The sequence below is a fragment of the Pseudoalteromonas sp. XI10 genome, from assembly GCF_001469895.1.
Classification (GTDB): Bacteria; Pseudomonadota; Gammaproteobacteria; order Enterobacterales; family Alteromonadaceae; genus Pseudoalteromonas.
The window spans coordinates 1-45,637 of record NZ_LOPY01000049.1 but is presented as its reverse complement, the minus strand read 5'-3'; the positions used below and the strand labels follow the sequence as shown (position 1 = coordinate 45,637).

Annotated in this window: 42 protein-coding genes and 6 tRNA genes; 28 read left to right on the top strand and 20 right to left on the bottom strand. The window is 40.0% G+C overall.

All coding sequences use genetic code 11. The features are described 5' to 3' along the window. Positions 1-156: 156 nt before the first annotated feature. The 4 genes from AUR67_RS13490 to AUR67_RS13475 all read right to left on the bottom strand — a co-directional run bounded on the left by AUR67_RS13490 (position 157) and on the right by AUR67_RS13475 (position 3,765). On the bottom strand, positions 157-1,230 hold the full coding sequence (locus tag AUR67_RS13490) for an energy transducer TonB (RefSeq protein WP_058585674.1): 1,074 nt from the start codon (positions 1,228-1,230) through the stop codon (positions 157-159). Positions 1,231-1,419: 189 nt separating this feature from the next. Continuing rightward, complete coding sequence (locus AUR67_RS13485) at positions 1,420-2,352, bottom strand: nuclear transport factor 2 family protein (RefSeq protein ID WP_058585673.1); 933 nt, start codon at positions 2,350-2,352, stop codon at positions 1,420-1,422. Then, the gene (locus tag AUR67_RS13480) at positions 2,349-3,311 is read right to left on the bottom strand and encodes a TIGR03571 family LLM class oxidoreductase (RefSeq protein ID WP_201024593.1); all 963 of its coding nucleotides are present in this window, start codon (positions 3,309-3,311) and stop codon (positions 2,349-2,351) included. The genes AUR67_RS13485 and AUR67_RS13480 overlap by 4 nt, the downstream gene beginning before the upstream one ends. Position 3,312: 1 nt before the next feature. Beyond that, a complete protein-coding gene (locus AUR67_RS13475; protein ID WP_201024592.1) occupies positions 3,313-3,765 on the bottom strand; it encodes a nuclear transport factor 2 family protein in 453 nt (150 codons plus the stop codon). Between the two features lie 100 nt (positions 3,766-3,865). On the opposite strand from AUR67_RS13475, the gene AUR67_RS13470 reads away from it, so the two are divergent. From AUR67_RS13470 to csrA, 7 genes are all read left to right on the top strand, one after another. Beyond that, entirely contained in the window at positions 3,866-4,795 is a 930-nt protein-coding gene (locus tag AUR67_RS13470; protein WP_058585671.1) for a LysR family transcriptional regulator, read from the top strand. A 395-nt stretch (positions 4,796-5,190) separates the two neighbouring features. Continuing rightward, entirely contained in the window at positions 5,191-5,817 is a 627-nt protein-coding gene (locus tag AUR67_RS13465; RefSeq protein WP_058585670.1) for a GTP cyclohydrolase II, read from the top strand. Positions 5,818-5,895: 78 nt separating this feature from the next. Then, the gene (locus tag AUR67_RS13460; protein WP_058585669.1) at positions 5,896-6,690 is read left to right on the top strand and encodes a BPSS1780 family membrane protein; all 795 of its coding nucleotides are present in this window, start codon (positions 5,896-5,898) and stop codon (positions 6,688-6,690) included. Next, positions 6,690-7,142, top strand: a complete 453-nt coding sequence (locus AUR67_RS13455; RefSeq protein ID WP_054551279.1) for a regulatory protein RecX — start codon at positions 6,690-6,692, stop codon at positions 7,140-7,142. The genes AUR67_RS13460 and AUR67_RS13455 overlap by 1 nt, the downstream gene beginning before the upstream one ends. 17 nt (positions 7,143-7,159) lie before the next feature. Then, positions 7,160-9,760: an alanine--tRNA ligase gene (alaS, locus tag AUR67_RS13450; protein WP_058585668.1), complete on the top strand. Its 2,601-nt coding sequence runs from the start codon at positions 7,160-7,162 to the stop codon at positions 9,758-9,760. A 6-nt stretch (positions 9,761-9,766) separates the two neighbouring features. Next, positions 9,767-10,984 carry an aspartate kinase gene (locus tag AUR67_RS13445; RefSeq protein ID WP_058585667.1) on the top strand — a complete coding sequence of 406 codons (1,218 nt, stop codon included), beginning with the start codon at positions 9,767-9,769 and terminating at the stop codon, positions 10,982-10,984. A gap of 93 nt (positions 10,985-11,077) precedes the next feature. Beyond that, a complete protein-coding gene (gene csrA / locus AUR67_RS13440) occupies positions 11,078-11,269 on the top strand; it encodes a carbon storage regulator CsrA (protein WP_036970495.1) in 192 nt (63 codons plus the stop codon). A 27-nt stretch (positions 11,270-11,296) separates the two neighbouring features. On the opposite strand, the gene AUR67_RS13435 is transcribed toward csrA, so the two are convergent. Next, positions 11,297-11,764 (bottom strand): YcxB family protein, encoded by a 468-nt coding sequence (locus AUR67_RS13435; RefSeq protein WP_055022042.1) that lies wholly within the window; start codon positions 11,762-11,764, stop codon positions 11,297-11,299. A gap of 124 nt (positions 11,765-11,888) precedes the next feature. On the opposite strand from AUR67_RS13435, the gene AUR67_RS13430 reads away from it, so the two are divergent. Next, a complete protein-coding gene (locus AUR67_RS13430; RefSeq protein ID WP_058585666.1) occupies positions 11,889-12,812 on the top strand; it encodes a hypothetical protein in 924 nt (307 codons plus the stop codon). 415 nt (positions 12,813-13,227) lie between these two features. On the opposite strand, the gene AUR67_RS13425 is transcribed toward AUR67_RS13430, so the two are convergent. Both AUR67_RS13425 and AUR67_RS20930 read right to left on the bottom strand, forming a co-directional pair. After that, the gene (locus AUR67_RS13425; protein ID WP_054551284.1) at positions 13,228-13,419 is read right to left on the bottom strand and encodes a hypothetical protein; all 192 of its coding nucleotides are present in this window, start codon (positions 13,417-13,419) and stop codon (positions 13,228-13,230) included. Between the two features lie 51 nt (positions 13,420-13,470). Next, positions 13,471-13,644 carry a DUF1328 domain-containing protein gene (locus tag AUR67_RS20930; protein WP_064971747.1) on the bottom strand — a complete coding sequence of 58 codons (174 nt, stop codon included), beginning with the start codon at positions 13,642-13,644 and terminating at the stop codon, positions 13,471-13,473. A gap of 534 nt (positions 13,645-14,178) precedes the next feature. Here AUR67_RS20930 and AUR67_RS13420 point away from each other — a divergent pair. From AUR67_RS13420 to AUR67_RS13410, 3 genes are read left to right on the top strand one after another with little or no spacing between them, the layout of a single operon-like run. After that, entirely contained in the window at positions 14,179-14,427 is a 249-nt protein-coding gene (locus tag AUR67_RS13420) for an OadG family protein (protein ID WP_054560781.1), read from the top strand. Between the two features lie 15 nt (positions 14,428-14,442). After that, positions 14,443-16,215: a sodium-extruding oxaloacetate decarboxylase subunit alpha gene (gene oadA / locus AUR67_RS13415; protein WP_055198140.1), complete on the top strand. Its 1,773-nt coding sequence runs from the start codon at positions 14,443-14,445 to the stop codon at positions 16,213-16,215. A 10-nt stretch (positions 16,216-16,225) separates the two neighbouring features. Further along, the gene (locus AUR67_RS13410; RefSeq protein ID WP_058585665.1) at positions 16,226-17,356 is read left to right on the top strand and encodes a sodium ion-translocating decarboxylase subunit beta; all 1,131 of its coding nucleotides are present in this window, start codon (positions 16,226-16,228) and stop codon (positions 17,354-17,356) included. A gap of 417 nt (positions 17,357-17,773) precedes the next feature. Here AUR67_RS13410 and AUR67_RS13405 read toward each other — a convergent pair whose 3' ends face one another. Further along, a complete protein-coding gene (locus tag AUR67_RS13405) occupies positions 17,774-19,090 on the bottom strand; it encodes a peptidoglycan DD-metalloendopeptidase family protein (RefSeq protein WP_054560778.1) in 1,317 nt (438 codons plus the stop codon). Positions 19,091-19,488: 398 nt separating this feature from the next. On the opposite strand from AUR67_RS13405, the gene tyrS reads away from it, so the two are divergent. Further along, positions 19,489-20,688, top strand: coding sequence for a tyrosine--tRNA ligase (tyrS, locus tag AUR67_RS13400; protein WP_058585664.1), 1,200 nt, complete (start codon positions 19,489-19,491; stop codon positions 20,686-20,688). A 59-nt stretch (positions 20,689-20,747) separates the two neighbouring features. Here the strand turns inward: tyrS and AUR67_RS13395 are convergent, their stop codons facing one another. The 4 genes from AUR67_RS13395 to folE2 form a co-directional block, all read right to left on the bottom strand. After that, positions 20,748-21,698: a cobalamin biosynthesis protein gene (locus tag AUR67_RS13395; protein WP_058585663.1), complete on the bottom strand. Its 951-nt coding sequence runs from the start codon at positions 21,696-21,698 to the stop codon at positions 20,748-20,750. Position 21,699: 1 nt separating this feature from the next. After that, on the bottom strand, positions 21,700-22,407 hold the full coding sequence (gene mtnN, locus AUR67_RS13390) for a 5'-methylthioadenosine/S-adenosylhomocysteine nucleosidase (RefSeq protein ID WP_058585662.1): 708 nt from the start codon (positions 22,405-22,407) through the stop codon (positions 21,700-21,702). A 103-nt stretch (positions 22,408-22,510) separates the two neighbouring features. Continuing rightward, positions 22,511-23,104: a DUF2726 domain-containing protein gene (locus AUR67_RS13385; RefSeq protein WP_058585661.1), complete on the bottom strand. Its 594-nt coding sequence runs from the start codon at positions 23,102-23,104 to the stop codon at positions 22,511-22,513. Positions 23,105-23,185: 81 nt separating this feature from the next. Beyond that, positions 23,186-24,106 (bottom strand): GTP cyclohydrolase FolE2, encoded by a 921-nt coding sequence (folE2, locus tag AUR67_RS13380; RefSeq protein WP_058585660.1) that lies wholly within the window; start codon positions 24,104-24,106, stop codon positions 23,186-23,188. Between the two features lie 173 nt (positions 24,107-24,279). Between folE2 and arcB the strand changes: the two genes are divergently transcribed. Continuing rightward, the gene (gene arcB, locus AUR67_RS13375; RefSeq protein ID WP_058585659.1) at positions 24,280-26,607 is read left to right on the top strand and encodes an aerobic respiration two-component sensor histidine kinase ArcB; all 2,328 of its coding nucleotides are present in this window, start codon (positions 24,280-24,282) and stop codon (positions 26,605-26,607) included. A gap of 6 nt (positions 26,608-26,613) precedes the next feature. Here arcB and arcA read toward each other — a convergent pair whose 3' ends face one another. The 5 genes from arcA to trmB all read right to left on the bottom strand — a co-directional run bounded on the left by arcA (position 26,614) and on the right by trmB (position 31,469). After that, on the bottom strand, positions 26,614-27,330 hold the full coding sequence (arcA, locus tag AUR67_RS13370; protein ID WP_054551295.1) for a two-component system response regulator ArcA: 717 nt from the start codon (positions 27,328-27,330) through the stop codon (positions 26,614-26,616). Positions 27,331-27,435: 105 nt separating this feature from the next. Continuing rightward, entirely contained in the window at positions 27,436-27,957 is a 522-nt protein-coding gene (locus tag AUR67_RS13365) for a YfiR family protein (protein WP_054560772.1), read from the bottom strand. After that, positions 27,957-29,579, bottom strand: coding sequence for an ATP-binding protein (locus tag AUR67_RS13360; protein WP_058585658.1), 1,623 nt, complete (start codon positions 29,577-29,579; stop codon positions 27,957-27,959). The genes AUR67_RS13365 and AUR67_RS13360 overlap by 1 nt, the downstream gene beginning before the upstream one ends. 118 nt (positions 29,580-29,697) lie before the next feature. Next, positions 29,698-30,726, bottom strand: a complete 1,029-nt coding sequence (gene rsmC, locus AUR67_RS13355) for a 16S rRNA (guanine(1207)-N(2))-methyltransferase RsmC (protein WP_058585657.1) — start codon at positions 30,724-30,726, stop codon at positions 29,698-29,700. A gap of 17 nt (positions 30,727-30,743) precedes the next feature. Next, complete coding sequence (gene trmB / locus AUR67_RS13350) at positions 30,744-31,469, bottom strand: tRNA (guanosine(46)-N7)-methyltransferase TrmB (protein WP_054560769.1); 726 nt, start codon at positions 31,467-31,469, stop codon at positions 30,744-30,746. 218 nt (positions 31,470-31,687) lie between these two features. On the opposite strand from trmB, the gene mutY reads away from it, so the two are divergent. Beyond that, entirely contained in the window at positions 31,688-32,764 is a 1,077-nt protein-coding gene (mutY, locus tag AUR67_RS13345; protein WP_414858339.1) for an A/G-specific adenine glycosylase, read from the top strand. 15 nt (positions 32,765-32,779) lie between these two features. Further along, the gene (locus AUR67_RS13340) at positions 32,780-33,052 is read left to right on the top strand and encodes an oxidative damage protection protein (protein WP_036970432.1); all 273 of its coding nucleotides are present in this window, start codon (positions 32,780-32,782) and stop codon (positions 33,050-33,052) included. A gap of 40 nt (positions 33,053-33,092) precedes the next feature. Here the strand turns inward: AUR67_RS13340 and AUR67_RS13335 are convergent, their stop codons facing one another. Beyond that, entirely contained in the window at positions 33,093-35,858 is a 2,766-nt protein-coding gene (locus AUR67_RS13335; RefSeq protein ID WP_058585655.1) for a hybrid sensor histidine kinase/response regulator, read from the bottom strand. A gap of 263 nt (positions 35,859-36,121) precedes the next feature. On the opposite strand from AUR67_RS13335, the gene AUR67_RS13330 reads away from it, so the two are divergent. From AUR67_RS13330 to AUR67_RS13295, 8 genes are all read left to right on the top strand, one after another. Further along, positions 36,122-36,197: transfer RNA gene (locus AUR67_RS13330), tRNA-Phe, on the top strand. A gap of 70 nt (positions 36,198-36,267) precedes the next feature. Continuing rightward, a tRNA-Thr gene (locus tag AUR67_RS13325) sits at positions 36,268-36,343 on the top strand. A 34-nt stretch (positions 36,344-36,377) separates the two neighbouring features. Beyond that, a tRNA-Phe gene (locus AUR67_RS13320) sits at positions 36,378-36,453 on the top strand. Positions 36,454-36,504: 51 nt separating this feature from the next. Next, positions 36,505-36,580, top strand: a tRNA-Thr gene (locus AUR67_RS13315). 34 nt (positions 36,581-36,614) lie between these two features. Then, positions 36,615-36,690 (top strand) — tRNA-Phe (locus tag AUR67_RS13310). Positions 36,691-36,973: 283 nt separating this feature from the next. Further along, positions 36,974-37,768 carry a helix-turn-helix domain-containing protein gene (locus tag AUR67_RS13305; protein ID WP_152996532.1) on the top strand — a complete coding sequence of 265 codons (795 nt, stop codon included), beginning with the start codon at positions 36,974-36,976 and terminating at the stop codon, positions 37,766-37,768. Between the two features lie 325 nt (positions 37,769-38,093). Beyond that, positions 38,094-39,755: a P-loop NTPase fold protein gene (locus tag AUR67_RS13300; protein ID WP_058585653.1), complete on the top strand. Its 1,662-nt coding sequence runs from the start codon at positions 38,094-38,096 to the stop codon at positions 39,753-39,755. 580 nt (positions 39,756-40,335) lie between these two features. Next, complete coding sequence (locus AUR67_RS13295) at positions 40,336-41,220, top strand: phage integrase N-terminal domain-containing protein (protein ID WP_058585652.1); 885 nt, start codon at positions 40,336-40,338, stop codon at positions 41,218-41,220. A gap of 26 nt (positions 41,221-41,246) precedes the next feature. Here AUR67_RS13295 and AUR67_RS13290 read toward each other — a convergent pair whose 3' ends face one another. Next, positions 41,247-41,447: a hypothetical protein gene (locus AUR67_RS13290; protein WP_058585651.1), complete on the bottom strand. Its 201-nt coding sequence runs from the start codon at positions 41,445-41,447 to the stop codon at positions 41,247-41,249. A gap of 311 nt (positions 41,448-41,758) precedes the next feature. On the opposite strand from AUR67_RS13290, the gene AUR67_RS13285 reads away from it, so the two are divergent. The 5 genes from AUR67_RS13285 (at position 41,759) to AUR67_RS21035 (ending at position 44,645) form a co-directional block, all read left to right on the top strand. Next, a complete protein-coding gene (locus AUR67_RS13285) occupies positions 41,759-42,454 on the top strand; it encodes a hypothetical protein (RefSeq protein WP_058585650.1) in 696 nt (231 codons plus the stop codon). A 175-nt stretch (positions 42,455-42,629) separates the two neighbouring features. Beyond that, positions 42,630-42,842 carry a hypothetical protein gene (locus tag AUR67_RS13280; RefSeq protein ID WP_152996531.1) on the top strand — a complete coding sequence of 71 codons (213 nt, stop codon included), beginning with the start codon at positions 42,630-42,632 and terminating at the stop codon, positions 42,840-42,842. A gap of 260 nt (positions 42,843-43,102) precedes the next feature. Further along, positions 43,103-43,333 (top strand): DUF4224 domain-containing protein, encoded by a 231-nt coding sequence (locus tag AUR67_RS13275; RefSeq protein ID WP_058585648.1) that lies wholly within the window; start codon positions 43,103-43,105, stop codon positions 43,331-43,333. Between the two features lie 4 nt (positions 43,334-43,337). Further along, positions 43,338-44,426: a tyrosine-type recombinase/integrase gene (locus AUR67_RS13270; RefSeq protein WP_058585647.1), complete on the top strand. Its 1,089-nt coding sequence runs from the start codon at positions 43,338-43,340 to the stop codon at positions 44,424-44,426. A gap of 148 nt (positions 44,427-44,574) precedes the next feature. Then, positions 44,575-44,645 (top strand) — tRNA-Phe (locus AUR67_RS21035). Positions 44,646-44,798: 153 nt separating this feature from the next. On the opposite strand, the gene AUR67_RS13265 is transcribed toward AUR67_RS21035, so the two are convergent. Further along, a partial coding sequence (locus AUR67_RS13265; protein ID WP_082665640.1) for an IS3 family transposase occupies positions 44,799-45,637 on the bottom strand: 839 nt, incomplete at its 5' end.

Here is a 45,637-nt window from a genome sequence, read left to right as displayed (position 1 = left end):
GCATGGATGCAGAAGGTAGAGCAATGCAGGAGCAATTGCCGAGCACAACTAAATAACGAAATTTTTGCCTTGCTATCAACGAGGTTTTCTTGCCTCAAAATAGCTCACTTAATTAAGCGAATTGGTATAAAAAGGGTCGCATTGCGACCCTGTTATTTAGTTGTTGATTTTAAAATCCAATTGCACCCGAGAAGTCGCAGCAATAGCTTGACCATTTTCAAACTTAGGGGCATAACGCCACTGTTTTACTGCTTTAACAGCTTCTCTTTCAAATGCTGAGCCACCCTCAGAGCCAACCACAGTTATGTTGTCTACAAAGCCTGACGGGGTTACTTCAAACTCCATTACGACACTGCCATCTTCCATACGTTGAACTTTTGATTTTGGATATTTAGGATGTACGCGGTACAACGGCTCTTGTTCTTGGCTTTCTTTCCAAGGCACCATTTTCGCAATCGCTAAGCAATGTTTGGTTGCTTCGTCGCTTTTACCTGTTTTTTCGTATAAGTGAACTAGCTTTGAATGGGCGTTTAATTCGGTTTGATGATCAAAGTCTAGCTCTTGATCAAATACACTTACTACGTGATTCAATCGCTCAATAGCGGTGCTGTATTTACGTTGGTTTTCTGCGAATGCGGCAACTAAAAAGTCAGCGCTAATACGATCGACAGCGTTATTTGGTAAGTTTTCTTGGTAGTACTTATCGGCTTCTTCAAGATACTCCTTTGCTGTGTAATAGCGCTCGCCAGTGCCTTTGTAAGCAAGGATACGAGCAGCGGTCATTTTTGCATCAGCAACAAGCTTGTCTGAGTTTTGTTTTTCAGCAATGGCAATGACATCATCAAGATACGCATCAGCGCGCTTAGCTGAGGGAGTTGATTCTGCCATGCCGATTAATGAATCATACACTTGCACACTTAGCTTGCCGTGGTTTTTTTCGAGTATTTCGTAGGCTGTGCGATATAACTCAAAGCGTTGCTCTTGTTCGCTTTTATCTAGGCTGTTTGCATAGTTAATAGCAAGATTGGCGGTGTTGTCGGCGCTTTCACCATAAATTTCTTTGCCAAGCTCAAACGCTTTTTTAGCAAGCTCACTACTGTCTTGCTTATTTTCTACAGCAGCGACATAAGCGCGGTAGGTGTCGTTAAATTCTTGGGTGGTCGTTTCATTGGCAATGCCTTGCTGACTAAATAGTAATGCAACACATAAGGCAAGTGAGCTCTTTTTCATAATATTCCTTATTATTTTGCCCAGAGAAGAGGGGATTAATACTTGTTGATGATAATCATTATCATCATGGGGTACAAGGTATCTAGTAATTTTTAATGTATCACTGTTTTTAATTTAAGCAAAAACAGTGATTAAGCCTAACCGGTCGCAGGTACTTATGAAAAAGCGCTCACATTGAGCGCTTTATTTTTAGATTATAAACTCAGGCAAACTCTGTTTATCAAACCAACCAGGTATGTAATGGGATTCGTAAAGTCGCCAACAGTTATCTGACTCTAATCTTGCTGCTAACTGATAGTGAGCTGCATAGATTTTTTGATTGCCATCATTCACTGGTTTTTCGGGAATGATTCGGGCAATGATAAATCGAGCTGCTTTTTTATCTTGGCTAACCTCCATTTTGACCAACTCTGCAAAGTGCTGCCAAAATGGCGCAAGCAGTCTAAAGTTTTTTAAACTCCCTATAACACTTTCTCTACCAGATAAATCACCTAAAGGAGGAAAGCTGCCTTGTATATCTTGGCTGTAGCAATCAATAAGTAAATTAATATCACAGTTATCAACAGCAAATGCATACTTGTTATAAAGATCAATGAGGGCTTGCTTTGGCTCTGTAGCTTTAAACTTGCGAATTAATGCCCATGGAGAGTGTAATTCACTCACAATTGTTGGTGCACCATCAACTAGCTGCCAGCCCTGAACTCCAGGAAGCATGTTCCAGTTAGGAAGCAAGGATTGTTGTCCTTTATTCCAGTTAACCTGAAATTTAATGTGGTTAATAAGCCATTTCTGGTTTTCATAAACGAAATGAAAAATAAACGTACAACCACATAAAAAGCGTTTTTGCCCATGATTTACATCTACATAAGCGTAGCTGCTTGCTGCAGCAAAATCCTTTTGGTGTGCAGTAAACGTATTTGTAAATTCAGCATTCGTTGCATAGTTTATGAAATCTTCACTCAAGGTTGTTGATACATGCTTTTGCCCATTTATAGAGCCATGGTGATGGCTTTTGAAAATGATATCAGAGCTAAACAGCTTTGCTAACGAGTGCTTATCCGAGCGTAACCAGCTATCTTTAAACTGAGATATTAAGTTTTTGAGCTTTTCTTGAGTACTCATACAGCAGGCTCTCTTTGCTCTTTTTCAAGAGCAGGAATAACAAAGCTACCCAATTCATCAATTACATCTTTGGCAGCCCTTCGAGAAGGTTTTAAGTTTAGCGCAATGTGTTTTACGCCAAGCTCTCTGTGTTTTAACAGTCGCTCAATAAGGGCATTTCGACCAATTCGTACAACATTATAAAAACGCTGATACGGGGCGTCTGGGTTTTTATCTAAATCAAAAAATGTCGCATAGCCGTAATGTGGGCTTGTGTTGCTATTGCTTGCAATTGATAGGTTGTTAATGATTTCACTGATGGCTTGTTCATTATCAACAGCCCAAATCCAAGCATTAACATTATTAGCCAACCACTCAAATGATTGCCTAGAACGACCAACGGCCATAACGGGGATCTGCTGATTTACTGGTTTTGGATAAAGGTCAAGTGAACCATCAAGCTCGCCGTAATATTGGCTAATGTGTTTAGGAAAGCTTTGTTGGTGTAATGTTTTGATAATTTCAACTGACTCTCTGTAGCGCTCAGCACGCGCGTTAAAATCGACACCAAAAGCCGGGTATTCAACTGGCCTATCTCCGGTTGAAACTCCTAACACAAAACGACCATTACTTAGATGATCTACTGAGGCTGCTTGTTTGGCAACCATGATAGGATCGCGTAATGGTAAAACTGCCCCTGCGGTGCCTAAAGTAATTGTATTTGTATGTGCAGCAATGAAACCTGCGTAAGTGAATGGATCAAGCATCTGCGCAGCATCACCAAAATTAGGGTCATAAAAAGGCACATCCCTAAACCAAATACTGGCGATACCTGCTTGTTCAGCCTGCTTAGCCGTTGCTATATCAGCATTGAGGGTAGGGAAAGGGCTGCTAGGGTAAGCTTCAAGGGGAGTGAGCAATCCCAGCGTTAATTTGTTGTCGGCAAATACATTTGTAAAGCTAGTTGGTAGATTATTCATGTTACTGATCTCCCGTATTCGCTGGCCAGACAACATCAAGTTTAGAGTGGCTAATGCGCCATTGACCGTCGACTTTTTCATAGCGGTCTAAGTATCGGCCCACTAATAAAAGCGGAGATTCGCTTTGCTCTCTACTTGTAACAAAGTCAATTAGATAGCACTCACCCTGTGCTGTCGTTTTATCTGTTAGCACTATTTGATGGTTCATCACTGCATGAACAAAAGGGAAGTGCTTTCTATTGCGGGTATCGAATTCATCATAAGCATTTTTTAATCCTTGCTTTATCTGTTCAATTCCATTCATTTCACCCACTGTTACTTCGACTCGTGCGTCGCTAGTAAATACTTCTTCCATTTTATGAATTTGACCAAGGTCTAAAAGCTGACTGTAGTTTAAGCGAAGAGTTCGGATCTCTTCTTTTTCGAGTAAATCGAGAAGTTTGCGTTCGCTCATCATATTTCTCTATTGCTGAATAAGTGAACACTATTTTATTATCTTCTTTTTAAATGATAACCTAGCTAATATTCCATTTATTCTGTCCTGAGATTCCATAATGAAACCAGAAGATAGCCCTTTCTTTGGTATTCGAGAGTTTGTTGAAACACTACGCATGGGTACATTCACAGCAGCTGGTAATCGGTTAGGTTTAACAGGCTCCGCTGTTGGCAAAACTGTTACTAGGCTTGAAAGTAAGTTAGGTACAAAGCTACTGCATCGAACAACTCGTAAAATTATGGCAACCCCAGAAGGGCAGCATTATTTTGAAGGCTGGGTAAAAATACTGGCTGAAATAGATAGCCTAGAGCAAGCTGTCACTGCCGGTAGCCATAATGTTTCGGGGCAAGTAAAGCTTCACTTACCTGCGGCATTCGGCCGTAAGTATGTAATGCCAATTCTTTCTAAATTAGCAAACAAGTATCCTAAACTAGAGCTTGCGGTTCACTTTAGTGAAAGTCGTATCAATTTAATAAATGAAAATGTTGATTTGGTGGTACGTATCGGCACATTAGAAGATGATGCCGATCTGGTAGCAAAATTGTTGGGTTATCAAAAACTAACAGTGTGTGGTAGTCAAGATTATTTTGACCAACATGGTGTGCCAGACACTCCTGCGGATTTGCTCACTCATGATTGTATTATTGGCAGTAAGCGATCTTCGCAGCCAACATGGTTATTCAAAGATAGTAAAAAGCAGTCATTTAACCAGTTAATCAATGCCAGATATATGCTCAGTGATGGAGATGCGATGCTTAATGCCGCACTTAATGGTTTAGGTGTTGCACAATTACCTACATGGCTTATTCAAGAGCAGCTAGATAGTAATAGACTAACTAGTGTTTTAGATACCTTTTCAGGTGCGGTTATGCCAATCAATGTTGTTTGGCCACGCTCAAGATATTTAAAGCTTAGTCAAAGGGTTATAATTGATGAGTTAGCAGAGCAGTTTAAGCTTCAAGCATCACTTTTTGGTTATTCCTCATAATTGTTTTATTTAGCGCTTTAAGTACGTTATTAATCAGCGCTGAAGCTCATCATTACACTGTTATTTTTATTATTTTGATAGGTGGTTGTTAAAGGCTTAGCGGTTTATTGAGATTAAACTAATCTATTTTTTCGAATATCTACAAAGGTTTGTTTAGTAATTTATTGTATTTCAAAGGTTTAGCTCTAAAAAGCAGAGCTTTTAAGGTGTTTTGTTAGCGTCACTAAAGCGAGGCGCAAAGCTCGTATCTTGGGGTGGTTTGAGTGTATAATACTTGAATTGCTGGTAACTGCCTCAATATTAGTTATCACTCGTCGTATGTTGCATCCTTACAACCTTCAAGCTGTTGTAATCACATTTGCAGTATCGCATTTATTTTTTAATTTGGATTTGTCGTGGCGCAAGTAAGAGCAAGAGTCCAGCTGAATGTTGGCAAAAACAGTGATATCCCTGCAGAAATCGTATCTTTCAGTGGCTTAAATGATGGCCAAGAACATGTTGCTTTAGTGTTTAATCAAGCCGACACAGAGCAAGATATCCCTTTAATTCGTATGCATTCAGAGTGTTTAACGGGCGATGTATTCCATTCGTCACGTTGTGATTGTGGTGAGCAATTAAATGAGTGTATCGAGATGATGCACCAACAAGGCGGTATTTTACTGTATTTACGCCAAGAGGGCCGTGGCATTGGTTTATACAATAAAATTGATGCTTACGTATTACAGTCGCAAGGTATGAATACGTACGAAGCGAATAACCACTTGGGTTTTGCTGATGATTTACGTGATTTTTCAGACGCGGTATTAATGCTTGAAGCACTCAATCAAAAGCACGTTAAGTTAATGACTAATAACCCAAATAAGCTTAAAGCACTGCGTGATGCAGGTATTGAAGTTGATTCAGTGGTTGGCACTCATGCGCACATTAAAGCGGGTGTAGTAGGTAACCGAGCTTACCTCGAAACGAAAATCAAACATGGCTCGCACATGCTTGATATTAAAAAAATTAAAAAGCCTGAGTAAATTTCACTACAGGTGACTATAAACAAGTAGCGCACCCAGTTATACTCGGTGCGTTTTGTCGTTATTGAATGAGAAACTATGTCGATCGAAGTACGTATTTTTAAAGCTGATGCGGGCGTTAAATGGTTTAAAGCTGGATGGGAAATCTTTAAGCTGCAACCTTTGACTTTTATTTTAATGCATCTGCTAATCGTGATAATTAGCTTTTTGGCATTGCTACTACCTTTACTGCAAGTTGTTGGTGCGTTTGTGACGCCATTTTTGATGGCGGGCCTTTATCAAGCTGTGTTAACAAAGCAGCAAGGCGGGACTATCAGTCAGGCTGATATTTTTAAGCCGTTTAGTAATAAAGGAAACCGTATAGGTTTAGTGCGCGTTGCCGTGTATCAAATGGCGGCAGGTATTTTATTGGCCTTATTGTCTAATTTCATTTTTGCAGATGCCTATGCAGTTATTTCGAGCCAGACTTTCGATCCACAAAACCAATCTCATATTGCGGATTTATTGGCAACCATTTCAATGGGGCAAGTTGCGGTATTCTTAGTGGCGATCTGTGTGTATTTAACCGCTTTTGCCTATGCTGTGCCTTTGGTTTATTTTCAAAAGCAAAGCAATATGTTTCAGGTTTTAAAAACCTCATTTATGGTGTTTTACCATAATATGGCGCCATTGGGTGTTTATGGCCTAATTTGCGCTGTTTTAATGGTGATCTGTATTCCTTTATCGTTTATTCCTCTATTGGTTTTAATGCCAATTTGTTACATTAGTTTCTTCGTGTCTTTTCAGGCTATTTTTATGCCGGTTGTGCCAAAAGGTGATGACCAAACAAAAGCACCCGAAGCGCCGTCACAATCAGGACGCTTTGACGCGTAATGGATGATAAAGAACAAAAGTTAAAAAATTACGTACTTTGGTTATTGTCTCGACAAGATTATTCGCGTCGGGATCTAACGCGAAAGTTACAGCAAAAAGAGGCGACACCCGAGTTCACAGAGCGCTTGTTAGATTGGTGTGAATCACACAACTTTATTAACGAACAGCGCTATTGCGAAGGGTTTGTACGCCGCCATTTAGCTAAGTATCATGGTGTAAAACGCATTCAGAGCGAAGCAATGGCAAAAGGGATAGACCGAGCACTATTAGATAAAACGCTCGAGGAGTTCGAAGTCGATTGGTTCGAACTCGCAAAGGACGCATATTTAAAGAAGTTTTCAAATTCAGGTAAAGAACTCGACCAGAAAGAAAGAGCGAAACGTGTACGCTACTTGATGTATCGAGGCTTTAATTACGAACAAATTGATTTTGCAATGCAAGCACAGCAATAAACGGGTGAGATTTTCACATGCAGCATATGACTACCGCACAGATCAGGCAACAGTTCTTAGACTTTTTTGCCTCTAAACAACACCAGATTGTTCCTTCAAGCTCGCTGATCCCGGGTAATGATGCCACGTTATTATTCAATAACGCCGGTATGGTGCAATTTAAAGATGTATTTTTAGGTGCGGAAAGCCGCCCTTATTCACGTGCAACCAGCTCACAACGTTGTGTGCGTGCCGGTGGTAAACATAACGATCTTGAAAACGTAGGTTACACTGCACGTCACCATACATTTTTTGAAATGTTAGGTAACTTCAGCTTTGGCGATTACTTCAAGCAAGACGCAATCAAGTTTGCTTGGGAGTTTTTAACTGATGTTGTAAAACTACCGCAAGAAAAGCTACTTGTTACCATTTATCACGATGATGAAGAAGCCTTCAATATTTGGCATAAAGAAGTGGGTCTAAGTGAAGACCGTATTATTCGCATTGCAACCAGCGATAACTTCTGGTCAATGGGTGATACAGGTCCTTGTGGTCCATGTTCTGAAATCTTTTACGATCACGGTGAAGAAATTTGGGGTGGTCCTCCAGGTTCACCTGAAGAAGACGGTGACCGTTTCATCGAGATCTGGAACCTAGTATTTATGCAGTATAACCGCCATGCCGACGGTACAATGGAGCCGCTTCCTAAGCAGTCTGTTGATACAGGTATGGGTCTTGAGCGTATCTCTGCAATTTTACAAGGCGTGCACTCAAACTACGAAATCGATTTATTCCAAGCACTTATTGCTGCGGCGGCTAAAGTAACAAATGCACAAGATTTAGATGATAAATCGTTACGCGTTGTGGCTGACCACATTCGTTCGTGTGCGTTCTTAGTGTCTGACGGCGTTATGCCATCAAACGAAGGCCGTGGTTATGTACTACGTCGTATTATTCGTCGCGCCGTTCGTCATGGTAACAAGCTAGGTGCGAAAGGTGCATTCTTCTACAAGCTAGTTGCTGCACTAATTGAGCAAATGGGTCAAGCGTACCCAGAGCTTGCTAAGCAACAAGAAATTATTGAAAAAGTACTGCGTATCGAAGAAGAGCAGTTTGGTAAAACACTTGAGCGTGGTCTGGCTATTTTAGAAGAAAGCCTAACTGACATCGAAGGTGATGTGATCCCAGGAGACTTAGTATTCAAACTTTACGATACTTACGGTTTCCCAGCAGACTTAACGGCAGACGTGGCGCGTGAGCGTTTCATGACGATTGATGAGCACGGCTTCCAAGAGTGTATGGCTGTTCAGCGTAAGCAAGCACAGCAAGCTGGTAAGTTTGGTGCTGATTACAACCAACAACTTAAGTCTGAAAAACACACAGACTTTAAAGGTTACGATGCAGAACATTACACAGGTACTGTGGTTGAACTTTTCTCTGAAGGTCAATCGGTTTCTGTACTTGAAGATGGTCAAGAAGGTATCGCAATCTTAGACCGCACACCGTTTTATGCTGAATCAGGTGGTCAGGTTGGTGACACAGGTGTGTTAAAAGTTGCTGGCGGTGAGTTTGTAGTGACTAACACGACGAAGCTTGGTAATGCATTTGCACATCATGGTCGTGTACAAGGCCGTATTGGTACAAACGATAAAGCAGAGGCAACAATTGATGCAGCACGTCGCGATAGCATCAAGAAAAACCACACTGCAACACACATTTTACATGAAACGTTACGTCAAATTTTAGGTGAGCACGTAAATCAAAAAGGTTCACTTGTTGACCCTGAGCGTTTACGTTTTGACTTCTCTCACTTTGAAGCGGTAACAAAAGACGAATTACGCCAAATCGAGCGCGCAGTGAACGATGAAATCCGTCGTAACTTTGCGCTTGAAACTGAGCTAATGGCTATCGAAGATGCTAAAGCAAAAGGTGCAATGGCATTATTCGGTGAAAAATACGACGACGAAGTTCGCGTAGTAACCATTGGTGACTACTCAATCGAGCTATGTGGTGGTACTCACGTTAAGCGTGCAGGTGATATCGGTTTATTTAAGATCGTATCAGAAAGCGGTATCGCAGCCGGTATCCGCCGTATTGAAGCGGTAACGGGTGCTGAAGCGGTTGCTTATGTAAGTGAGCAAGAGCAACAACTAAACGATGTTGCAGCACTAGTAAAAGGTGATAGCAGCACAGTACTTGAAAAAGTAACTGCGTTACTTGAGAAATCAAAAGGCCTTGAGAAGCAAATTGCACAGCTTAACGACAAGTTAGCAAGTGCGGCTGGTGCATCGTTACTTGACTCTGTTGTTGAAGTGAACGGTATTAAATTACTGGTTGCTGATGTTGCAGGTACTGAGTCTAAAGCACTACGCGGCATGGTTGATGACCTGAAAACGAAGATTGGCTCAGGTGTTATTGCCCTTGGCGTAGCTAATGGCGACAAAGTAAGCCTAATTGCAGGTGTAACTAAAGACCTAACAGGTAAAGTGAAAGCCGGTGAGCTTGTAAATCACATGGCTGCACAAGTAGGCGGTAAGGGCGGTGGTCGTCCTGATATGGCGCAAGCAGGTGGTACTCAGCCTGAGAATCTAGCTGCAGCCTTAGAAAGTGTAACTGGTTGGTTATCTGAGCGTTCTTAACTACTAGTGGCACTTATCGTCCAAAAATTCGGTGGCACCTCAGTTGGCTCAATAGAGCGAATTGAGGCCGTCGCCGACCTTGTTGTAAAAACCAAGCAACAAGGCCATCAAGTTGTGGTGGTGCTCTCGGCTATGTCGGGAGAAACTAACCGTCTAATTAAACTCGCTAAACAAATCGATTCTCGCCCTAGTGCTCGTGAGCTTGATGTATTGCTAACCACCGGTGAGCAAGTGTCAGTTTCTCTGCTGGCAATGGCTATCATCAAACGTGGTCACTCAGCGGTAAGCTTACTTGCTGATCAGGTTAACATTCGCACTGATAATATGTTTGGTAAAGCGCGCATTGAAGAGATTGCTGCGACTCGTCTTAAGCATGAACTTGAACATAACCGGATTGCCATTATAGCGGGCTTTCAGGGCCGCGATATTGAAGGCAATATCACTACGCTTGGTCGCGGTGGTACTGATACCTCTGCGGTTGAGATTGCAGGTGCTATCAATGCCGACGAATGTCAAATTTACACCGATGTTGATGGGGTATATACCACCGACCCGCGCATTGAACCTAATGCGCGACGTATGAGCCATGTCACCTTCGAAGAAATGCTCGAAATGGCCAGCCTTGGGGCTAAGGTGCTACATATTCGCAGTGTCGAAGCCGCAGGAAAATATAATATACCGCTCAGAGTGTTATCGAGTTTTAACCCGGATCAAGGGACCTTGATCAGTTTTGAGGAGCCGGATGTGCAAGCAAACATTGTGTCGGGTATCGCCTTTAATCGTGACGAAAGTCTGATTTACGTTAATGGTGTGCACCAAGGAACGGAAAACCTTGCAAAAATTTTGAAACTTTTTGCAGAATTCGGCATCGAAATAGATATGATTAATCAAGTTAATCATAACTTTGAAAAAATAGACTATGCTTTTACTGTGCACACGAATGATTTTGAGCAAGCGCTTGAAATTTTGACCAGTAACCAAGATGGTATCAGCGCAGAATCTATTAAAGGGATCAGCAATGTTGCCAAGGTGTCTGCAGTAGGTGTAGGGATGAAATCTCACTCTGGTGTGGCAAGTTTATTTTTTAATGCCCTTGCCGATGAAAACATCAAAGTGATGCTTGTATCGACATCAGAAATAAAGATATCAGTTTTAATTGACGAAAAGTATTTAGAACTGGCTGTACGTGCGCTACACAAAGTTTTTTTAACTGAAAATGAATAAGATCTAGAGTTTTTACTTACTTTTAAGTCTATATTTCATTAGAATGTTTTTGACGCGGAATCTTTTAATTTTTTGGAACATGGGAGCAAGAGAATGCTAATACTAACTCGTAGAGTAGGTGAAACCCTTATGATCGGTGACGAAGTAACAGTTACTGTTCTTGGTGTTAAAGGAAATCAAGTTCGCATTGGTGTAAATGCACCTAAAGATGTATCAGTACATCGTGAAGAAATCTACATGCGAATTCAAGCAGAGAAATCTAACCCAAATCCGGGCAACGTTTAATCAGCGACAGATATTTTTAAGAGCCACTCACTGAGTGGCTCTTTTATTTAGTTCTGCTGTCATTTCATCATTTAGCGCTTGTTTAGAAATATATTGCATACCGCGCTGAGCCTTTAAAATATAACCTCGCTCAGTTTCAATAATCTCACTAATTTGTTGCCAGCTTAATTGGTAGCTTTTATGCGGGTTCTCGGCCTTAACGCCTTCATCATCAAATACGACAGTGACTTCGCTACCCGATGCACGACTCATCATTTGTCTTGCGACCCACCATGGACGCTTGTAGTAAAACGATAAGCACTCAACCACGGCAAGCATAATCATAAAGCTGCCTAAATAATGATTATCTAATTGATAAAAAGCCAATAAGCCTAAGGTTATTAACAATACCAACAGCGGGTATTTAGGCTTAGCTTGAGATGAATAAGGTAAAGACTCATCAAAGCATTCGTAATAATACGGTTTATCTAATTTGTAAGTTGTACTTAAAGTCATTTGTGGGCTCACTTTATTTGCTGACAGCAGTTTAACATCGATAGAAAAAATCTTCCGTAGTTGGTTTTCATTTAGTTGTCATTGTGAGAGCTTAAGGTATGCGTATTTTAAAGGTGTAAGTTGTATGTTTGTTAGTTCAATGTCATTAGCACTTGCAATGACCACAAATACTTTTTTAGTTATGGGCGATATGCCATACACCCCGATTGATGAAATCAATCTCGCCAAAGACGGAAAAATTACCAAGGCAATCGCAACAACACCTCATGGCTTTTTAATGCATCTTGGTGATATGAAATCAGGAGCGCTAGCTTGCACGAATAAGCTTTTGCAAACTAATAAAGCGTTATTGACGTCGTTGACCCCGCAGCCTTTTATTTATACCCCCGGTGATAATGAATGGACCGATTGCGACCGAGAAAAGCTATCGGTGCGTTTTGATGAGCTTGAACGGCTAAGCTTTGTTAAAGGCTTGATGTTCGATGATGCTTATACAAAAAAAGCACAGCAACTTCAGGGTTATGAAACCCAAACTGAAATGCTAGAAAATGCTCGCTGGCAGTTTGATGGCATTGAGTTTCGCACTTTGCATATACCGGGTACTTTTAATGGTCGCTCGCAAATTTTAAAAAGTGACAAAAACGCAGCACTAGATGCCGCCGACAAGCGTGATAAGTACAACTTAACTTGGTTAAAACAAGCGCTTGTTCAGCAAGATGCTAAGGCCTATGTATTTGGTTTTCAGGCTGATATTTACCACCCGACCAGTAAACCCACTTGCAGTGAATCACAACGTTCTAATTGTGATGCATTTAAAATATACCGAGATGCCATCAGCGACTTCGCAAAGCACACCAATAAGCCTGTACTTGTAATGCATGGCGATACCGGCCCATATTGTCAGCAGCAGTTAGCAAGCAACTTAACGCGTTTAAATGTCCCTGGCGACTTTGCTGTAAGCGATGTTGCAAAAGTAAGTTATATCGACGGCCAGTGGCATATAGCGAGTGTAACGACAAACAAGCCTCTCACAACGGGTTGTGAGTAATAACGTAGGTTGGGTAGAGCGGAGCGAAACCCAACGCACTCATAGCTATCAGCTTTCAGATTAACCCAACAAGTTAGCGAGTTTCTAGGGGAAAGAGTAAAGTTGCGAGCTTGTAGGGGAAAGGAGCTATCAGCTTTCAGCCGTCAGCTATCAGATTAAAACAAAAGAGCCTGTAGGTTGGTTAGAGCGGAGCGAAATCCAACAAATTAATGAGTTTCTAGGGGAAAGAGTAAAGTTAGCAAACTGCTTGACACAGTCAGCGGGCAGCCTAGAGTCGCTAACTCGCTAACTCGCTAACTCGCTAACTCGCTAACTCGCTAACTCGCTAACTCGCTAACTCGCTAACTCGCTAACTCGCTAACTTACATACACAAAAAAGCGACACTTGGCCGCTTTTTTTAAGTAAGGTGTGTTATTAGCAGTTAGTTTCTTCTGCGTTAACACCTTCTTTTACTTCTTCACATGCATCTTCAACTGCATTTTGTGTATCAGTAATTGCTTCATCAATACGCTCACCTGCGTCTTCAGCAGAGTTGTCTTCACAACCCATGATGAATAAACCTGAAAATAGGGCGATAGTAGCGGCTTTTAAAGTTGAGTTTTTCATAATGAAATTCCTTGTAAATTTAAAATAAAGTAAGTGGTTATCTGCTTTTAACTACTTAGGGACACTGCCTCTAAGTGCTCCTGATACCAGCGAAATAACTAGTAATACTAAAAATATAAAAAAGATAATCTTAGCGATGCCTGCAGCGGCTCCTGCGATACCGCCAAAACCTAACACTGCTGCGATTAACGCGATAACTAAAAAAGTAATTGTCCAGCGTAACATAGTGGTCTCCTTGGCTATTTAAATTTTCTTAAGTTCGATGTAACTGAAGCGAGTTCTGTGCCATAAGTTTTATTTTATATATTTCAACGGGTTGAGTGTTTTTGTTGTTCTTTACAGGGTTTATCATTTGGTAACTTTTACGAGTAAGCATGTAACTTATTCATAGTGATATTTTTTCATATTGAGCTGAATTAAGAAAAAGAGTATTTCTGTGATTATTGGTAAGACCAATTTAACTTTATTTTAAGGGGATAGCTCTAACACCTTGTTGTGCGTGGTTTTTAGGCTTTTTACTATGATTGGTTAATAGCTGAACATATAACGTCTGGCTATATTGACTATTTATATCATCTATAACGGGGCTTTAAATGCGCTAATAGTAGGGTGTTAATTATATGTGCGTCATGTTATTTTAAATTTAATTGGTTTTACCAATTTACAATGGTGCTATACAAATGAATTTTGTTTGTTATTATTGGTGCATAATTATTTAACAAAAATAACTTTTTATTTTAAGTAAGCGAGGGGAGTCGTATGGATATAGGTGGATTACTCACCACTGCGGCCAGTTTGATGGTGACAGGCATGGTAGGCGTGTTTGTTTTTCTGACTATTTTGATTTCAGCAGTCACTTTAATGTCAAAGGTAGTGGGTCGATTTGATGATCCTGCAACTGCAGAACCTACGCGTACAGCAAAAATTCAACCTCAACAGGGTGTGCCACAGGCACATATTGCAGCAATCAGCGCTGCAATTGCTCAATTTCGAAATAAACAAAAATAACGGGGCAGCTTAAACATGGCTAAATTAAAATTAACCGAATTAGTATTGCGTGACGCACACCAGTCTCTTTTGGCAACGCGTATGCGCTTAGACGACATGCTACCCATGGCAGAAAAACTCGATAATGCGGGTTATTGGTCAATTGAATCATGGGGTGGTGCGACGTTTGACTCGTGTATCCGTTATTTAGGTGAAGATCCTTGGCAACGTATTCGCGAGCTAAAAGCGGCAATGCCAAACACTAAGCAACAAATGCTACTTCGCGGACAAAATCTTTTAGGTTACCGTCATTATGCTGATGATGTAGTCGAAAAGTTTGTTGAGCGTGCCCACAAAAACGGTGTTGATGTTTTCCGCATTTTCGATGCGATGAACGATGTGCGTAACCTTGAAACTGCCATTAAAGCTGCTGTTAAAGTAGGTGCTCATGCCCAAGGTACTATTTCGTACACAGTAAGCCCAGTCCATACGCTTGATATGTGGCTTGAGCTTGCAAAACAACTAGAAGATCTTGGTTGTCATTCAATTTGTATCAAAGATATGGCGGGTTTATTAAAGCCATATGATTGCGAACAGTTGATCAAAGGCTTAAAAGAAACTGTATCTATTCCTATCGCAATGCAATGTCACGCGACGACAGGTTTAAGTACTGCAACTTACCAAAAAGCAATCGATGCGGGTATCGATATGCTTGATACGGCTATTTCGTCAATGAGTATGACCTATGGTCATAGTGCCACAGAAACTATTGTTTCAATTGTAGAAGGCACTGAGCGTGACACCGGCCTTAATTTAAATGAGTTAGAAGAAATTGCCGCTTACTTCCGTGATGTACGTAAGAAATACGCTGCTTTTGAAGGCAGCCTTAAAGGTGTTGATGGTCGTATTTTACTAGCCCAAGTACCTGGCGGTATGTTAACTAACATGGAAAATCAGCTCAAAGAGCAAGGTGCTGCTGATAAGCTTGATCAAGTATTACTTGAGATCCCGCGTGTACGTGAAGACTTAGGTTACATTCCTCTAGTTACACCAACGTCGCAAATTGTAGGTACTCAAGCGGTACTTAATGTGTTGACTGGCGAGCGTTATAAAACCATCACTAAAGAAACTGCGGGTGTACTCAAAGGCGAGTATGGTGCAACACCAGCGCCAATGAATAAAGAGCTACAAGAGCGTGTACTAGAGGGCGCTGAAGCAATTACGTGTCGCCCTGCTGATAAGCTTGAGCCTGAGCTTGAGAAGCTTGAAGCAGAGTTATTAAGTGAAGCTAAGGAGCAAGGTTTAGAGCTTGCTGATGACGTGATTGATGATGTACTTACTTACGCATTATTCCCTCAAATCGGCCTTAAGTTTATTAAAAACCGTAACAACCCTGATGCGTTTGAAGCAATTCCAACGGGTGAAGTTGCCAAGTCAGAAACTAAGCCAGCCTCTACAAGCCCTGCAAAAGCAGAGCAATACAGCGTTAAAGTTGATGGCAAAGTTTACGATGTGGTCGTAGCCCAAGGTGGTGAGCTCAAAGAAGTAACCCTAAAAGACAGTGAGTTAATTCCTCAGTCAGCTTCAGCGTCTGTTAGCGAAACCTTAAACGCGCCGTTAGCAGGCAATATTTTCAAAGTGAAGGTAAAAGCTGGCCAAACAGTAAATGAAGGTGATGTGGTTATCATTATGGAAGCGATGAAAATGGAAACAGAAGTTCGCGCCGCACACTCAGGTACAATAGCTGAAGTATTAGTAGCAGAGGGCGACTCTGTTGCCACTGGCGATGCGCTAATCGCGCTAGCATAGGAGACAGAGGATGGATGGTGTTTTAAACCTCTGGCATGCGACAGGTATTGCTAACTTTACCTTTCCTGCATTAATAATGATTGCGGTAGGTTGCGGGTTATTATATCTCGCAATCGCCCGTAAATTTGAGCCACTGTTATTATTACCTATTGGTTTTGGGGCTATTTTAACTAATATCCCAGTTGCTGGGTTATCTGAGCCGGGTGGCCTTTTGTATTACGTCTACCATATCGGGATTGACTCTGGGGTATTCCCACTTTTGATTTTTATGGGCGTGGGTGCACTCACAGACTTTAGTGCCCTGATAGCAAATCCGCGTATGTTGCTGTTAGGTGCGGCTGCGCAGTTTGGTATTTTTGCTACTTTATTTGGTGCAATTCTACTTAACTTTATTCCTGGCTTTGAATTTTCGCTACAGGATGCATCGGCCATCGCCATTATTGGTGGAGCAGATGGTCCTACAGCTATCTTCTTAGCATCTAAGCTGGCACCTGATTTACTTGGTGCAATCGCTGTAGCGGCTTATTCATACATGGCACTTGTGCCAATTATTCAGCCGCCAATTATGCGCGCACTAACAACGCAAGAAGAGCGCGAAATTCAAATGCCGCAACTTCGTACAGTATCGAAAAAAGAGAAAATTGTTTTTCCATTAATGGTGCTTAGTTTAACTATCTTGTTTTTACCTGCGGCAACACCGCTGGTAGGTATGTTCTGCTTAGGTAACTTGATGCGTGAATCAGGTGTGGTTGATCGTTTAAGCAATAGTGCACAAAACGAAATCATCAACATTACCACCATTTTCTTAGGCTTAGCGGTAGGCTCAAAGCTTGCAGCCGATAAGTTCTTAACCGTAGAAACAATCGGTATTTTGGTGTTAGGTGCTTTAGCCTTTGCAATTGGTACAGCTTCAGGGGTGTTTATGGCAAAAGGTCTTAATAAGATCTCTAAATCGCCAATCAACCCATTAGTAGGCGCAGCCGGTGTGTCAGCGGTACCAATGGCAGCACGTGTGGTTAATAAGGTAGGTCTTGAGAGCAACCCGCATAACTTCTTGTTAATGCATGCCATGGGACCAAACGTAGCAGGGGTATTAGGCAGTGCCGTTGCAGCAGGTATTTTGTTAGCGATTGTTGGCTAATAACACGATTAAGTCGATTTACTTCCAACCGACTGGCGCAGTAATTTTACTGCGCTTTTTTTTGCCCTTAAATTAGGTATAGTAAACCTTAATATTCAACAACTAAGAAAGCCGCCATGAATGTTTTTATTATCTTATTATGCCTTTTTGTTGCTTTGGTTATTCTAATACCGCTACTTGAAAAGTATCAGTCTAAAATGGGGCTTGATGGCGCTACAAAATATGCAAAGTACATTTGGCCACTGGTGATGATTTCGCTAATTATTCAACTTATCTATGTTCTTTTAAGGTAATAATTGTATTAAACCGCAGTGACATCAGTACTCGTTTTAGTAAAGTCTATAATAGTTTTAGATGGATTTATTCTAGGCACAAAAAAGCCGCTTCAATTGAAGCGGCTTTTACATGTTTACTTAACTACTTATTTAACGCTAATTGTAACTCACGGTTACGCTGTAATTGAGCTAAGAAGTTATCAGCAATCGGTTTAAACTTAGCTAGCTCATCGCGCGGTAGAGGCTCTGATTTAGGTAGTTTGACCGTTTTAGGGTTGCGGTGAACACCGTTTACTAAGAATTCATAGTGTAAGTGTGGGCCCGTCACACGACCTGTCGCACCAACAGTACCAATCTTCTGGCCTTGTTTCACTTTCTGACCAGTTCTAACCATCTTTTTGTTTAAGTGTAAGTACTTAGTCACATACTGTGTGCCATGGCTAATAAATACATAATTACCGTTGTATTTACTGTAGCCTGCTTTAATCACTTTACCATTACCCGATGATACAACTGGCGTACCGGTACGCGCTGCGTAATCGATACCGTTATGTGGTTTTACCGTTTTGGTCACAGGGTGTAAACGACGCGGGTTAAAGCTCGAACTAATATACTTAAAGTTAACAGGTGCGCGTAAGAAGGCTTTTTTCATGCTACGGCCTTCAGGCGTGTAGAAGTTACCATCAGTATGGCGAATAGCCGTGTAACGCTCACCTTGGTTAATAAATTCTGCGGCAATAATTTTACCATCACCAATGTACTCACCATCAACATAGTGAGCTTCATAAATAAGACCAAATTGATCACCTTTACGAATGTCATTAGCAAAGTCGACATCCCAACCGAAGATGTCAGCAAAATTCATGATTTGACGCTCGCTTAAGCCTGCGGCAATGCCTGACGTCCAAAAGCTATTGGAGATCTCACCGCCAGCTGATTTACTTAGCGTTTCGATTTCTTTGCTATCGATAGAAGTGTCGTAGTTACCTTCGTCATTTAATGTAACGTATAAGGTATCTGTTTTTGAGATCACATAACGTAGCTGAGCTAGAGAACCATCTTCAGCTGTTGCAAAGCTTAAGATTTCGCCTGGGTGAATTTTTGTTAATTTACGAGTTTCTGCGTTGGTATTAACAAGTTTGTGTAATGTTTGCGCTGAGAAGCCCGCACGTTTAAAGATAAGTGCTAAATTATCGCCATTTCGTACTTCATGGTCGATAAGCTCGTATTCTGGAAGTTTTGCTGCTGCTTGCTGTGAATTAAGCTCAGTTAGTTTTTCGTTATCATCAACTTTAACTTGTAATTCGTAGCGTTTGCCAATTTCAAGTGCTTTTGCACTGTTATCCTTTGAAGCGGTGGCTTTTTCAGAAGGCAATAATGCCAAGCCAACAATAGCAGAAACCAAACCGAGAATAAGCAGTTTGTGTTTTTTGGGAAGTTTGTGCACTACGTGAACCATATCGTGCCTTTTCTGCTGTCAAGAAATTTAAATACTAATATCGCAGGATATACCTAAAATAGAGCAAATACCAGTGTTTTGTAGATTTAAACTGGCGCTATTTTACGCTAGAATTGCTCAGCGCGTTAAACTTTTTTGGTTAAAATTGCAGCAGATGCCTATGGTTAAACTAAATCTATATTAGTTAACTAAAGTACCTTCATTAAATTGCAATAACGCGGTATAAAGAACAATCATGCGCGCTGCCTTCAGGGCTGTTTCTTAAACTATTTAAGTTAGGCTTTTTTCTAGTGTCGCTTTTTGGTGCTAACTAGCTAAATTTTAAAGTTTTTAGCTCTATATTTATAACCCTGACAGGCCACCACGCCCCGGTAGCTGAATTTTTGGAGTAATACACAGTGGATTTACAAACCGCTCTAGCTGAGATAAAACGCGGTGCAGAAGAGATATTAATTGAAGACGAATTAGTCGAAAAACTAAAGTCTGGTAAGAAACTTAAGATCAAAGCGGGTTTCGATCCAACTGCGCCTGATCTGCATTTAGGTCATACAGTTCTTATCAACAAAATGAAAACCTTCCAAGACCTAGGTCATGAAGTGATTTTCTTAATCGGTGACTTCACCGGTATGATTGGTGATCCAACGGGTAAAAACGTAACGCGTAAACCGTTAACTCGTGAAGATGTTTTAGCTAATGCTGAAACCTATAAAGAGCAAGTATTTAAAATTCTTGATCCTGCTAAAACAACTGTTGCATTCAACTCTGCTTGGATGGAGAACTTAGGTGCAGCAGGTATGATTAAACTGGCTGCGCGTCAAACAGTAGCACGTATGCTAGAACGTGATGACTTTAAAAAGCGTTATGCCAATGGTCAATCGATTGCTATCCACGAATTTTTATATCCACTGGTACAAGGTTGGGACTCAGTTGCATTAGAAGCTGATGTTGAGCTTGGCGGTACAGACCAACGCTTTAACCTATTAATGGGTCGTGAATTACAAAAAGACGAAGGTCAAAAGCCACAAACAGTACTTATGATGCCACTGCTTGAAGGTACTGATGGCGTTCAAAAAATGTCTAAGTCATTAGGAAACTACATTGGTATTACTGATGAGCCAAACGACATGTTTGGTAAAGTGATGTCTATCAGCGATGATCTAATGTGGCGTTACTATGACTTATTAAGTGCTTTATCAATCGAAGAAATTGCTGCGCTTAAACAGCGTGTTGCTGACGGTGCAAACCCGCGTGACATCAAGATTGAACTTGCAAAAGAAATGATTGCACGTTTCCACAGTGAAGAAGCAGCCCAAGGTGCTCATCAAGATTTCATCAAGCGTTTCCAAAAGAATGCATTACCAGATGAGATCCCAGAAGTGACAGTAACAATTGCTGAAGACACTGTGTTTATTACTAATCTATTAAAAGAAGCTAACCTTGTAGCTAGTACGTCAGAAGCAATGCGTATGATTAAACAAGGTGCTGTAAAGATTAATGGTGAAGAGAAAGTAACAGATACTAAGCTTGAAGTTGCTAAAGGCACAACACAGATTTACCAAGTAGGTAAACGTAAGTTTGCTAAAATCACCTTAGCTTAATAAAGCTCATTGGTATAAAAAAACCAGCTGCGGCTGGTTTTTTTATGCTTATATTTTGATTAGTTTGTGAAAAGGCTAATTACTTCAATCCCGACTATCAGTAGTAACCAAAATGCTTTCGCTTGATTTAAGCGATTCACTAAAGCAGGAATATCATCGGCATCTGGTAAGCGATCGGTCCCAACACGCATTTTATTAAAGCGCTCACCTTGGTAAAGGGCAGGGCCGCCTAATTGCACTTGCAAAGCAGCCGATGTAACACTTAACAGCCATCCTGTATTGGTTTGATAAAAGTGTCTGCCATAGTGTTTTATATAATGAATACATTGTTTACTGGCATTAGTTGCTGCAATCGTTAATGCAACTAATCGAGTGGGTAACCACTCCAATACAAATAGTAATTTAGCAATGGGAGCCAAAAATGGGTTGTTTGGTTTTAGGTTTTTTCGCCATGCTTGATGAATTAATGTGAGTAAGCGATAAACCAAAGCAAGGATAGCGCCGCCAAGTAGATAAAAGAATATAACGGCAAAATAATGCCGCGCACTTTGAAGCACCAGTGACTCCATGGTTGCTTTGCAAATGCCTGGGGCTGATAAACGTGAGACATCACGGGCAACGAGGCTAGCTAGTAGCTCTCTTGCAGTCGCTTTTTGGTTGAGCTTGAGTAATCTGGCAATACGTAATGATTTCTTCTCTTGAGCGCGGCTACTGAGTAACAAATATAAAATTAAGCCATTTAATAGCTCAGGGTAAAAAGCAAACTCTAAAAACAGCACAACCAATGTCACTATCACTAAAATGGTGAGTGTAAAAGCCAAGGTTGAGGCTAAATACTGATAGCTTTTAGGGTTCGTTGGGTTGTATAAACGCTCGCTAAGCGCAGAGAAAATAACGGTTAAAAAGGTATTCGGATGATACCAACTAACCAAAGGAAAGAAGCGCTCAGCTAAGAGCGCTACAAAAAATACAATAATGTCCAAATGGTTTTGAACAATATTTGCAATCACCTTATAAACTCACCGATGTTAGCTTCTCTAAAAGAGCAACAACCATTTTAGATGAGTTGATAGATGCCGTTTCGATATACTCTTCAAATGATTGCGGCGACTCTTTGCCAGCAATGTCAGACATTGAACGAATAACAACAAATGGTGTTTCTAGCACATGACAAGCTTGTGCAATTGCTGCACCTTCCATTTCTACTGCAAGCATAGTTGGGAATTCAGCACGTGTTTTTTCAATTCGTACCGGGTCACACATGAATGAATCACCAGTACAAATTAGGCCAATCATGGTTTTAACATCGCTGATTTGACTTACGCTTTGTTCAGCCGCTTCAATCAGTTTAGGGTGCGCAGCAAAGCCAGCTGGCATTTGTGGTACTTGGCCGATTTCGTAACCGAATGCAGTTACGTCTACGTCATGATGGCGTACTTCTGAAGAAATAACCACATCGCCTACATTTAGCGATGGCTCAAAACCACCTGCAGAACCTGTGTTGATCACACAATCTGGACTGAAGTTATCGATTAGTAGTGTTGTTGCTACTGCAGAAGCTACTTTACCAATACCAGATTGAACTAAAGTAACTGTGTTACCCGCTAGTTCACCGGTGTAAAAGGTAAAACCAGCTTTAGTCATGATGCTTGGGTTTGTCATCGCTTCGCGTAAGATTTTTACTTCTGGCTCCATCGCGCCAATAATACCAACGTGCATAATATTTGATTCCTTAGATTGAATAGGATGATTATACCTAAAAATGTCTAAAACAAACAAAAAAGCAGACCTTAAAGTCTGCTTTTGCCAATATTATGACAGGTTATATTTCTGCAAGCGCCGTTGAGTGTGCTTTTGCTTGTGATGGTGACAATACCGCAGGTTTAGTAACGCGGTTGCGTGCAGGTCTTGCAGGCGCTGCTGCAGGTTTACCAAGCTTAAACATGATTGCATCACGTACTTCTCTTGGTTGATAACCTGATTTTACCTTCATGCGAATATGCGGGATGCCTGCCGCTTCTAACGCGCCACTAACAAACCAGTCACGCTGGGCTTTATGGCCGTCGCGGTTGGTGTTATTGACTAAATCAACAGCGGCAACAATAGTAAGTTTGTCTTTGTCGATAAGCACGTAATCTAACTGTTTGTTTTTGGCTTTAGCCATTGCAGCTCGTTTAGCTTTGATAGATAAGCCTTGCTTACAGTCGATTAAATCAATGAGTTTAACGCGGCTGACGATTTTATATTGGTCGCCTACAGCACGTTCTAGAAGATGTAAAAAAGCACTCTCAACTTGCGTAAAAACAGTTTGCTTACGAGTGAAAGGATAAGGGTTTCCGCCTTCATCGGTAAACTTTGACGCAACAACAGAGGCTACTACGACTAATACTAAAATTGATAATAAAGCGAATTCCATACGGTAACTCCACAACAACAAATTGACACTGAAAATTAATAGCAATTAGCGTGCCTAAGTGCGTGGAGTCACCCGAAATTTTTAAGCCGTGTATCCGCCAGCAACACCTTTAACAGCGATAGCTACTGCGTCATGGGCATGAAGTGATTCATAGTGGTTTATTTGCAGCCAATAATCTGCGTAGTTTTGCTGTTCAAGTAAACCTTTAATTTTACGTGCAGCATCTTCGCAGAACATGAGGTTTTGACCATTCAAGCGGGCAAACTCTTGCTCATCTTCACGTTTAACTGCCGCTTGTACTGGCGTTTTTAGCTCAGCTTCTAAAGCATCAATTAAGCCAACCACATCAAAACTGTCAATTTTGCTGTCGAGCTTTACTTTCACGTTTGCAATTGAACGTTGTGAGTGTGGTGTAGCAACAATGCCATCAGTTGTGCCTAGCCATTCTAAAACAGTTTGCTTATCAATATTTTGCTCTGCAAACTTTTCGCTAAAGGCATTTTGAATTAATTGACGAGCAAGAGCCGCTGAACATGGGCATGTAGACGAGTAAGTCACATCAACCATTAACTCAAAACTTACAATGCCTTGGTTGATCTTAGCGATCAGATGGATAGGGTAATTTTTCCAACCTACTTTGCCACTTAATAAAGATTTACGACGCAGAGGTAGCTCAAATTTGAATTCGATTTGTGCTTGGTCACTTAAATCATCATGGCTGCTAATAAAGGCATCAAGTGCTTGCTTGAGAGTTTGTGGATTAACTTGCTGCTCGGTTGATAAGGTATCAAGGGCTAAAAATAAACGCGACATATGAATGCCTTTGGCGTCTTCTTTATGCAAGTTTACAAAAGCGCGTGCCTTGGCAATTACATTTACAGGGGCAATATTGCGAGTTTCAAAAATGAAAGGAAGTTCAATTTCGCCCATGCCAACCCAGTCTAATTTACCTGTTTGTAAGGCGGGAGCCGTATCAGCAATATCTGGCATTGTGGTTTGCATGGTAATACTCATTCTTTGCAATTATTAAAGCGCGGTATTTTACATGAAAAAATATAAAAAAGCGGCGTTGATGAAAAAATTCTATGTTTATCGCACAATATGAATATTTCTAAAGGAATAGTGATAAAATTAGCTATGCTGTTTTTTTTCGATTATGTGCCTAAGCTTTATATATGATTGATTCTTCTTTGAGTCCGTGGGCTCGCACACTCTCAAGCTTTATTTCTAAGTATGGTGAGTTTAAAACTGCCGCCGCCTGTTATGCCTTATTATTGGTCATGTCGCTGATCTTATCGTGCATGTTTTATTATGTAGCAGTTGGTACGGTAACTTTAGTTGATGTTTTGGCCGTGATGTTCTTCACTGCGGTGGTATCGCCGATTTTAATAACTGTACTGCTTAACTCAATTCGCCAATTAGAAGCCTCTTATAGCTACCTAGATAGCGCAACCAAACAAGAAAAACTGCTCAACCAAACGCTAAAAGACAATATCAGTCGCTTAAACGAAGAGATTGATGAGCGTAAAATGGCGTTTCATGCCAAACACAGAGCAATAGAAGAGCTCAGACGCGAAATTGCCGAGCGTAAGAAGACCCAACAAGAGCTTGCACAACAAGGCATGCTATTGCGCTCTATTGTCGACTCATCTCCCGATTTATTTTATTACCGCGATAACAATGGTGTATTTGCTGGCTGTAATAAAATGTTTGAACAAGTGATAGGTAAAAGCAGCGATGAGTTAATCGGTAAGAGTGTTGAAGAGATCTACCCAAGTGATTATTTACCAGAAGTACTGCGCACCGACAAAAAAGTATCTCAAACCCACCAAGCTCTGACGCTTGACGTTGAATACCCCGTTGATGGTGAAAAGCGCTGGTTTGAAATGCGTAAGTTACCTTTTATTAATGAAAAAGGTGAGTACATAGGTTTGCTTGCCTTTGGCCGTGATATCACCAGTCGTAAAGAAGCAGCACAAGCCCTTGAAGCAGCTTATAAAGATAAAGGGAAATTCATTGCAACTTTAAGCCATGAATTAAGAACGCCGCTTAACGGTATTGTGGGTTTAACCCGCATGCTACTTGATACTGAACTCGATAAACAGCAACGTAGTTGGTGTAACACGGTGTTTTCAAGTGCTGAAACCCTTGGCAATATTTTTAACGATATTATCGACTTGGATAAAATTGACCGTGAGCAGCTCGATATTGTTGCTGACTCAGTCAATGTGGCCGACTTTATTAATGACGTAGTGAACTTTGCAGGTTTAATTGCTGAACAAAAAGGCCTTGAGTTTAATATTAAACGTAAAGGCACATTGGATGTTTACGCGTCTCTTGATCCGACTCGTTTACGTCAAGTTGTTTGGAACCTTATCAACAATGCCGTTAAGTTCACTCAGCAAGGCCATGTAGAGCTTGAATGCCGCCGTGAGAATCGTGCTGATGGTCCGTGGTTAGTGATGCGTGTGAGCGACACGGGTCAAGGTATTCCACAAGAGCAGCTGCATCGTATTTTTGACATGTACTACAAAGCACCAGATATCAACGGTACCAATGCTATTGGCTCTGGTATCGGCCTTGCGGTAACAAAAGCGCTTGTTAGCGCAATGAAAGGTGAAATTAATGTCAGCAGTACTGAAGGTGAGGGCAGTGTTTTTGTTGTTGAAATACCGCTTAAGCTTTGTATTGCGCCTACCGAGCAAAGTTATGCGGTAAGCAGTTTAAACATTCTTTTAGTGGAAGATGTGCCGCTAAATGCCGAAATTGCTACCAACTTACTTGAGCAGCGTGGTCACGAAGTTATTTGGGCTGAAACTGGTGAAGATGCACTGTCGTTTGTCTACACAGAAGATGACTTAGACCTAGTTTTACTTGATATGCAATTACCAGATATCAATGGTGATGAAGTTGCTCGTCAAATTCGTGACGATGAACACTTTGATAACTTGCCAATCGTTGCCTTAACTGCCAACGTGCGTAGCGCCGAAGAAGAGCTTGCAGGTATTAACATTCAAGGCGCACTTGCTAAGCCTATCAACACCACTAAACTCGATAAAATGCTCGGCGAGCTATTTGATATCAAGCAGCAACAAAACTGCCAGCCTGAGTCAATTAAAGCTGTAACTGAAAAAGATTTATCGGGTATTCGCGTTGAGCTTCTCGATATAGAAACCATCGAAGACTTTGTTGGCTCAATGGGGCTAGTTATCTTTAATCGCAGCTGTGAGTTATTTAATAAGCTAAACCCTCAGTACCAAACTGAGCTTGCAGATGCGTTAGCGGCAGATGATAGAGAAGAGTACAAATCGGTGGCGCATAAATTAAAAGGTGCGGCTGGCTCTGTAGGCTTAAACGATGTGCAGTTACATGCTAAGAAGATGGAACATGGCGCGCTTGAAGAGAGTAGCGAAGAGTTACAGCAGTGGCTTGATGAGTTAGCAGTGAAAATAAATGAAGGGCGTGACGCCCTCCAATTATTCTTACAACAGTTAGAAGATTAATTCTAATTAGCTGTCGATTTTACCAATGAAACGATAGCCTTCACCATGGATGGTGCTGATCAGCTCAGATGTGCTGTTATCGCTTTCAAAGTGTTTTCTGATACGACGAATTGTTACGTCTACAGTACGGTCGTTAGCGCGAAGCTCACGGCCAGTCATGTGCTTGATTAATTGCTCACGGCTGAAGATACGACCCGGTGAGTCAAGCATTAAGCGTAGCGCGCGGTATTCACCTTTAGGTAAACGTTTAGCGTCGCCGCTTGGAGATGTTAAACAACGGCTATTTTCATCAAGTTCCCAACCGTTAAATGTGATAACACCATTTGTTTCGATATTCGCTTCTTCGCCACCAAGGGCTGTGCGCGAAATAAGGTTACGAGCACGAATAGTTAATTCGCGAGGGTTGAATGGTTTTGTGATGTAATCATCAGCACCAATTTCAAGACCTAAAATGCGATCAACGTCGTTGTCACGACCTGTTAAGAAAATTAAACCAACGTTACGTTTTTGACGTAATTCACGCGCTAAGATTAGCCCGTTTTTACCTGGTAGGTTGATGTCCATAACTACAAGGTTCACATCATCATTATTTGTAAGCTTGTCATGCATATCATCGCCATCAATGGCTTCAATAACTTTGTAACCTTCAGCTTCAAATAAACTAACGAGGTTTAGTCGAGTTACGTCTTCATCCTCTACGATCAGAATGACTGGCGTTTGCATTGTATATTAACCTTTTCGGAAATTTTATTTACAAAAATTCGGTATTATCAAGCAAAACCGAATACTAGAGATTATAGGATTAGATCCAATTGTTAACAAGTAAAATCAATTTGGATAAAACTTAGCCATAGCTAACAATCGAGATTGCACTTTAAAGTTATGCTGCAATACGTGCTGCTTATTGATATACAGTCGGATTTTATTTCCTTCTTGAACCAGAGAGGCTATACCGCCATTTTCTAAAAAGCTGATACTTTCACCTATTGTTAAAGTATCCAATGAAATTGTATCGGTCCAAAGTGGAAGTATATCATTTTCTAATGTTTCATCAATGTATGTGATATCACAAACTTGAGAAAGTTCAGAAATTTGCTGGGTTTTTTTCACTAATATAACGTTAATTGGTTTTTTGTTAATTTGCAGTTCATTTCTATCTTTAAGGAACGCTCCAGGACCTTTATCTAAGTCATAAAAACAAAATGAAATAGGGGGAGGGTTCACTTGGTCATTAAACTTCGTGAACTTAGCAATTTGATACAAAAAGGCTGATTTAACTTGGTCCGGTGATTTGGCAAATGCAGGGCATACAACAAGCAAAGCTAATAAGATACAACTCACTAATCTCATTACGCTGCACCCTCTTGCAATGGCAGAGTTATAATAAAGTGAGCCCCTTCGTCAGCTAGTTCATCGTATACGATGCTACCACCAAGTGCTTGAGTCACTAAGTTATAAACTAGGTGCATGCCCAAACCACTGCCACCTTCACCACGTTTTGTGGTTACAAATGGGTCGAAAATACGTTTGCGAATTGATTTCTCAACGCCAATACCATTATCGAAGTAATGAATACTCAAGCTACTTTCGTTGCGATCAACATTAAAGGTGATTTCATTATCTTGGCTATCGCTAAATGCATGTATAACAGAGTTGCTTAGCAGCTGTTGTAGTACTTGTTGTAACGGCCCCGATTTGGTTTCAATACTAACGTCATTGCTACAGTTAATCGTAATTTTAGGATTACGATATTGAATCTCTGAGCGCATCGACATCACCACATCATTTAATAAATCATTTAAATTGATTTTGGTGCTGACTTCTACATCTTGATTAACCGCCACCTTTTTAAAGCTAGATACGAGCTCTGCTGCACGGTTAAGGTTGCGATAGATAAGATCGAGGTTTTCAATGCCGTCATTAATAAAGCGTTTTAAGTGTGCTGAAGTTAAAGTTTTTTGTTCAAACTGTGCGTGAATTTCTGCCAGCTTGTCACGTAACAGCGTTGAGCCTGTAATACCTAGCCCAATAGGCGTGTTAACCTCATGAGCAACACCTGCAACCATTTGCCCCAGTGACGCCATTTTCTCATTTTCGACGATTTGGTTTTGGTATTGGTGCATACGCTCAAGGGTATTGAGCAGCTCTTGGTTAGCCTCACGTAATGCGATTGTGCGTTGATTTACTTTTTCTTCAAGGCTTTGGTTAAGCTGTTTTATTTCTTGTTTGTCTTTTTCGTGGCGCTCAATTTGTTTTTGCGTGCGCGAGAGCATGATATTTAAGCTGCCCGCTAGCTGGTTTATTTCATCAATATTGGTTTTTTGTGCGCGAGTATCATAGTTATGGTTTTTCGACACGTCTTGCAGTAGGTTACTTAGCTCATCAATAGGGTTTGCAATGCGTTTTTGAATACGTCTAGCAACAAAATACACCAGTACTAAAACGAATAGGGTGAGTAAAATATCAATGATAATTTTACGATTAATATATTGGTTTAACCTGTCTAAGCCACCGCGAATATACACGTAACCTATGGTATCCCCTTCGTATACGATAGGCGTTATTAGCTCTATATCTTTATCTGTGAAGCGTGGCTCTAATAGGTTATCTATACTGCCAACCTTAATGGGTACTGGTGGGGTTCGATTGGCATTAAAGCTACTAAAAAACACTGGCTCATTTGATAACTCATCGATTGAATAAATATGGATGTTTTTAATAAGCGGCACAGATTCAAATGACTTTAAGCGCTCAGATTCGGTTTCGTTATCGTCAAATAACACCGTAATTTGCGCGTTGTATGCAATTAATTCCGACAGGATAAAGATTTTATCGACAATCAGCGCTTTTTGTTCTTTTACGTCTAGATAAGTCGAAATAGAAATAGACAAAGACAAGCATAATGCAGTGACTAGCATTACCGCATTGGTCAACGCTTTACGAATACTTGTTTGTGTCGAAAATATCGGCATGCGCTATAGAAGGCCAGAATTTTTGTTATTAGTAAGAGTTTAGTCTAGCAAAGACATTTGAAAGTAACTAAATATTTTAAAAAATATTTTTGCTACGAATAAGCTATTTACTCAACTTTTATTTAGCTGAGTAAACGGCAAATTTAGTATTTTTGAAATCTGTGCTGTATTGGCCAAATTGTGCTTCTAAAATCGGTGGGTATTTTAAGAAGCTGTTTGCAACTATGGTTAATTTACCTTGCTTGCTCAAGTGTTGCTTTGCTGAGCTAAGAAATGCTTCGGCAATGGTGTAATCTGTGGCAATCCCCGTATGGAACGGTGGGTTACTGATGATTAGGTCAAATTTACCATTAATATCAGTTAAGCCATCACTCAAAATTGCTTGGCCTTTGAGGTCATTTAACGCAAGTGTTTGCTCAGTGGCGTAAGTTGCAAGAGCACTTACATCGCTACATACAAATTCAAGCTCAGGCTGCTTTAAACCTAAGTAAGTAGCAATAATGCCTGCGCCACAAGCAAAGTCGAGTACTTTACCCTTATTAACAGTTGGCGCATTATTCAGAAGTACCGCAGTGCCTACATCAAGCGCACCGTGGTTAAATACGCCTGGAACACTGATCGCAGTAAATTCAATATCGCCGGCTTTTACTTGGAATTGTTTGTGGTAACGGCTGATAGCAAAGTTATCGTTTAGCGTAAGCTCAGAGAATAAATACAGAATACAGTGCTTGGCACTATCGATCTTGTTACTAAAACCACAGTGGTCTTTTAGTTGTTTCTCTGCTGATTTAACACCGCTTTTATTTTCACCTACTACAAATAGTTGCGCATCTTGATGACAAACAGCACGAATGTTATCAAGGCACATTTGTGCTTCTGGCTTTGCTTTTGGGTAATAGTAGATAACTAAATCGTAGTTACCATTTGGAATAGTGTGATCAACCACTGCATGTATGCCGGCTATTTTACTGGCATACATGGCATTTGCGTGGTTATAACTGAACGCAGTAATTTTTGCGTCGGGATTTAACGCTTTAAGTTCGCGTAAAAAGCCATCTTGCTCAAAGTTAACCACTAAAATCGATTGCCCAACAAGTTCGTCTTCATTACGAAGCAATAGTAAACTTGGGTTGGTTAACTTACTCATGCTGCTTTTACCTTTTATTACTTAGTACGCTCGAACATTAGATCCCATACGCCGTGACCTAAACGGTGACCGCGCTGCTCAAATTTTGTCAGTGGACGTGAATCTGGGCGAGGAACGTAATCGTTAGTTTCTGATTGGTTTTTGTAGCCTTCGGCCACTTGCATTACTTCTAGCATATGCTCCGCATAATTTTCCCAGTCAGTGGCCATATGGAAAACACCGCCAATTTTTAATTTGCTACGTAATTTTTGTGCAAACTCTGGTTGTACGATACGACGCTTATGGTGACGTTTTTTATGCCATGGATCAGGGAAGAATAATTGCAGCTTAGATAAGCTTTCATCGGCAATACAGTCAGCAAGCACTTCAACCGCATCATGCTCGAATACGCGCAAGTTTGTTACACCAGCTTCATCGGCATCCATTAAACAAGCACCTACACCTGGGCGGTGAACTTCAATACCAATGAAGTTAAGTTCTGGTGCGTTTTTAGCCATTTCAACTAGCGATTTGCCCATACCAAAACCGATTTCTAGTACCACATCGTTATCGTTACCAAACACTTCTGCTAGGTTTAGCATGCCATTTTTGTGCTCAAGGCCCATAGTTGGCCAACACTTCTCGATGGCTGCCGCTTGGCCTTTTGTTAGGCGACCTTCGCGCTTAACGAAACTACGAATCGTGCGGATGTATTTACCCTCTTGCTTTGCTTGCTCGAGGTTTGGGTTACTTGAGTCACTCATATATTTTGGCCTGATTAAAATACTGACTATAGAAAAAGGTTGCGTATTATCCCTGACCTGCGCCTTGAGTACAATAGTCAGGGGCTGTTTATCTTTCGAGATTAATATTGCGACCATGTACGAGCAATTTAGGTAGAGCAGAGCCTCTTCGGCTTGCTTGGCCTAACTAACTGCAATAGACTTGGCCGAAATGAGCTTCAGCAAGTAAAGATGTTATTTTGAATTTAAGCAATAAGGAGTCAACCTGGTTTGCAAACCAAGTGGTTGACTGGTACCACCTTCACGGTCGTAAAACTCTGCCATGGCAGCTAAATAAAACCCCTTATAAGGTATGGATCTCTGAGGTCATGCTACAGCAGACCCAAGTAGTAACTGTTATTCCTTACTTTGAAAAGTTTATGCAAAGCTTTCCTGACATCATTGCGCTTGCTAATGCGGATGAAGATCAGGTGCTTCACCATTGGACTGGGCTTGGCTATTACGCCCGTGCGCGCAACTTACATAAAACGGCAAAAATAGTGCGTGATAAATACCAAGGTAAATTTCCAACCACGCTTGAAGAGGTGATGGACTTGCCGGGTATTGGTCGTTCAACTGCTGGGGCAATTTTGTCTTTATCACTTGGCCAACATCATCCAATTTTAGATGGTAATGTTAAACGCGTATTAGCACGCTTTTTTATGGTTGAAGGCTGGTATGGAGTGAAAAAGGTCGAAAATCACCTTTGGTCATTATCGTTGCAATTAACGCCTAAAGAGTCGGTCACTGAGTTTAATCAGGCAATGATGGATTTAGGTGCAAGTCTTTGTTCGCGAAGTAAGTTTGACTGTGAGCCTTGCCCTTTAAATAGTAAATGCCTTGCTTTTAAAGAAGGTAAAGTTAAAGAGTTCCCGCATTCAAAGCCAAAAAAGGCTGTACCTAAGAAGTCATGCCATCAGCTTATTCTAGCCAGTGACAATAAAGTACTCATGGAAAAGCGCCCAAGCTCAGGGATATGGGGTGGTTTGTTTGGCTTTTTTGAGTTTAGCGAATTAACTGAACTAGAAACATTTTTAGCCCAGCATGGTTTATCAACGAATACGCAGGCACTTGAAGCCTTTACCCATGTATTTTCGCATTTTGAGCTAACCATCAACCCACATGTTTTAACCTTGCCGAGTATTCCAGATCTTATTAATGAGCGGCAACTAGTTTGGTATCCGCTTGATGAGTCAGTTGAGGTTGGCCTTGCAGCCCCAACGAAAAAGCTGGTTAAACAATTAAGCGCAATAGATTACAATAGCATCACGCAATAAGAGTAGAGAGCAATTATGGCACGCACAGTATTTTGTCAAAAGTTACAAAAAGAAGCTGAAGGCTTAGGCTTCCAACTATATCCAGGTGAGCTTGGTGAAAAGATTTTCAACAACATCAGTAAAGAAGCTTGGGGCCAATGGCAACATAAGCAAACGATGTTGATCAACGAAAAACATCTGAACATGATGGACCCAGAGCACCGTGCTTTTTTAGAAGAGCAAATGGTAGGTTTCTTATTTGAAGGTAAAGACGTGGAAATTGAAGGCTACCGTCCACCAGAAAAATAAACGAAGAAATTAAAAGTAAAAAGGGCCAATAGGCCCTTTTTTAATGTGTTGCTTCTTGCTCAGCTCTTTGTATTTGCTCTTTTAAGAATTGAGCTACTTTGGAGTATTCAATTTCATAACTATCGCGCAGTTCAATTAAATCATCGCTTGATAGTTCATCTTCTTTGCAGCGTTTTTCAAATTCGGCAGCTAGTTCTGCAACTTTCATTGCACCAATCGTTTTTGAGATTGATTTGAGCTGATGACAGGCTGAAATGATTTTCTCTAAGTCTTGCTCAATAACACCACTGTTGATTTCTTTACTGAGTTGATTACTTTGCTCTAAATACATTTTGAAAAAGCGTAGTTTCTTTGCTTCATCATTGTTTACATAGTTAGCAAGCATCGCCATATCAATAGGCGCTGTTGGTCTTTTAACTTCAAGTTTAGTGGCTTCAGGATTCGTTTTGTATGCACATTTGTGTAAAGTGGCCTCGAGCACATTTAGCTCAACAGGCTTGGTGATGTAATCATTCATCCCTATGCTTAAACAGCGTTCTTTTTCGCCTTTAAGGGCATTGGCGGTGATAGCAATCACATAAGGTTGAGCGTTAATATCTTCAAGCTGCGATGCTTCATGACGAATTTTTTCAACCATATCGTAGCCTGACATTTTCGGCATGTGTAAATCGGTCAAGATAATTGAGTGTTTACCTTCACGCCATGCTTCAAGGCCTTTTTCACCATTTTCAGCTACTTCAACACCATAACCTAATAGATGGAGCTGATCAGTTAACACTTGCTGATTTAATACGTTGTCTTCAACAAGCAATACAAGTTTGTTCTCTTCGCGGGCTTTATCAACACTTAAATAGTCGTTAAATGACTTAGCCGAAGCAATTTGTTTTGGCTTATGTAAACCTGCCGCCACTAGTAGCGACATCATAAAATTAGACTTACACAGCGGTGCAGCATTTAAGTAGAAGATATTTTTATGATTAACAGCGGCTTCATCTAGCTTACTTAATACAATTACTTGCTGTTTATTGTCTTCTAAGGTGTATAGCAAGCGGCGTAAGATATAGTTAATATCTTCCATGGTTTCGATACCATCGAGGATCCAAATAATATCTTTTTTATCTTGTTCAGCTTCGATTTTGTCGCTGCTATCAGCAATAACAGGTGTTGCCCCCATAAATGATAGATAACGAGTAAGTAGTTTTTTTCGGCCATCATGATTGGTTACAACTACAACACGTTGGTCTTTCATTACCTGCTTGTGAGCATATTCAACTTTACCTTGTGTACTAAAAGGTAACTCGACAACAAACTCACTACCAATACCTAAATCACTTGTTACAGAGATGGTACCTAGCATTAGCTCAGTTAAGCTTTTACAAATCGATAAGCCTAAACCAGTACCACCGTATTCACGGGTGATTGAGCCTTCAGCTTGAATGAACGGGTTAAAGATTTCGCGAAGCTGTGCTTGCGTCATACCCTTGCCGTTGTCTAATACGCTAAAACGTAGGGTGTAGTGATCAGTGGTGTTTTGAGCCACCTCTACCGAGATTTTAACGTGGCCTTTATGTTTATCATCAGTACTAGTGAACTTAATTGCATTACTGCATAGGTTATAAAGTACTTGGCGAACACGCACCGTATCACCAATCAAATTTGTAGGGATATCAGGCGCAATTGCCAGCTCTAATTCAAGGTCACGCTTTTTGGCCACCGATGATAAAACACGAGCAACTTCTTCAATGGTGTCTGACACTGAGAAAGGAATATTATCGATATTCAGTTTACCTGCTTCGATTTTCGAGAAATCGAGAATGTCATCTAATATGCCTAATAAAGAAAATGCAGAATCACGAATAATTGTACTTAATCTGTGCTGCGCACCATCAAGCTCGGTTTGGCGGAGTAAGTCAATGGTACCGATAACCCCATTCATAGGGGTGCGAATTTCATGGCTCATAGTTGCTAAGAAAGTCGTTTTGGTTTCGTTTGCCTGTTCGGCTTTGAGAGTTGCTTGCTCAAGAGCTAGAGTACGGTTTTGTACTTCGTTTTCTAGACCACTTTGTAGTTTCTGTAAATCTGCCTGAGCAGCTTTGTTTTCTGTTATTGCTGATTGAACTTTATTAAGTAATAAATTGATATTTTTTGCTACTGAATCCAAACCAAAATCTAGGTTTTCATTTACTTGGACTTGGTAGTCAGCATTGTCTGTGATGGCCATTAACTCACTGCTTAATGACTCACTACTTTTAGTAAAACGCTTATTAATAAAGATACTTAAGGCAAAAGATAAAATAGCCAGTGCTACTAAAGTCAATGCGGCTAAACCATATGCAAGACCTGCAGACTGCGCAATGGGTTCAGTAATCGGGTGTTGCTTTATAACTAGTTCACCAACTGGTTGATCATTAAACTCTAACACCGTATGAATAAGGGTGTTTTGTTCTAGCTTTTGATTAACTTTACTGGCTTCGATTAGCTCTTTATTACTGGCGTATACAAGCGATACATCGCCGTTGAACTCATATCGATATAAATAGTAATCAAAACCATCATTAAGCAGGTGACTTAAATCGAGAACCTCTTTTACTTTATCTTGGCCAGGCATAGTTAATGCGCTGATTAGAGGTGCTGAAAGCTGATTTGATAATTGCTGCGTTGTGATAGTTGGTTTGCTATCTTGCTGAGTTACTTCACTTGTTGGATAAAAAGAGTAAGCAACAACCGCAAGTAGGGTGATGACAAGATTCGTGATTATAAAAAGCGGTAGTAGGCCTTTTACAGGTGAATTTGATTTACTTGGCATGGCTTTAGTCCAACAAATTATACAGCATCATTAAGCATATTCTTGATTATTGGACAATCCTAACATCTATGAAGAAAAATTCACCACGTTTTTAACATAGGTAACCCTTTTATGATGAGGGTCAACCAAAAAGCACAAAGTTTGTAGATTAAATAAGCTAAAAACTATTAAAAACAGCAATCTTGATTGAAAACTGTGCAAACAGTTAGAATCCTCAAAAAAAAGTTGACTTGAGAAGGCAAAACCCGTTTAATACGCCGCACGCCCAGATAGCTCAGTCGGTAGAGCAGAGGATTGAAAATCCTCGTGTCGGTGGTTCGATTCCGCCTCTGGGCACCATTATTTAATATATTGGTGTTTAATTTATTATTTAAACATCAGTATTGTGCATAGCACACAGATTTAGTGTGCCGACTTAGCTCAGTTGGTAGAGCAACTGACTTGTAATCAGTAGGTCATCCGTTCAACTCGGATAGTCGGCACCATTTATTTAATAGTTAGCATCTAGCTAATTGTTATGCCCAGATAGCTCAGTCGGTAGAGCAGAGGATTGAAAATCCTCGTGTCGGTGGTTCGATTCCGCCTCTGGGCACCATTATTTATAATCACAATGTGATTAAGTGCTAAACGCACACAGGTTTAGTGTGCCGACTTAGCTCAGTTGGTAGAGCAACTGACTTGTAATCAGTAGGTCATCCGTTCAACTCGGATAGTCGGCACCATTTATTTAATAGTTAGCATTTAGCTAATTGTTTTGCCCAGATAGCTCAGTCGGTAGAGCAGAGGATTGAAAATCCTCGTGTCGGTGGTTCGATTCCGCCTCTGGGCACCATTTTTCCTAGCCTCCCGCTGAAATCTAAAATATCGTTTCCTACTAAAACATACTTTCCCTACAAAAATACCTTTATTCGTCGTAACTGACGGAGGCGATTTTGCGAACGCCAGAAAGCAAAAAACCGCGATAAAGAAACTCAGATTAAGTTTGGCGACTTAAGTTTCTAACGCGGCTTTCATAAACAACTCAAAATGTTTATATGGCTATATTAGCTGTAGGGTAATCCTGTGTCTAGTGGTAAGCCAAAAAATTGCTGACTAACGTTCCAGTCGAATTTCAATTGACTAGAAAATTAAAAAATAATTTTTCATCAAGCCTAAATACGGTAAGTGATCATTGCGGCAAAAAGAAACAAGTGTTCTTTGCTTTAGAAGTCCTTGCAGCTACAAAATCAGATACTCAAACATTAATTTTGGGGCATATTGCATATCACCATGCTAAGCATGGTAAATTTAACTCATCAGCGTCAGCAATCGCTAAACATTTAAATTACTCGATAAATGCAGTTAAAAACGGTCTTAAAAAGCTTATAGAGCCACTAAAAGACGAAAAAGAGCCTTTGCTAATTGAGTCTACTAATCCTTCGAGCTATAGCCGCACATTGCATTTAAATGTAAAACACCCTCTAGGCTATCGATTATTGCAAAGCTACACGCAGATGCTTAATAAACAGCAGTCGAGCCATACATTCCGCTTGTATCCTGTTCAGCTTCATTTGTTTGATTCTAAAAGTCGCTATGACTCTCGCCATCAACATAAAATGCTCATGCTACAGGCCTTGATAACCAGTAAAATTAAAGCCGGTAAAATTGCCACAAGAAATAAACGCGATACATATCAGCAAAGCATTTCACAGCTAGCTAATAAGCTAGGTTGGGCATATATGACGGTAAAATCGCTGATCGAAACTATGCTAGAAGTTGGCCTGCTGTCTGCGGTGAAAGAAAAGCTTAAAAATGTATGTAAATTTATTTTCAGGTTTAAACAACCAGTTAAAGTTAAATCTAAGAATACACATAGTGTTCAACTGTCGATTTCTGCCCCAATAGAGCGTTACCGCGATCCTGTAATTTAGAACCAATCAAACTTTTTACTGCCTTTTCTGGTAGGGATTACCTGTGTCTGCATGAATCTGAATTCATTTTTAATAGGCATTTAAAACCAGTCATTGATATTTTTTAGCTTAAGTAATGTTAACAAATTCAGTTTTTAGCTATACGCTGGATGTTTAGTCATTTTAATAGCTTAACTTTTAACTTAGTGATAGTTTAGCACGCAGCTATTTTAATCAGCTCTAAACCTAGTTAAGTTAATTATTTCAAAGCTTTAATTGGTGATACCTTTAAATAACTTTTAGATAATAAAAAATGTTGATAAAGCAGTCTTCTTTAGGAAATTAAATGTCAAAAAAAATAAAAATTGATTGGTCTGAAAATTTAATAATTGACGGAAAGCTTTTTCCAAAAGATAGGTTGAATAGAGCAAAATATGCTGAGTTTTTAACTGGCTATTTATCTTCACAGGGATTTGACCCAAGTAGAACAGATGAAGAAAAGCGAAACTATGTGATAAATCTTAACTCTGGGTGGGGAGCAGGTAAAACCTTCTTCTTAAAAAGGTGGGAAAAAGATTTAGTGAATCATTATCCAGTAGTGTACGTAGATGCTTGGCAAAAAGATTATTCAGATGACCCTCTGATGACTGTTTTTTCAGCAATAATATCATCACTTCGAAAGCAATCCGGCAAAGACTCTGATTTAATAAAAGTGCCTCCAAAAATTTTGGGGCTTTTGAAGGCTGCTGCACCTGGGTTGGCCAGAGGAATATCAAAAAAGGTTATTGGTGTAGATTTATTAGATCTTTTAGGAAACTCAGATACAGGTGACAATAGTGATGAAACTAAACCTATTGATCTAAGTAATGCAGCATCAGAAGCAGTGAGTTACTTGCTTAAAGAACATGATAGTAAAGGTAAAGCTATCGATAGCTTAAAAAAAGCAGTTTTAGAGTGGGTCAAAGTTACAGTTAATGCAAAAGAACTTTCGTTTCCTGCATTTATTCTGATTGATGAATTAGATCGTTGTCGGCCAAGTTATGCCATTGAAATGCTGGAAACAATTAAACATATATTTGATATTCCTGGAGTTGTATTTGTTGTAGCAACAGATACGGAACAGCTTCAGCATGTTGTTAAGTCAGTATACGGCATCGGTTTTGATGCTAGGTTATATTTAGGAAGGTTTTTTAATAGTCGTTTTAGTTTGAAGTCACCAGACTTAAGCAACTTTCTAGATGTCCATTGTGACTCATATGTTTTTTCTCATGATTATCTCACTGATAAATATATAGAAATTTTACCTTACAACAAAGAGGCTACTTGCAGTCTAGAGAATATAGCTATTGTCCTCGATTCATTTCAAGTACCAGCTAGAACTGCAATTCAGATAGCAGATAGAATTATTGCGACTATAGAAAACTTGCCAAATAACTCCGCTATAGATCTGATAATGCTTACGACTTTGCATTGTATTAAAGAGATCGATAATGAGCTATTCGAGGAAGTTGCTTTAGGTAAATTCAAGCGGTTGAAAGAAAATGGTAAGGGATGGACTTTATATGATTATTTGTTTGAGCTTGTAAATGATAGAGGGGGGGTTCTTAAAATGTGGTTAGAACCACAAGAGATTACAGAGCACCTGATGGCTCATAAATTCGTAAGACCGAATCGATACCCGAGCGCTCTATACGAGTTCAGCTATTCTGACTACCTGCAAAAAATATTTTCCCCGTTCTTTGACAGTACTTCTGGCTTCTCGGGTTTTATTGACTTTTCGTTCTCAAAAGACGATTCACCTACTAAATTAGAAAGTGCAGCTTCAGAACTTTATCAAAATGAATCATCGTCTTCATTTAATACTGATCTTTCGAAAGGGCAGTCTGGTATTTTGTGGTTGAGATATCTCTATTGCAACGAACCTTTCAATGGTATATCAAAAAGTCATTATCATGATTTAGTTGAGCTTTCTTCAGCTTTAGATTGGCTAGGTGAAGATGAAGCCTAGATAGTTAAAAGAACCGCGTCACTCCCGCGAAGCAATAGGGGAGTGACGCGGTGGGCAAACCCAGCCGTACCAACAGGCTTGTTACTTTTGTTGAAGTTATGGGCGGGTTATGCCATTATCAAATTACTTACTTAACGAGACCATTGGCCATCGTACCTTTAAAACAAAGCTTTCAGCTTTGTCATTTCGAAAAGCTACCAACGTGATGTAGCTATAAGCCAAAAAGTTAACTTTTCTTAATCAATAGCTAGTGCTTTATTGCATTACCTTGATTGAATTTTGTGTATACGAAATTCATGAAAAATTACTTTTATGGCGCTTAAAAAGGAGACTTGTTATCACTTAACTAACCAGTGCTAAGCACACTTGATTTGCGTTTTATTTTGTACGCCCAATAGGGAAACATTTAAGGCGAGGCTATTTAGGCCATTTTGAACTTTGTGCCTCTATTCGTATTTATACGAAAATTGTACGCTCCAACGTGCAATTGGCATTTAAAACTTACCTTTTGGATTAATAGGTTCAATTAGTTAGTTAAGTGCATAACAGGTTATTTTAAATCATCACTTACTGGTGGCTTATGAGTAACTTAAAGTACCAACTACAAGGCTTAATGCTAAGAAATCAAGATGGTAGCTACAGCACACAGGCTGGGCGAAAAAAGGCGTTAGTGCAACTTGCTGCACAGCTTAAAGAAGGTGGGTTTCGATTAAAATCGGTTCATTCATTAAAGCCAAAACACGTAAATTACCTGATAGAGCGCTGGCAAGCTGAAAAGCTTTCGCCAGGAACAATTAAAAACCGCGTTGGGCACATTAGATGGTGGGCTGAAAAAGTCGGAAAATCATCGATGCTGCCAAAATCAAATAACAGTGCAAATCAAGCAATATCAATTAACTTAGAAAAGCGCAGTTACATTCCAACAGATTCAAAAGCCAAAGAGCTAGACTTAGCTAAGCTGGAAAAAATAACAGATCACTACGTGCAGTTATCATTAAAGCTTCAGTTAGAGTTTGGGCTTCGTAGAGAAGAAGCTATTAAGTTTAAGCCTAATTTTGCCATACGTGGTGAACAACTCGTTTTAAAATCATCGTGGACTAAAGGTGGTCGTCCTAGGACTTTGCCAATAAGAACCGACACTCAGCGAGCCTTATTAAAAGAAATACAGCAAACTGTAGGTGGCGGTGCATTGATAAGACCTGATAAAAATTACAAGCAGCAATTAAAAAGCTACGAATGGCAAACAAGCCGTGTTGGCCTAGATAAAAATCATGGATTACGTCACATGTATGCCCAAAAACGCTATATGGAACTAACAGGCAGACAAGCCCCAATCAGCGGTGGTCTTAAAAGCAAAGCATTAACATCAGAACAAAAAGTTATTGATAAAGAAGCTAGATTGCAAATATCAAGCGAGCTAGGACATAGTCGTGAACAGATCACGGCAATCTACTTAGGGCGTTGACTTTTTAAAGGTTAAGTTAAGGGTTATCACTCACCACTCAAATCAGAAATTCTTGTGCCCATTGATGACCCTGTCAAAATTTCAGTGCTGCCATCTGCGTTAGTATATAGTGACTTTGAGCTTGGTTCATAAATATCAAACTCACCTTCGTATGAGTCTTCAGGTAAGGGCTCAGATAAAACATCAATTGCAACTTCCGCAGCTTTTAATAGAAAATTAGTGAACATAGGATCTCCTTGTAAATGGAAAGCTTTTACTAATGTGTACAATAATTTGTAGTCGACATATTGATTTTACATACATAAACAATAGCTTCTTAAACGGTAGGGTAGTTTTTTCATATTGTCTATGAGTAGTCACAGCGTTTGATTTTTCTGTTCGGCTATAATTCAGATAATTAATCATTTGATTATAGTAATATTCTAGGAAATTTGTAAAAATGTATCTGGTTGAAGAGTGGGCGTTAAGGTAGAGTTTATGAAGTTTTGTTTTAACTCAGTTTCAAAACTCAAATGAAAGGTATTTTTAATAATTAAATATGACAACTGCTATAGTAAAAACTTTGAAGTTCGCTGCAGTTGATTCTTTATGGACTGATATATTCCATAATGCAGTTGAAACGGAAACAAGAAAGTACATTTATTCCAGTAATGACGAGCTTTTTATTTTTTCCGGAGATCATTTCCCTATATTACTTGAGCAAGCACAACTTTTAGGTATTGTAACTGAAGATGAATATTATAGGTTCTATGATCTTCTTGATAAAAATGATGTATTTGGATGTCTTATTATCGAAGCTAGCACAGGACACCACCTAGCAGATGAAGGGTACATTTTTGAATGGAATGCGGGAATTGCACATACTGGCTCTGGAGGTAAGTTTGCATCTGATTTCTATTATTATGCTAAGCGTTATAAATATACGAGTATTCACGGTTGCAATATCGAAGGTGCTTTAAGGTATGCATTTTATTGGGATAAATGCTCGGGGGAACCTATTAGAAAAAGAATATGGGGTAGAAGAAGTTTTGACAACACGGAGCCTGTTGGACTAGAATATAGAAAGTTTCTTGAGCAAGAAATAAACAATTTTTTCAGAGGTGCTAAGATGGACAACATTCTAAGATCCGCAATGAGAACAAGCCCTACTCCAAATGGCGCAAAGGTTAGCTTGGAAGAAGCTAAAAATAGGCTGCAAAGAAGAAAAGCCCGACTATCTAAAAAGAAAACATAAGCCCGTATTAATACGGGTTTTTTGTGTATTGACACCAGACTTCTTTTGCAAAGCTTATCAACCAAAAATTCAGCGTAGTAATTTATGAGAAACTAAATTGTATCATCTATTTAGTATAGATATTACTCCAGTGAAACCTGCCAGACTTCTATTCATCAAACGTGATAGTCATGTTATGAATTATTTAACAAAAGAAAAATATTACTACTCAAAGCTGCATGAGTTCTTTGTGTGCTACCAATCAGAGAATGAAATAACTAATGACATCGAAATGGAAGCATTTATGGCTTCTAGCCTTGAGTTTGGCATTGGACTCAGTAAAGAAAGTGCTTTTGAAGATCTAAACTTCAACCTTGCTGGAATAGGTACTATAAAACTTCATAGTTAATTTAATACTCGCCTAAAAGTGTTTGCTATTTAAAAAATGGCAAACTATATTAAAAAAGCTGAAAAATGATGAAATCGTTAAAAATCAGCAGATATATTTAGTGAGGCCGTAGGCCATCATGCTTTAAGTCGCCACGCAATAGCTGCGTGAGCTAATCAAGAGTTAATCATTACCAGACGGATAATTTACGTTTGGAATTAGAGTTATTTTGATTTTTCGGTTGCTAAAAGTGACTGGAAACTTATTAGTGTGAGAAACCTATGAGCTTATTCCTTTCCAAAGAAGAAATTGCTGAACTTACTGGCAGAAAGCAACGCCAGAAGCAAGTTGAGCAGCTTACAGTAATGCGTATAACCTTCACCTTAGATGCTTTTGGCTGGCCAAAAGTGTTACGTAAATCTATTGAAGCTGAACTAGGTGCAAGCCCAAACCAGCGAAATTCGAATAATAGTTCTATCTTTAAATACACTGAGTTGAATTTAGAGGATTAGAGCTATGGGTAGAAAGCGTTCACCTGAAAATCAAAATCTACCCAGAGGAATGATCTATAACAAAAAAGCTGACACTTATTATTTAAGAGCGGCTGGGCAAAAAGATATTCGACTAGGTAAAACCATACATGAAGCCTTTAGAAATTATTATGCTTACGCAGAAATAAACTATGAATGCCGCACAATGTTCGACTTGATAAATAGGTATATGAAAGAAGTTTCACCGACTAAAGCTAAAGATACACACAAAAGCAACATTGCAGCAGCTAAGAACCTTATTAAACGATTTGGCTCAATGAACCCTACTATGGTTAGGGCACGTCATGCCTATCAGTACTTAGATTTGAGAGCTAGAGAGGGCGCACCTGTTAGGGGAAATCGTGAATTTGCCTTACTAAGCACTCTAATGACCCATGCTGTACGGTGGGGAATAATTGATTGTACTCCTTTTAATGGAATAATCAGAAATCCTGAGAGGCCTCGAGATAGACTCGTTTTAGATGAAGAAATAGATGTCTTTTTTAAATATTGTCCACGGTGGCTTCAGCTATACATCGAGCTTAAGCTTGCAACAGGTTTAAGGCAAACCGATATGATCAACCTAAGCAGCAAAGATTGGTGTGAAAATGAAGGGTTGAAAGTGCAAACCTCAAAAACCAAAGTAAGGATTCAATATAATTATTGTGATTATTTAGCTAACTTGGTTTCTGAATTAAAAGAAATAAATGGTTACCGCAACGTAGCAAAGAGGCGTATGCCAATACTTCATTGGTACTTCTTTGCATCCCATGCTAGTTCTAAGCGTGATAAACCATTAACTGCATCAGGAATCAGAACTGCGTGGAATAAAGCGATGACAAAGGCCTTGGCAAGTGGTGAATTAAAACCAGAGCAACGATTTCAAGAACGAGATCTTAGGGCTAAAGCTGCAAGTGATTGTGAAAGTATTGCACAAGCGTCTGAATTGCTAGGTCATTCGAACCTTGGAACAACTAAAAGGGTGTACAGAAGAGGGTATGCTAAAGTTGAAGCTTTAAAACCTGTTGCAGAGAAAGGCATTGATATTAAACAAAGGATTGAAAAAGAGCGTTAAAAAAGGCATCATCAATAGGTTGAATTTGTTTAGTTCGTTTAAAATCTATAAGTACATAAAAACATTATATTTTTAACTAAACAACAAAGAATTTATTAACTAGACGAAAATTATAGGAAACTTTTTGTAATTAAGTTTAGTAAAAACAATATTTTAGGTGTTATATAGCGTGGGTTGAAAATCCTCGTGTCGGTGGTTCGATTCCGCCTCTGGGCACCATTTTTCCTAGCCTCGCAATCGCGAGGCTTTTTTGTTTCTGTCCCCTCCAAATCACTACTTTACATCCCGTAGGCGTGAAATTTAAAGAGCTATCAGCTTTCAGCCGTCAGCTATCAGATGAATGATCTGACCCCGATAAAGTAGACACGGGGTTTAATTAATTTGTTCGTACTGCATGGGACTTTTATACCCTAGGGTGCCATGCCTTCTTATTGAGTTGTAGTATTTTTCAATATAAAAATACGTTTGTGTTGTCATTTCACTACGACTCAGTTCATTTAAATTCTTTATCCACTCCTTTTTATACTGTGCGAAGAAGCTTTCTGAGCATGCGTTATCCCAGCAGTTGGCTTTTCTAGACATACTCACTGTGACACCTCTATTAGTTAACCATTTCACAGTTTCCTTTGCGACATACTGAGCTCCTTGGTCTGAATGAAAGAGCAAGTTCGCACCATCAGGTTTGCGTGCTGACCATGCTTTTCTCAGTGTTTTAATAACTAACTCGGCGTTGTTTATCCGGCTTGTTACCCAGCCAACAACCTTACGAGAATACAAATCAAGGATGACGCACAAATACTGCCAACCATCTTTACAGCGTACTTGTGTGATGTCTGATACCCACACGGTATTTGCTGTATCAACATTAAACTGGCGTCGTAATAAATTACTCGCTTTGATTGTACCTTCTTTCTTCGCGCGGCTTGTATAGCGCCTCTTACCTGACCTTGAACGATAGCCAACGCTTTGTAATAGTCTCTGCACACGCCCTTTACTGCAATCAAAACCATGCGCTACCGCTGCCTCCCAGAGCTTTCTATAGCCAGGGATACAGTGCTCCTGGTCGCTAATATGCTTTAGAAATTTCAGTAGCGAACTGTTCTCTTTATGGCGTGTGTTAGGTAATTGCTTTAACCATTTATAGTATCCAGCCGGCGACACTGATAACCAACTGCACAACTTCTTCACTGTACGTTTGGCATCTGTGACCC

Coding starts and splice junctions, on each gene's coding strand:
- AUR67_RS13460 (WP_058585669.1), top strand. CDS start 5,896: ATGTCGATCGAAGTACGTATTTTTAAAGCTGATGCGGGCGTTAAATGG.
- AUR67_RS20930 (WP_064971747.1), bottom strand. CDS start 13,644: ATGTTACGCTGGACAATTACTTTTTTAGTTATCGCGTTAATCGCAGCA.
- AUR67_RS13385 (WP_058585661.1), bottom strand. CDS start 23,104: ATGGAATTCGCTTTATTATCAATTTTAGTATTAGTCGTAGTAGCCTCT.
- AUR67_RS13280 (WP_152996531.1), top strand. CDS start 42,630: ATGAATTATTTAACAAAAGAAAAATATTACTACTCAAAGCTGCATGAG.
- AUR67_RS13435 (WP_055022042.1), bottom strand. CDS start 11,764: ATGACTTTAAGTACAACTTACAAATTAGATAAACCGTATTATTACGAA.
- AUR67_RS13360 (WP_058585658.1), bottom strand. CDS start 29,579: ATGCCGATATTTTCGACACAAACAAGTATTCGTAAAGCGTTGACCAAT.
- AUR67_RS13340 (WP_036970432.1), top strand. CDS start 32,780: ATGGCACGCACAGTATTTTGTCAAAAGTTACAAAAAGAAGCTGAAGGC.
- AUR67_RS13430 (WP_058585666.1), top strand. CDS start 11,889: ATGTTTGTTAGTTCAATGTCATTAGCACTTGCAATGACCACAAATACT.
- csrA (WP_036970495.1), top strand. CDS start 11,078: ATGCTAATACTAACTCGTAGAGTAGGTGAAACCCTTATGATCGGTGAC.
- mtnN (WP_058585662.1), bottom strand. CDS start 22,407: ATGCACGTTGGTATTATTGGCGCGATGGAGCCAGAAGTAAAAATCTTA.
- AUR67_RS13335 (WP_058585655.1), bottom strand. CDS start 35,858: ATGCCAAGTAAATCAAATTCACCTGTAAAAGGCCTACTACCGCTTTTT.
- AUR67_RS13300 (WP_058585653.1), top strand. CDS start 38,094: ATGTCAAAAAAAATAAAAATTGATTGGTCTGAAAATTTAATAATTGAC.
- AUR67_RS13475 (WP_201024592.1), bottom strand. CDS start 3,765: ATGAGCGAACGCAAACTTCTCGATTTACTCGAAAAAGAAGAGATCCGA.
- trmB (WP_054560769.1), bottom strand. CDS start 31,469: ATGAGTGACTCAAGTAACCCAAACCTCGAGCAAGCAAAGCAAGAGGGT.
- AUR67_RS13270 (WP_058585647.1), top strand. CDS start 43,338: ATGGGTAGAAAGCGTTCACCTGAAAATCAAAATCTACCCAGAGGAATG.
- AUR67_RS13480 (WP_201024593.1), bottom strand. CDS start 3,311: ATGAATAATCTACCAACTAGCTTTACAAATGTATTTGCCGACAACAAA.
- arcB (WP_058585659.1), top strand. CDS start 24,280: ATGATTGATTCTTCTTTGAGTCCGTGGGCTCGCACACTCTCAAGCTTT.
- AUR67_RS13275 (WP_058585648.1), top strand. CDS start 43,103: ATGAGCTTATTCCTTTCCAAAGAAGAAATTGCTGAACTTACTGGCAGA.
- AUR67_RS13365 (WP_054560772.1), bottom strand. CDS start 27,957: ATGAGATTAGTGAGTTGTATCTTATTAGCTTTGCTTGTTGTATGCCCT.
- AUR67_RS13295 (WP_058585652.1), top strand. CDS start 40,336: ATGAGTAACTTAAAGTACCAACTACAAGGCTTAATGCTAAGAAATCAA.
- oadA (WP_055198140.1), top strand. CDS start 14,443: ATGGCTAAATTAAAATTAACCGAATTAGTATTGCGTGACGCACACCAG.
- AUR67_RS13420 (WP_054560781.1), top strand. CDS start 14,179: ATGGATATAGGTGGATTACTCACCACTGCGGCCAGTTTGATGGTGACA.
- arcA (WP_054551295.1), bottom strand. CDS start 27,330: ATGCAAACGCCAGTCATTCTGATCGTAGAGGATGAAGACGTAACTCGA.
- rsmC (WP_058585657.1), bottom strand. CDS start 30,726: ATGAGTAAGTTAACCAACCCAAGTTTACTATTGCTTCGTAATGAAGAC.
- AUR67_RS13285 (WP_058585650.1), top strand. CDS start 41,759: ATGACAACTGCTATAGTAAAAACTTTGAAGTTCGCTGCAGTTGATTCT.
- AUR67_RS13485 (WP_058585673.1), bottom strand. CDS start 2,352: ATGAGTACTCAAGAAAAGCTCAAAAACTTAATATCTCAGTTTAAAGAT.
- AUR67_RS13470 (WP_058585671.1), top strand. CDS start 3,866: ATGAAACCAGAAGATAGCCCTTTCTTTGGTATTCGAGAGTTTGTTGAA.
- AUR67_RS13290 (WP_058585651.1), bottom strand. CDS start 41,447: ATGTTCACTAATTTTCTATTAAAAGCTGCGGAAGTTGCAATTGATGTT.
- folE2 (WP_058585660.1), bottom strand. CDS start 24,106: ATGCAAACCACAATGCCAGATATTGCTGATACGGCTCCCGCCTTACAA.
- AUR67_RS13490 (WP_058585674.1), bottom strand. CDS start 1,230: ATGAAAAAGAGCTCACTTGCCTTATGTGTTGCATTACTATTTAGTCAG.
- AUR67_RS13425 (WP_054551284.1), bottom strand. CDS start 13,419: ATGAAAAACTCAACTTTAAAAGCCGCTACTATCGCCCTATTTTCAGGT.
- AUR67_RS13410 (WP_058585665.1), top strand. CDS start 16,226: ATGGATGGTGTTTTAAACCTCTGGCATGCGACAGGTATTGCTAACTTT.
- AUR67_RS13455 (WP_054551279.1), top strand. CDS start 6,690: ATGGATGATAAAGAACAAAAGTTAAAAAATTACGTACTTTGGTTATTG.
- AUR67_RS13405 (WP_054560778.1), bottom strand. CDS start 19,090: ATGGTTCACGTAGTGCACAAACTTCCCAAAAAACACAAACTGCTTATT.
- alaS (WP_058585668.1), top strand. CDS start 7,160: ATGCAGCATATGACTACCGCACAGATCAGGCAACAGTTCTTAGACTTT.